Below are 57,671 nucleotides of genomic sequence, written 5' to 3' on the forward strand. Positions count from 1 at the left end.
ATTGAAAGCTCAACGAGAAAGCAAAAGCGAGGGAACGTATAGCAACAATCGGCATTCCGACAGACAACTCAATTCCTTTGTGCGAAGTCGTGGAGAGGAGGATATTCCCCTAACAGCTCTTGCGACAGACTTCTTTGATGATTATCGTTTCCATTTGAAGAAAGAGGGCTATGCCCCTGCAACTATAAACAGGCATTTGTGTTGGTTGAGTCGGCTGATGTATCGAGCCGTCAGTCAGGGAACAATACGCTTCAATCCGTTTGAGGAGGTGAAGTATGAAGCCGTAGAGCGCAAACCTCGTTTCCTGAGCAAGGGCGATGTGGCAAGGCTCTTGGCATTCCCGTTGCAGGAGGAAGGGGCGGAACTAAGCCGAAGGATGTTTCTCTTCTCCGTCTTTACGGGTTTGGCATTTGCCGACTTGCAGAGCCTGCGAGCTTCGCAAATCGAAACGAACAGCGAGGGGAAGCGGTATATCCGTAAGGCAAGACAGAAAACGGAAGTGGAGAGTTTGATACCCTTGCATCCGATAGCGGAGCAGATACTTTCGCTTTACACCAAGGAGGAGAGCAAGGAAGATTACAAGATATTTCCCGATATGATGAGCAAAGGCAAACTACTTACCCATCTCAAAGCCGTGGGCTTGGCGTGTGGCATTCGAACTCCGCTGGGCTACCACGTCGGTCGCCACAGTTTCGGTACGCTGACTTTGGAGGCAGGTATTCCGATAGAAAGCATCGCCAAGATGATGGGACACGCCTCCATCTCCAGCACGCAAATTTATGCCCAAATCACTGACCAAAAGATTGCAATGGATATGGATAGGTTGATAAAACGACGAGATGTGTCGAATTGATATAGAAAAGAGCTTGCTTCTGTTAATAGAGCAAGCTCTTTTCTATTTGTTCTTGCATTAAATACCTGTCAGTAGATTCTTACTTATATACCCAAATTATGTACAGGCCACAACTTCTCGATTATCTTGTAATTATCCATAAGTAAAAATTTATCCCGGCCTATACTATCTTTTAATTCTTTAGGAAACTTAGCCATGTCTTCATATTTATCTAGGATGATAAACTCAATTTGATTATACTCAAATGAGAAATCATGTGGAACACGCCATTCTCTTTCATGTGTATAGTCACAAGTCTTAAAGCTCTTTTTCTCATCTATCGATTTAGGTCTATAGCTAGGCCAAAAAGGAGTTACAAAACATTTAAGATGTTCATGCCACTCTTGTTTTTCATATTGGTCAGCCCTGACATAATAAACAGGGCTGCCATTTCTCGAAAAAATAAACTGTTTCGAAAATCCGATACCATATGGCGAATACGACCTAGTATGATCTATTAAGCTTGCCCAAGGACATTCTGTAAAGCATACACAGTGGCAATTTGTCCAAGGCATAGTTGAAGCTATTATTTTTTTCTCGCTAAGTATACTAATCAGCCGATCTAAGGCACTCTTTTTAGCTCTATCTCCAATAGGATCCTTAGGATCCTGTTTCCCTACTGGCTCCTCATTTTTTGTAAAATGTACAAGAAAAGGAGAGAAGTCTGGCCTGACTTTCACTTTCTTACTCATAATGTCTATATTGCTAGCAAAAATACTCTACCTCGATGTGTCTATGTGAAGGTCTATTGGGAGAATAATTAAAATCCTTCATTGCCACTTGAACCACCTTCTTCATTTGGTTTCGGCGTAGGCTTCGAGCCTTTCTTGACTTTGGGCTCTGTCTGCTCGTAGCTCACGTCGGTAAGCATAAAATACCTACGCGAGGGAGAGAGCCGCACGATGGGCTTTTCTATATGCTTCTGCACGTTGAAAACCTCTCCCACAGGCACGACTTTACTCTTGAACGATGGACTTAATGTACCCAAATCGCCAAACTCCACGATGTCGCCGTTCGCCACAATGTCGCGGGCAATCTCGGTGGCGTAGTTCAACACGGCTTCCACTTCCTGACGATTGAATGTGGTGGACTTTGCCACGCGTTCGCAAAAACTGCGGAAATCGATACGGTGCCTGCCCGTAGGTTTGGCAACTTGTACCGTTTTTCCTGCATTTGCACCAAAATTCATTTTACGTTTTACGTTCCACAAGAACGAATTGCAAGGGTTTGTTTGCCATAATTCGATAGTGTTTCCCCCTTTGTTCCCTCTTCCGAAGTCGGAGGATTTCGCTCACGGGAGAGATTTCTTGTATTGATAATGCAAATATACTTGATTACTCGGCATCTTTTGGATGCTCTCTCGCCAATGATAATTCTCACTTGCATATCCCTAGAAGAAAAAGTGTGCAGATGTTGGCAATCCGATGAAGTCGTTTGCAGAGCCGTTCTTCTCTCTGTTCTCTTCTTTTGAGCGTTCTTTTCATCGTGAAGCACACACGGAGCGGAAAAGAAATGAAGAGCGACAAAATGATGTAAGGAACCAGTACTAGTTTTTTGGAGATCTTGTGGTGGTGCTGATTTATTCGACTGTTGATCCGGATATGGCGGAGTAGTGGAGGATTTGAAAAAGGGCTGTACCTCGGGATTAAAACTCCCAACGGCACAGCCCTACGGCCTGAGTTATAGAACATCGGTAGGTGGGGTGGCGGACTGCTCTCAGAGGCGTCCCATGGCTTTGAGAAGAGCCGTGTGCGCAAGAGCCAATTTGGCTTTGGCGGCGATGTGTTCGCCTTTGGCCTTGACGGCTATCGTCTCTGCTTCCAAGAGGGATGCGGTGGTGTCCAGTCCGGCTTGATAGCGGTTGTGACTCTGCCGAAGGAGTTGCTCTGTTTCTTCCACTGTTATACGCGTAAGCTCCACTTCGGCAGCCATTTCGTAGTAGCGATTTTCTGCTTGCTGCTGTTCCAGAACTATCTTTTCTGCTATTTCGGCTTGCTTAAGAGTGGCTATGCGCTGATCGGCTTGCGCAGCTCGTATCTTGGCACGTCCTTCTCCCCATCGAAATATGGGAAGCGATACGGATACCATGACCGAAGGGCCTCCATTGTCGAGGAGAAGTTGTTCGTTGAGTCGTATGCCGTGTGTGTAGGTGTATGCTGCTCGCAGCCCTATATGGGGGAGAAAATCGCTTCGGATGAGTTTCACTTCGGCTTGTTTCATCTCTATTTGTCGGCTTAGCAATCCGTACTCGGGACGCTCCGTGGGATCTCCTGCCGTGGCAGTTATGGTCGGTTCGATCGGGAAACTTTCTGTTGGGGTTAGGGGCTCGGTGAGTGGAGCGCCGATGACTTGGCAGAGATTCATCCTCGCCAATTTGACTCCGTTTGCCGCGCGCTGCAGTTGTAGTCTTGCCTGGCTTTGTTCTACTTTTACACGCATTAGGTCTACTTCCGTGCGCATGCCGGCATTCATGGCATTGTTCACGACTCGGTAAACTTCGTCGATCGTTCTCGAATAGGCTTCGGCCGTCGTTTGCATCTCCAGCGTCTGAACCAGTGTCCAGTAAGCCTCATCGACGGCGAGTATCACCTCATCTTCTCCGAGTAAACGGTTGAGCCGTGCCATTTCCACGCCGATTCGTGCCATGCGTTCTCCCGCTATTATCTTTCCCCCCATGTAGATCGGCTGCTCTATCGCTATGCCGGCTACATAAGAATTGTTCAGATCCAGCTCCAGCGGGATGGATGGGAGTGGTACTTGTGCGGGAATGATGGCAAGTAACGGAGCCAAAAGCTGCTGTTGCCCGGACGGTATTTGCAAGCCGGCCAACAAGGGGCCTGTTTCTATTGAGCCGAGGGAGAGCTCCTTTTTTCGTTTCGTCGTATAATAAGCGTAAGCCGAACCTGAGAGCTTGGGCAGATAGTTGGTCTTCATTGCTCGCAGTGTATGCTGTGCTTTGAACGAGGTTTCGTCAGCTATCGCTATTTGCTTATTGTGCCTGCAGGCTCGTTCACGAGCTTCGTTTAGCGACAATGCTTGTGCTTCGGCTTTCTCTCCTATGCCGGCGAGGCATAGGAGTAGGAGCATGGTACCGTTGAGTATGCGGATCATATCTATTCGTTTGAAATCGTTTTGGGTTTGTGTATGCCGTAGAATATGGCGTAAAGAAGCGGGACAAAGAGCAGGGTCACTAACGTGCCCACAAGCAATCCTCCCATGATGACGACAGCTGCCGGCCCGAATAGCTCGTCTCCCAACAAAGGAAGCATGCCGAGAATAGTCGTGAGCGAAGCCAGCATCACGGGGCGCAGACGACTCTTGGAACTTTCTATCAGGGCGATATGTGGTCGCACTCCCTGAGAAATGAGTAGTGTGATCTCATCCAAGAGTACGATGATATTCTTGATCAGCATGCCGATGAGTCCCAGTGTTGCCACGATGGCCGTGAAGCCGAAGGTCTTGCCTGAGATGAGCATGCCCCATGCCACTCCTATCGCCAGAGGAGGCAGGCACAGGATAACGATCAGCGGCTTGCGATAATCTCCGAAGAGCATGATCAGAATAGCCAGCATGAGGATGACAGCAACGGGGTAATAACGGAAGAGATATTTGGTCGATTCATGGCTGGCACTGTATTCTCCGCCCCATTCCATGCTGTAGCCTTCCGGCAATTTTATCTGCTCTACTTCCTTGGCAATGGCTGTGCGTAGAGCTTCGGCACTTTCTCCGTTGTTGGGAGAGCATTGCGCTTTCATAGAGCGTTCGCCGTTGATTCGTCTGATAATAGGCTCTTCCCAGACGAGGTCTATTCCTTCGCTTACTCCGCTCAAGGGTACGGTGCGCAGCAACATGGAGATGACATCTTGCTTGGAGATAGTACCCGTCATCAATCCTTGTATGGTCTCTTTATTGATGGCCGAGAGCGAAGGAGTGGTTCCGAATATGGCCGCTTGTTCGAGGCTTTCGATAGGCATGCCGTCTTTGTCTACAGAGCGAATGTTAATGCTTTTTCGTTCGGCGCCTTCGTAGAAAGTCCCCACCGGAATCCCGTAAGTCGTGCCCATGAGCGAAAGCCCTATGTCGCGTCGGGTCAGCCCGGCTCTCAAGGCATTGGCCTGATCGTATTGTATATGCAGAGCAGGTACTTTGGGAAACCAGTTAGAGCGGGCCATCTGTGTCTCGGGCTGCTGTTGCATGATGTTCACAACGCTGTCTGTAAGTTTGTGCAAGATGGCAGGGTCTGGTCCTTTGAAGATGACCTCGATTGGATACTCTTTGAACATCAGATTGTACCGTTTTACTCGCACTTGAGCGTCGGGATACTGTGCCGAGAGGTAGCTTTGCAGCTCATCGATGTGCTTGAGAGCCGATTTGCTGCTCTTGAAGTCCACGATCAACTCTCCGTACGAGAGAGAAGAGCCCGTAATGCTGCGCACGAGATTGTAGCGCGACGGCGTAGCCCCTATGGCTGTAGTCACGTGCGTTACTTCGGGGCGTCCCTGTAGGTAGTGTTCTATTTCGGTCAAGTCTTCGTTCACTCTCGTAGTCGTATAACCCTCGGGTAGCCGATACTCGATGTATAGTTGGTCGTAATCCATGTCCGGAAAGAAGCCTTGCGGTAGCAGTCGATAGGCAAGACCACTGGCTACAATGGTTGTTATTCCGACGGATAGGGTAGTCTTCTTGTGTCTCAATACCCATCGGATCGAAGCAGCCAACCATCGGTAGATGCGCCCGGAGTACAGATCGCTTTCCTTCACCTTTTTTTGGGGGTGCAGGGAGGCATCTGCCACGACCGGAATCATCACCAGAGCCAATACCCAGCTCAGCAGCAGAGATACGGCCAGCACGATGAACAGGTCACGCACATAGATTCCCGTTGTATCGGGTGACAGGAAGATGGGCAGGAAAGATAGTATGGCGATGAGCGTGGCTCCGAGCAGAGGCATAGCCGTCTTGCGTCCGGCTTCGGTAAGTGCTTGTCGGCGCGAGACTCCGCGTTCAAGATCTATCTGGATGCCGTCGAGGATAACGATGGCATTATCCACAAGCATACCCATAGCCAAGATGAACGATGCCAGAGATACGCGTTGGAGCGTACCATCGAATACCTGTAGTAATGCAACGGAGCCAAGCACGGTTACCAAAAGGCTCAGCCCCAGTATCAATCCTGATCGGACACCCATAAAGAATACAAGGATCAATACCACGATCACGACTGACTCGATCAGGTTTAGGATGAAGTTGTTAAGGGCATCGGATACACGTTGCGGCTGGAAGAAGACTTTGTTCAGTTCCATACCGGCAGGCAGTCGTTGTTGTTGGAGCTGCTTGAGTCGTTTCTCTACTTCTTTCCCTATCTGAGTAATGTCCGTCCCCGAGTCAGCCGAAATGGAGATGCCGATGGCTTCTTTCCCGTCGTAGCGCATGCCCGTACGAGTTGGATGTTCGTATGATTCGCTCACATGTGCGATGTCGCCGAGTCGGAGTTGGTCGCCTTCCGATCCTTGCAGTACCATATTCTCTATATCGGCGACTGTCTGATTCCGGTCGCTGATCGTCAGACGCAGACGCTGCCCTCCCGTCTCATAGTAGCCGGAATAGATCGTCTCGTTTTGTCCTTGCAGCATATTCAGCACCAAAGCCGGATGAACGCCGAGACTGGCCATTTTGTCTTCGTATAGATCTATATTGATGCACGGATGCTGCTTGCCGAATATGTTCACTTGCGAGATACCTTCTATCTTCTGTAACTCTCGGCTCAATAGTTCGGCATAACGAATGGCTTCCTCATTCGAATAATCATCGAATGTAAGTGCGTAAAACATTCCGAATACATCGCCATACCCATCCAACACAACCGATTGCATGGCGCCCTTGGGGAGCGAACTCTGTGTATCGCTGACTTTGCGTCTGAGAAGATCCCATCCTTGTTCGACCTCTTTGTTGGAAAGAAGTGTAGAGAGTGTAACCGTCAGGACAGAGACATCGTTCATAGATTCACTCGTTACTTCATTTACGACCGAAAGAGAGCGGATGCTCTTTTCCAACGGGTCAGTTACTTCCAGCTCCACCTCGTGCGATGAAGCCCCCGGATACATGGTCACAACTGTTGCCTGCTTCACCTTGATTTCCGGATCCTCCAGCTTGCTCATGTTCCAATAGGACATGATGCCGCCTACGCAAAGCACAATGATAAGGAAGTAGACCAGTTTTTTATTGTCAACGGCCCAATTGCTCAGATTGATCATAGCAATCCTCCTACATTAGTAGCTGTCTTTTCCTCAAGCAATCGCACTTTATCGCCCTCTTTGAGTGCATGCACACCGGCCACTACTATCTGCTTATCGCGACCGATGCCATGGCACACACTGTGTCCCTCCCGTAGCATTTCCACTACGATCACTTCTTGGGCATGGACGCTGCAGTTGTCCTTGCCTTCCACTATCCATACATAAGTTTTACCGTCTTTCTCCCACAGAGCCGTCGCCGGGATGATTTCACCACGATTGTCCTCATGGCAGTAACCTATGTTCACCATTGCACTCATTCCTACGGTCGGTAGTTCGCCATTTGAGTCGCGTTTGAATCTCAGACGCATGCGGTAGAGCTGATTCAGATTGGCCATCGGGTCGATGGAAATCAATTCGAGCGGGAATACCCGATCGGGAAATACGTTGACTGTACAGGTAAACGAACCGAAATGTTCGCGTTCGAGATATTCGCTTGCCGGTATGTTGATCTCTACTTCCGGAGTCCCTGCTCCGGTGATGACAAGAACGGGCATTCCTGCCCCCACCGTCTCTCCGGCTTTGAATAGCGGTTCCTGGATGTAGCCGTCGAAGGGGGCGACGAGTCTCGTGTCTGCCAAAGCATTGCGGTGTGCATTGAGTTTGGCTGTGATTTGTTGCAGACCATAGATAGCTTTGTCATAGTCGTTGTCCGAGACGCTTTTCTGCTTATGCAGTTCGATTATTCGATCTGCCTCGGCTTTGATCCTTTTATATTCTGCCTCGGTGGCTGCCAACTGGATTTCATAGTCTCTTGCTTCGAGAGAAGCGAGGAGCTCTCCTTTGCGTACGGCTTTGCCCGGATGGGCATGGATCTTTGCGATTGGTCCCGCGATACGAAAAGCCAGCTTAGCCTCTTCAGCTGCTACGACTTTGCCGGGGAAAGGCGTTGTCCGCTCCGTGGTATAGTCCTTTGTTATTATGGTCTTGACGGTGCGCGCCTCTTCATGTCGTTTGTTTTCTCCCCCACAACTGACCAAAATAAAGGCCAGACATAGGGCTGATACTATCCTTTTGTTCATTTCTTTGATTTATTAGCATGACAAAAGTAGTTGCACCAACGCACAGGAATGTAACGCTTTTGAATCAGAAAATGTACAAAATCGGAAACAACTTTATTCTCAGATTCCCTCTTCTCATTGTTCCTATTTTCTGGTTTTACAGCTTTGTGTCAGTGGTTGTCTGATATATCGATACAAAGAGCTTTGCCCGAGATGATTTCGAAGCTAAAATGTTAGAATGAACGTGAAATTGATCTACGCTCAGGAAAATTCATCTCTCTAACGGCTAATCGGCCTGTCTGCATTCGTCGAATACTTATAATTATCTTGTTTTCAGTCTATTACAGCTTGTAGCAAGTACAAAAGCAAATGATATAGTAGTCATTACAGACTGTAATAGTATCAAAAACAAATGCTTTTGACGTCATTATAGTCTATAACGTACTTAAAAGCAAACAACATAATAGACATTACAGCATACAATGCAGTTAAAAACAAATGATATAGTAGCGTTATAGCATGTAACGCACGCAAAAGCAAATGATTTAGTGGCCATTATAGTATATAATGCACACAAAAGCAAATGATATACTATGCATTATAGCATATCATGCATTCAAAAGCAGTGTGATTAGGGTCGTCGTACGTGAACGACACCTTAAAAAACTGTTTTTGGGACTATCCGGACGTTGATGATGATCCCAAAAACAGAAATTCTATAGAAGTGTATGGCAATACAAGCTTGATTTGCAGCTTTTCTCACCAATGTTTGATCTACTTCCTTAGATCGAACATATGCTGAGTGAGAACCTCAAAAGGAGGTGTTTTTCATTTGGTTGTATATTTGCCAACATGGAAATGATCCCTTGCGACAAGCTACATAATGTCGTATGTGCTAAATGGAGCCTTATAAATTGGCGCCGAGCCAGTAGCCGATGAGGCGGGGTGCTTCAGGAGGCAAAAGCTGATCGGGTGGTAGCTCCCTGAAATATCGATCAGTGACGGAAGGCTGAGACGACTCCATTTCGCCGCGCTTCTGCGCATTGGAGAGGAGGATCTTTTTATTCTGTCGGAGCCACTGCAGTTGTTCGGAAGTAAAACCGAACAACCATTCCTCCGTAGCATCGGGGAAAACGGCACGCATCAGGCGGAAGATATCGCCCCAGTATTCGAGTTGAAAACGGAGTGTGAGCACTGTCTCTCGGGGCAAAGGACGCTCGGAGCAGATCCAGCCGAGCAATGCATCGCGAACAACGTACTCGGGCGACATCGTCTGTCGCTCATAATCACTGAAGAACTGTACGTATATGGGATAGTCGGGACGGATGTATTTGTCGATAGCCACCGATACCAGATCGGGTAGAGCGACTACACTTTGTTGCAGGCCGCTCACATGAAATCCCACGTACTGCGGTACAGCCATTGTGGGTTCCAACTGTTGCAGACGGTCGAAAGCTGCGATGATGCTCCTTGCTATCGAATCGGCCACGCCTCGTGAGTAAGCAGTCTCTGTATCGGCATAGAGCCGTAGCAGTTGCGGATGGCGATACATACGCAAGAGTACCTCGGCAGCATGCTCTTCCTGTGCATTGGGATCGAGGACGCGATAGGCCAACCAATCGGCATTGGCCGGGTCTTCACGTACAAGGCGGGCTATTTCTGCCTGAGGATTGGATGCAGTAGCAGCAGCATAGTAGAGGCTGTCCAGGCGAAGCACCTTTTTTGCCTGCTGTATCTTCTGAGCGTTGAGCCATGTCGCCATCGTGAAGAGTAGGGCGAAAGATAGGAGACAGCGCCTCCCCATGTTATTGATTGCTTTCATAATCATCTGTCTGAGGTTACTAAAGTAGCGCGCTTTTTTCAGATTCCAATAAATATTGTTTACATTTGACCTTGTAACGTCATATAATCGTTAGTAGTCGATAGCGTTACCCATCATGGGACTACTGACATAACAAATAAAAGTATTTATGAAGAAATTTATTCAGGACTTCAAAGCGTTTGCACTCAAGGGCAACGTAGTGGACATGGCAGTCGGTGTGATCATCGGTGGTGCCTTTGGCAAGATTGTTTCCTCTTTGGTAAACGACATTATCATGCCTCCTATCAGTATGCTGACAGGTGGTGTGAACTTCGCCGACCTCAAGGTGGTGCTCAGCGATGCAGTGATGGAAGGCGGCGAGATCGTAAAGCCGGAAGTGGCTTGGAACTATGGTAATTTCATCCAAACAACTATTGACTTCCTCATTCTCGCGTTCGTGATCTTCCTCATGATCAAAGCCATCATGGCTGCAAAGAAGAAAGAAGAGGAAGTTCCTGCCGAGCCTGCTCCGACGCCGGAGGATATCCAGTTGCTCACAGAAATCCGCGATCTGCTCAAGAAGCAATAAGCACGCACTTCTCCATCACCTGCACGGAGCAGCTATGTTCCTGCAGAGACGGTGGAGCAGAGAATCTCACAGCCGCCGTCCTGTGCTTCGCGCCGAGGGATAATACTATCCGCCTTGCCGAAGAATGGGGCGGCAGTCTCTATTACAACCACCAAGCTAAACGACCATCAGTCTTTAATCTGAGGAGATATGGTAGGACGCAGCAGTAGAAAACAGCATTATGACCAAACCGGCCCGAGCAAACGACGCATGATCACAGGTGCGATCGTCCTCGTTGTCATCTGCATTCAGCTTATCAGACTATGCACTAACGAGAGGTCGCAGGATATGGCCAAGAAGCAACATGATAATTCCTATTGGCTCAATTACGACCCCTCTCGTCCTGCAACGGACATTGCCAACTACGACTATGACAATCGCCTTATCATCTATCGTGACACGCTGCGACATGCCGGAGACCTCGATTCTCTTCATTGGTTGCCTGCCGCTAACGATGAAAAAGCTGAAGACGACGATCGCGAACCGCTGAACGATTACGAAGACTATTTCGGCGAACTATACGACTATTATCACGATTGAGGACGATTCTTCTTTGGTGAGGACAACATTAAACCTGTCAGACTCGTTACACCCTATATATAATAGAGCAAACTATCAAGCAAACATGAAACCCTATACTGTCCTTTGGGCGGATGATGAGATCGATCTGCTCAAGCCCCACATCCTTTTTCTCGAACAAAAAGGTTATCAAGTAACCCCTGTGCTGAGTGGTAACGATGCTATCGATGCGATACAGAGTGCCGACTATGATATCGTCTTTCTCGATGAGAATATGCCTGGTATCAGCGGGCTGGATGCGCTGCAAAGGATCAAAGAACTCAAACCCTTCGTTCCCGTGGTTATGGTGACCAAGAGTGAGGAGGAACACATCATGACTCAGGCGATCGGTGGGAAGATTGCTGACTATCTGATCAAACCGGTGAATCCGCATCAGCTCCTTCTCTCACTCAAAAAGAATCTGCAACAAAGCAGTATTATCAGCGAAACGACCAATACGAACTACCGGCAGGAATTCTCGCAATTGGGTGCCCAAATGAGCGGCCGACTCTCTTTCGATGAATGGAAAGAACTATACCGTCGTATCGTATTCTGGGAGATCGAGTTGGAGCAGGCCGACAAGCAGATGAGCGATCTGCTGGAGATGCAGAAACAAGAAGCCAATCGACTCTTTGCCCGCTTCGTCATGCAGAACTACAAGGACTGGATAGCCAAACCGGAAACGCGTCCGACGATGAGCCCCGATCTCTTCAAAGAGAAAGTCTTTCCCTTATTGGACAAGGATGAGAAGGTTTTCTTCATCTTGATCGATAATTTCCGTTTGGATCAGTGGGAAAGCGTGAAGTCGATGCTCAGCGATTTTTACACCTTCGATGAGGATCTTTATCTTTCCATCCTGCCTACCGCCACACAGTATGCGCGCAATTCGATCTTCTCAGGGCTAATGCCGCTACAGATCGAGAAGATGTTTCCCGACCTGTGGGTGGACGAGGAGAGCGAGGAGGGGAAGAACCTGAACGAAGAGCCGATGATCCGCACGCTGATAGAGCGCTACCGCAAGTCCTATAGCTTCTCTTACAACAAAGTGTACGAAACCAAGTATGGCGAACGCATGCTTGCTCAGATCAAGTCGCTCTCACAGAACCAGCTGAACGTAATCGTACTCAACTTTGTGGATATGCTTTCGCATGCTCGTACGGATAGTAAGATGATACGTGAATTGGCTTCAAACGAAGCTGCTTACCGCTCGCTGACGAAGAGTTGGTTCAAGCACTCAATCACTTACAACCTTTTCCAAAGCATCGCAAAGATGGGATACAAGGTGGTGCTGACGACAGACCACGGTACCATCCAGGTGAAGAACCCCGTCAAAGTGGTAGGAGACAGAAATACAAATACCAACCTCCGCTACAAGGTGGGCAAGAATTTGGACTACAATGCCAAGGAGGTATTCGAGATCAACAACCCCAAGAGCGTAGGGCTTCCGCACAACAACTTGTCGGATAAATTTATCTTCACCAAGGAGGATGATTTCTTCGCTTATCCCAATAACTACAATCACTACGTGCAGTACTATCGCAATACTTTCCAGCACGGAGGCATATCGCTCGAAGAAATGCTCGTGCCGGTGATAACCATGCAACCTAAATAGACAACCCTCCATATTATGAATACAATCATCATCGATGGCACTTCCGACCTCGAACGTGCAGCGCATGACTTCATCGCCCAGATGGAAGATCATACGGTCTTTGCCTTTCATGCCCCCATGGGAACGGGCAAGACGACATTCATCAAGGCCGTATGCGAGGAGTTGGGCGTAGCGGATGTAATCAATAGTCCCACCTTCTCCATTATCAACGAGTACCGATCGGACCAAACGGGCGAACTCATCTATCACTTCGATTGCTATCGCCTTAATAAGATAGAGGATGCGCTCAATCTTGGTGTAGAGGACTACTTCGAGAGCGGAAGTCTGTGCTTCATCGAGTGGCCGGAGCTGTTGGCTCCCATTCTGCCAAGCGATACGGTCATGGTTCATATCGAAGAAATGGAGGACGGCAAGCGCCGCCTTACTTTCTGATCCATTGGTTAAACATCTGCCTCATGCCGTCCATCCTGCAAAACTTCTACCTCATCTTGTTCATCCTGATCGGATTGGTAGCGCTGCTCACGGCCCTGCTTTGCCCCGATTGGTTGCTCAGCAGCCGCGGTGCACAGATGTGGGTGCGCGCTTTCGGTCGGCAAGGAGCGCGTTGGTTTTACATGGTCGTGGGGGTAGCTTTGCTCGTAGTGGCTACGATCGGCCTGTGTAGGCTGTAGTGTGATGTAAGGCCTTTTCGGCGCGAAAGCCCTACATTTGTATGCGTAATTCCGTCTGTCACGACGGGCTCATCATATTCAACACAATAAATACCCCGCAATGGATAATAAAAGACTAAGCAAAATAGAACGACTGATTCAGAAGGAACTCGGAGAGATATTCCTCCGCGATGCCAAGTCCTTACCCGGATTGCTGATTTCGGTCACAAATGTGCGCGTCAGCCCCGACTTGGGCATCGCTCGCGTGCATCTGAGTATATTCCCCTCCGACAAGGGAACCGAGATACTCGAAAGCATCAAGCATAACACCAAGACCATCCGCTACGACCTGGGGCAGCAAGTGCGCACCCAACTGCGCAAGATTCCCGAGCTGTCGTTCTTTCTGGATGATTCGCTCGACTATTTGGAGAATATCGACCGTCTGCTCAAGCAATAAACAGGCTCCCCTCAGCGCGTCTCTGTGAACTTCCCATTCTTCATAGCTCGTCGCTATCTGTTCTCGCGCAAGCGATTCAGCGCTGTCAATGTCGTTTCGCTTGTTTCGGCAGTGGCTATCTGTGTCGTCTCTTCCGCCTTGGTGTGCATCCTCTCTATCTTCAACGGATATGAGAGCCTGATCATGAAGCACTCGGCCGTGACGGATCCCCCGCTATTGATTCGTACAGCGGATCACTCGATGTTGCATGCTGATGACGCTACACTGCTTTCCGCTCTGCAGACGGCAGGCATCAGCTCCTATAGCTTCACCCTCAAGGGAGAAGGTCTCGTTCGTACCTCTCTCCGACAGCAGGCCGTCGCACTCCTTGGTGTGGATGATCGCTATGTCGGCACGGTCAACATCGATTCTATCGCCTTTGCCGGCACCTTTTCCATCGAAGGCTTGTCAGGTATGGCTGCACTCAACGTAGGGGCGGCCACTGCTGCAGAGATGCAGCTCGGAGTCGGTTTTGTGGATCCTGTGGAGATTATTGTACCTCGGCGTGTCGGTCTTATCAATCCGCTTGTTCCTGCCGGAGCTTTCAAGTCGATGGAGGGAAAAGTTGCCTCGGTCATAGCCTCCGGCATGGAACCGACGGATCATACCATCATCCTATCTCTCGACAGCCTGCGTCGTCTCCTTGATTATACAGAGCAGGAAGCAGAGGCAGTAGCCATCCGACTACAAGCCGATGGTGAACCGGAGCAAGTTGCAGCTACACTTAGGTCTGTTTTGGGCGAGGGCTATCAAGTACTTGATTTGGCAGGACAGCACCCCGAAGTCTCCCAACTCGTCTCGATGGAGAAATGGATGAGTTACTTCATCCTGCTGTTCATTCTCGTCCTCGCCGCTTTCAATATCGTCAGCAGTCTCTCCATGCTCTTGATAGAGAAGAAGGAGGACATCGCCACGCTTCACTCCCTTGGTGCATCGCGCCAGGTCATTGCCCGTATCTTTAGGATGGAAGGTATGCTTGTCTCTCTTATTGGAGCCGTTGTCGGCATCGTCATCGGCATCGCACTTTGTCTTGCGCAGCAAACTTACGGCCTCGTTACATTACAGATAGGACTCTCTTCTGTACCTTATCCCATTCGGATCGATGCCTTAGACCTCGCACTCATCTTCCTCACGATATTTGCGCTCAGCTATGCCGCAGCCTACTATCCCGTCCACTATTTCATCAATCGCAGGCTGAAGCAGAACTAAGTTGGTATATCTTACCGTGTAAAAAGAAATCAAGCTATGTTAGGTGCGATTATTGGAGACATTGTCGGCTCTCGGTTCGAGTTCGACAATACAACGAGAACAGATTTTGAGTTTTTCGCCCCCGAATGCTCGTACACCGACGACACTATTTGTACAGTGGCTATTGCCGATGCCATCCTTAGGGGAACGGACTTCGGCTCCACGCTGCACCGTTGGTGTCGCAAGTATCCATATCCTATGGGTGGTTATGGAGGCTCCTTTGCTCGCTGGGTACATAGCAACGAACCACAGCCCTACAGTAGTTTTGGCAATGGTTCTGCCATGCGTGTATCGCCTTGTGGATGGCTACCTACAAGGGAGGAGGCTCTTGCAGCCGCGCGTGCTGCTTCCGAATGTACCCACAATCATCCGGAAGGGATCAAAGGTGCTGTCTGTATCGCTGACTGTATATATGCAGCTGCACATGGAGCAGACAAAGCCGCGATCCGACATCTTGCCATTAGCGAATACGACTATGAAAAATCAGTAGAAAGCTGTGACTACATCCGCAAGACCAATAGTTTCAACGAAACCTGCCAAGTCACCGTGCCGCAAGCTATCGCTTGTTTCCTCGAAAGTGCCGATTTTGAAAGTGCCATTCGCCTATCGGTATCAATCGGTGGAGACAGCGACACCATAGCCGCTATAGCCGGTAGTCTTGCCGAAGCCTATTATGGTATTCCCGCAAATATCGAAGAGATAGCAATGACCTTCCTTCCGCAGGAAATCATTGACGTTCTCAACACTTTCCGACAGCAGTTTTCGGTGCAGCTTCTGCATTAGCCAAGAGAAGCTTCCGGCAATAACGGAAAAGCGAAGCCGGATCGGCTTTTTCCGCCTTTCCGCCTGCGGAACTGTAGCGGTGTCATGCCTTCGTGTTGCTTGAAAAAGCGAATAAAATAGGAGGGTGTGCTGAAGTTATATTCCTCCGATAGCTCCAATATACTATGGTCTGTTGTGATCAGTGAAAGCGCAATGTGCATGGCCACGTAGTCGCTTATACATTCACTTGCCGAGTGCTCCGTCAGTTCGCGGCAGATGAGATTGAGGTAGCGTGCCGAGATGCAGAGTTTATCGGCATAGAACTCCACGCTTCTCTCCGTTTTGTAATGTTGACGCAGTGAAGCCATGAATGCTTCGAAATGCTCGTGCCGACGCCCGCCCGACTGCTGCATGTTCTTGCCCGCCTCCTCGTACATACCCAGCAGCTCGAAGAGAAAAGCAGCGAGCAGATGCTTGCGTATATCCGTACCATAGACCTGCGCTTCCCGATCTTGAAGACGCAGACAGAGATGGTAGAAGCTATCCATATAGGCCAATTCGTCGTCCTTGAGGCTGATGATGGGATGATGCTCGAAGAAGATCTTCGGCTGAACATTATACCGCACGGCGTGGTAGATGAATCCTGCATGCGTGGCAATGGCAAAGCCGGCAAAGTCCGAGCTGCGTCCCAGTATATAGAGCATGCTGTCGGGCAGCAGGACGCACATCGTACCTGTGGTGAGCTGGTGCACGGTGGAGCCGATCATCACAGTAGCCGATCCTGCTGTACACACGCCTACTCCCGCATGATGTATATAAAGCGGATTTTGTGTGCATCCGTCAACGAACCACGGACTATTATTGAGCGGGGTGACAAAAAAGAAAAACTCTTCGCCCAAATCATCAAAAGGCAGCTGCGTACGATCGTTTCCTGTCATTTCATCTTCGTTATTCTACACACAAATATACGATTCGTTGGGAGATAGAGACGGAATGAGACTACGCTCTCCTTCCATGTGGGGCGACCGTGACGTGCCTATTCTGGAAACTGTTCGATGGGAGAGAAGCACATTTGATGCCTTCGCTAAGATGAAAAAATGATTTTTTTGCCGAAATAATGTGTTGTTTGACATAAAGTACTATATTTGTACTGTGTTTTTCATGGTATTAGATTTTAAGGTTAATTGAAGAGCGAGCCGTCGGGAGATGTCTCGCTCTGTTTTTTTGCCAGATGAACAATAGCCATTGAATGAGTGAATACGAGTGGATCTCAATAGGTGCAGCATGTTATACGAATGAGCATCGCTCATCTCCACTGACACATATACATCCTCAATGAAGTTAAAGCAAAAATAAAGGGGAGCAACAGCCCCCCTTTCATTTGTGTGTTTATGCCTTTGTTTGATTACAGCCCTATTATAGGTTTAGCGATGTCGATTCGTAAACTAAGCGATGGCATAAAAAGCTCTTGCATTTTCTTTATGTTTCTCTCTTTCGGGAGTCCCTTCCTTGCTCATCCAGTACCAAGTCGTAGTCCGCTGTTTGATGATTATTTGTCTGCATATTAAGAGCTTGGTTCCCCAATCTTGAGCTTGGTCGTTTAGTGGGCTGAGATGGCAGTCAGGAGGCGGGCGAAGATGGCGCCCATCTTTTCTGAAGCCGCATTGGCTGCTATGATGACGTCTTGTTCGTTATTGACGAAATCATCGGCAAAGTGATAGCCTTCGTTGGTTATGACCGACATCCCGAATACTCGGATGCCCGTGTGGCGGGCTACGATTACTTCGGGCACCGTGCTCATGCCGATGGCATCGCCGCCCACCTGTCTCCAGAAACGGTATTCTGCGGGAGTCTCATAGGAAGGACCGGTAAGACCTACGTACACACCTTCTTTGACGGGGATGTCCAGCTCTCTCGCGATGGCTTTGGCCTCGGCGATGAAGTCGCGGTCATAGGCGCGCGTCATATCGGGGAAGCGCAGCCCGAACATATCCATATTGGGACCGATTAGCGGATTGGGCAGGTTGTTGATGTGGTCGCATATGATCATCAGATCACCCACTTTGAACGAAGTATTGATCCCGCCTGCTGCATTGGATACGAAGAGATTTTCGATACCCAATAGCTTCATGACGCGAATAGGGAATGTCACCTGATCCATCGGATAACCCTCGTAGTAATGGAAACGCCCTTGCATAGCCACGACAGGCACACCGTTGAGCTTCCCGCCGATGATGTTGCCTTTGTGTCCTACAGCTGTGGCGTGGGCAAAGTGAGGAATCTCGCTATATGGGATGACCGTCTTGTCTTCGAGTTTGTCCGCTAAGTCTCCCAGACCGCTTCCGAGTATGATGGCCGTTTTGGCATCGCCGGGCAGACGAGAGGCCAGGAAAGAAGCTGCCTCGTGATAATGTCGTTCTTGGAGTTTCAAATATCGCATACTTGTTGTCTTTAGTGAATCGCTTTTTTGTCCATCAGTTTGTATGCCACTTCAGCGGCGCGCGCCAGGATCGCTTCCTCGCCGGGCACTTTGCGTCCGCGCATGAGGATTTTGCCATCTATGATAGTTGTATCTACGGCGCTGCCGTTGGCAGAGTAAACCAGATTGGAGATAAAATTGTGGCAGGGAGTCATCTCGGGCAGATCCAAGCGCACGAGGCAAAGATCGGCCTTGCATCCGGGGGCAATGGCTCCTGCATCGGTACGCATGATGCGTGCGCCCTCTTCCGTGGCGCTGTGGAAGATGTCGGCAGCCCTGACCGCCGTAGCGTCCGAGCGCCATGCTTTGCCGAGAAAGGTAGCGAGTTTCATGGCCGTGACCATATCGAGGTTGTTCGACGAAGAGCAACCGTCCGTACCCAACCCCACCGAGATACCACGCTTGCGCATCTCGTCGTACCCGAAGCGGTAGCCGGATGCCAACTTCATATTGGACGCGGGGTTGTGAGCCACTTGGCAGTCGTGGGCGGCCAGCAGATCCATTTCTTCCTCGTCCAACCAGATGCTGTGTGCCAAGACCAGTCGTGGCGAGAGTACGCCCAGCCGATGCAGATATCGGACGGGTGTAGTCCCGTGTTGGCGGATGCACTCCTGTACCTCTCCTTCCGTTTCGGACAGATGCAGGTGTATGAGTATGTCTCTCTCTTCGGCAAAGCGGTGACAAAACTGTAATTGCTCTCCGCTTACCGTGTAGATGGCGTGTGGCCCTAATGAGAATTGAATCCTGTCGCTATAGGAACGGAAGATCTCGTACAGGCTGTAGGCTCGTTCTCGATCAAGCCGTGCCCGCTCCGCATCTCCTCTGTCGAAAAGTGTATGGGCAAGTACGGCACGCACCCCCATCTCTTCCACGGCACGAGCCGTAGCTGTCGGGAAGGAATACATGTCGAGGAAGGCAGTCGTACCGCTCTTGATCATCTCCAGACAGGCCAGTTTGGAACCCCAGTACACATCCTCCTCAGTCATCTGTGCCTCCACCGGCCAGATCCAGTTCTCCAGCCAATCCATCAGCCGCAAGTCGTCACCATAGCCACGGAAAATGGTCATGGCCGAATGCGTGTGACAGTTGTGGAAGCCCGGAATGGCTGCCATCGAAGAAGCGTCTATCTCCTCGGCATCGGGTGAAGGCAGAATTGTAGGGGCAACCTGCGTGATGCGGTTGCCCTCTATCTTAATATCTTGACGGACACCGTCGAGCAGTGCCTGTTTGATCAGTATCTCCAAGTGCTACTATATTATATAGTGTCGTTCGTTTACTTATAGATGCGGTAGAACTCTGCCACTGATTCGATCCCCTTGCGGAAGATATCGAGCGGCAGATTCTCGTTTGGCGAATGGATGGCGTTGCTTTCCAGACCGAAGCCCATCAGCACCGTCTTCAGCCCCAATACCTTCTCGAAGGTTGCGATGATGGGGATGCTGCCGCCACGACGTACTGCCAGTGGACGTTTGCCGAAAGCAATGGCGCAAGCCTCTTCGGCCGCTTTGTAAGCGGGTAGGTCGATGGGGCAGAGATAAGCCTCGCCGCCGTGCAGGGGTGTTACTTTCACCTTGATATGTTTGGGTGCAACGGATGCGATATAATCGACGAACATTTGTGAGATTTTGGCATGGTCTTGACTGGCCACAAGGCGTGTCGATACCTTGGCGTAGGCCTTCGAAGGCAATACCGTCTTGGCTCCTTCGCCTGTGTAGCCACCCCAGATACCGCATACGTCGAAAGACGGACGGCAGCTATTGCGCTCCAGTGTGCTGTAGCCAGCTTCGCCGAATACGGCGTCGATGTCGAGCGCTTGGCGATACTTCTCTTCCGAGAATGGCACCTGTGCGATCATGGCTCTCTCCTCGTCGCTCAGCGGCACTACATCATCGTAGAAATGGGGTATGGTGATGCGTCCGTTCTCGTCCACGACACCGGCGATGAGTTTGCAAAGCTCGTTGATCGGATTGGCCACGGCACCGCCGAAGTGACCCGAGTGCAGATCGCGGTTGGGACCGGTCACCTCCACTTCCCAATAAGCCAGACCGCGAAGACCGGTCGTCAGCGAAGGCGTCTCAGCGCTTACCATGCTGGTGTCCGAAACGAGGATAACGTCTGCTGCCAGCATCTCTTTATGCGCTTCGCAGAATGCTTCCAAGTTGGTCGAGCCTATCTCTTCTTCTCCTTCAAAGAGGAATTTCACATTGCATTGTACAAGACCCAGTGCCATGGCCGTTTCGAAGCCCTTCACCTGGATCATACCCTGACCCTTGTCGTCGTCGGCTCCGCGTGCCCAGATATGGCCGTCGCGTATTACCGGTTCGAAGGGATCGCTCTTCCACAGCTCCAATGGCTCGGGCGGCATCACATCGTAGTGTGCATAGACGAGGATGGTTTTGGTTTTGGGGTCTATGATGCGCTCGGCGTATACGACAGGATTGCCCGGCGTCTGGAACACTTCGGCTTTCTGTGCACCCACCTGTAGCAGATGGTCGCGCCAGTGCTCGGCGCATCGCTGCATATCGGGTTTGTGTTCGCTTTTGGCACTCACTGACGGGATGCGGATGAGAGCAAAAAGATCTTCCAAGAAGCGCTCTTCATTCCGGCTGATATATTCTCTGATATTCATGATTATTATGGGAATTTCGTTCTCGCCCAAAGATAGGAACTTTTCATTTACTTTTGCATAAACTATTTAATAGTTGGCATTTGTCGCTATGCGTATCAATATTTTTAATAGGCTCTCATAGCCGCCACTTCATCCGCGCGTTATCATTATGGATGCAATCGCACATTGGCTTCACGAAGTCTTTCTGGAGCCTTCCGTCACCCAAACCATCATCATCCTCAGCTTCGTCTCTGCCGTCGGTTTGCTCCTTGGCAAGGTTCGCATCGGCAGCATCTCGCTGGGCATTACTTTCGTCTTCTTCGTCGGCATTTTGGCATCTCACTTCGGCATCGAGACCGATCCTGTCATGCTCTCTTTCGCGCAGAATTTCGGCCTCGTCGTCTTTGTCTATGCCTTGGGTTTGCAGGTGGGGCCGGCTTTCTTCCCCTCACTCAAAAAGGGAGGCATCGCTCAGAACCTGATCTCGCTGGGCATGGTGGCCATCACCTTTCTTCTGTGCATCATACTGTACTTTGTCCTCGGCATCTCTATGCCCAATCTGATGGGTATTGTTGCCGGTGCCACCACCAATACGCCTGCTCTCGGTGCAGCTCAGACTACCCTCCAGCAGATTGATCCCTCCGCTGCCAACGAAATGACCCAAATGGCACTCGCCTGTGCTGTCACTTATCCGATGGGGGTCGTGGGCGTCATTATCGCTTTGGCCATGCTCAAGGTGTTCATGCACAAGAAAGAAGAGCAGGAGGAGAAGGAAGCACCCAAGACATTCTTCTCCGAGTACGAAGTGTGCAATCCGGCATTGGACGGTAAGACAGTGCGCGATGTGGCACATCTGATCCAACGCCCCTTCATCATCACCCGCGTGTGGCATCGGGGCACGGTGGAGATACCCACTTCGGATATGATCCTCCACTTGGGTGACCACGTATTGGCGGTCTCCGGCGAGGAGGACACCACCCAGCTGGAGATTCTCTTCGGCAAGAGAGAGGAGAAGGATTGGAACCGTCCCGATATCGATTGGAACAGCGTGGACAAACAGCTCGTCTCTCGCCGCCTCGTAATCACCCGATCCAAACTGAACGGTGTACGTCTGGGTAACCTCAAGATTCGCAACCTCTATGGTGTCAATATCAGCCGAGTAGATCGTGCCGGTGTGGAGCTACTGCCCGATAGAGATCTGCACTTGCAGCTGGGAGACCGACTGACGGTCGTAGGCGAAGGCAATGCTGTGGAACGCGTGGCTGAGATATTGGGCGACGAAGTGAAGCAGCTCGACAATCCGCATCTGACGACGCTCTTCGGAGGCCTCTTCCTCGGTTGCATCTTCGGACTTATTCCTTTCTATCTCCCGGGGGTGAGTATGCCCATCAAGCTCGGTCTGGCCGGTGGCCCTATTATCGTCGGCATTCTGATGGGTGCCTTCGGCCCCCGTTTCCATCTCACCACATACGTAACCAATAGTGCCAACCTCTTCTTGCGTCAGCTCGGCATCATTCTCTATCTTGGCGGACTGGGCTTGGCGAGCGGAGCCAATTTTTTCGATACCATTATCCACGGAGACGGATTCCTGTGGGTCGGGGTAGGCTTCTTGATTACCATGCTGCCTACGTTGCTCATCGGTTGGATTTCGATCAAGGTGCTGCGCAATCGGTACGATGGTACAGCGGGTATGATATGCGGCAGCACTGCCAATCCTATGGCGCTCGACTACGTCAATGGTCAGGTCAAAGGTGACGGCGCTTCGGTCGTCTATGCCACCGTCTATCCGTTGGCCATGTTTGTGCGCATCATCATGGCACAGATCATGATTCTTGTTTTTAGGTAGCCGTCGTAGAAGGAGAGGGGCATTACCTGTTGGAATGATCAGAGTTATTCGAGTCATTGGACCTCTCTTCTTCAATTCGATAATTCAGATAACTCCGATTCCTCCGAAGATTTCGATCATCTCAACACTATAAAGAGGAGGGTGTGTCAATATGAAAATCTTGATGCAGTCTCAGGGGGTGTGTTAGAAAGGGTGAAATGCAAGGCACTGAGAGTGAGGGTGATGGGAGTATACTCGAGTATATGACCGAACCCGAATCTCGAAAGCAACGCTGCAGTTCGCTTTATGACACAACCTCTCGTTATTGGATTGAGAATAATTGTTTTGCCCATTATGTAGTACTGGCTTATATTTGTGCGGTATTAGAAAGAATCACATTACGATCAATCATATCAGATACTTATGAAGTACGGATTTATGAAGGTCGCTGCTGCTGTTCCTTTTGTGAAAGTGGCCGACTGCGACTATAATATCGAGCGAATAGACCGCATGGTGCACGAAGCGGATGCCAAGGGAGTGGAGATTATGACCTTCCCCGAGCTTAGCATTACGGGGTATTCGTGCGGGGACTTGTTCTATCAACCATTCTTGCAAGAGAAAGCCAAGGATGCACTTTGCAAACTTGTAGAGCTGACAGCCAACACGAGCGTGATGGTCATTGTGGGGATGCCCTTGCGTGTGGAGGACAAGCTCTTCAACTCGGCAGTGGTCTTCCAGCAGGGTAACATCCTCGGAGCCATCCCCAAGACCTATCTGCCCAACTATCGGGAGTTTCAGGAAGCGCGTTGGTTCTCGCCGGCGCATACGCTCCAATACTCTACCATCAGCATTGGTGCGCATAGCGTACCCATCGGTCGCAACCTCATCTTCAAGTGCGGCACGGTGGGTGTGGGTATCGAGATATGCGAGGATATGTGGACGCCTTTCACGCCGGGTACACGTCTCTGTCTCTATGGTGCCGAGGTGATATTCAACCTCTCTTCCAGCAATGAAAATGCGGGCAAGCACTCCTATTTGCGTTCGCTCATCAGCGGACTCTCGTCTCAAGGAATCTGTGCCTACGTCTATGCAAGCAGTGGCTATGGCGAAAGCTCTACCGATATTGTCTTCACAGGTAAGGCTTTCATCGCCGAAGCCGGTGAGATCGTGGAGGAAATGAACCGTTTCGAGCATCGCGAGCGCATGATCATCAGTGATATCGATGTGTCGCGCTTGCAGACCGAGCGCCTTATCAATAGTAGTTTCAAAGCAGCGGTGACCTTCCACACCCACGACGAGAAGTTCAATCAGTTGCCTTTCAAACTTCGCAGTCGTCAGGAGTCCTTGCCGATGACGCGCCGCGTGGATCGCAATCCTTTCATGCCGGAGAATACCGACCATAAGGAGCGTTCGCGCGAGATGATCAATATACAGGTTTGCGGCCTGATGCAGCGCCTCATCCACATGAAGGCCGAGAAGGCCGTTATCGGTATTTCGGGCGGATTGGATTCTGCTCTTGCCTTCATCGTCTGTGCCGAGGCCTTCGACCGTCTGGGTCTTCCCCGCGAGAATATCATTGCCGTGACGATGCCCGGTTTTGGTACTTCGGATCGTACTTACCGCAATGCCCACAGCCTCATCAAGTCCGTCGGTGCCACCCTCAAGGAGATCGACATCACAGATGCCTGTCTGCATCACTTCGAAGCCATCGGGCACGACCCCTCGGTTCATGATATTACCTACGAAAATACGCAGGCCCGTGAACGCACGCAGTTGCTGATGGATCTGGCCAATATGCACAATGCGCCCGTGATCGGTACGGGTGATCTCTCTGAATTGGCTCTCGGATGGGTCACTTTCAATGGTGATCATATGTCCATGTATGCCGTTAATGCCGGCATCGCCAAGACGACGGTGAAGATACTGGTGGAATATGTGGCGCATAGCGGTTGGTTGGACAGCGAGGCTTCTTCTACATTGCTGGACATTGTGCGCACACCCATCAGTCCGGAGCTTAAACCCGTGGACAACGAAGGTGCCATCAGCCAAAAGACGGAGGACGTAGTGGGACCGTACGAGCTGCACGACTTCTTCATTTATCATTTCCTCTACAACGAGTACAAGCCGTCCAAAATCTACTACTTGGCTGGGGTCGCTTTCGAGGGAGTCTATACCAAAGCGGAGATCAAGAAATGGATGTTAGTCTTCTTCCGCCGCTTCTTCTCTCAGCAGTATAAGCGCAACTGTATGCCCGACGGACCTAAGGTGAGCTGCGTGACGCTCTCGCCCCGCGGTGCATGGCGTATGGCCAGCGATGCCAATAGTGCTTTGTGGCTGGATGAGATAGAGAAGTTCGAGACAGAGTGATACACTCCTAAGCGGAGAAAAACTGTTCACATAGGTGCGCCAAGAGGGGATGAATGAGCCTATCTTGGCGCACTTTTCCGTTCGAGAAATACGTTATATATAGAGAAACGGCTATCTTTGCGTGCCGGAGTCCATATTAAGACAGATACTGATGACAATCAAGAAGTTCATTCTTTTCGCTACACTGGCGTTTCTCTTCGCTTCCTGTGGTGAGTTCGTGCGTGTACAACAGAGTACCGATGTAGCGCTCAAGTATTCCTATGCCAAGAAGTTCTACAACGAACACAAGTACAGTAAGGCCGCATCCTTGTTGGAGGATGTGCGAGGCGTTTACGATGGTACGAGTGAGGGAGAACAGCTGATTTTTCTTTTGGCAGAATGCTACTTCGAGATGAAACGCGATGCCGATGCCGGGTCGTGCTATCAAGAGTACTACAACAAATATCCCAAGGGGGCGCGGGTCGATGAGGCTCGTTACAAATCAGGCTATTGCTTCTATCAGGCATCGCCCGATGCACGACTGGACCAATCCGACACCTATGTAGCCATCCAAGAATTGCAGTCCTATCTGGATTTCTTCCCCGAAGGCAAATATGCTCGCGAAGCAGAGAAGATGCTGTTCGACCTGCAGGACAAATTGGCCTATAAGGAGTATCTCTCCGCCAAACTCTACTACGATCTGGGTCTCTATCTGGGCAATAACTACCGCTCTTGTATCGTTACGGTGGATGCTGCACTCAAGGCATTCCCTTACACGAAGCATCGCGAGGAGTTTGTCTTCCTTATGCTGCAAGCCATGTATGAGGAGGCTTCTTTCAGTGTGAACGAAAAGCTCCAGACTCGTTACCGCGACGTAGCCGATCAGTACTTTGCCTACATCAATGAGTTCCCCAACGGGAAGTACCTCAAGCAAGCCAAAAAGATTTACGACAATGTCGCCAAGCACATCTCCCAAGATGCCTGACGCAGCTCTCGCCTCCCTGCCGCTGCGTGCGTGCTGTGGACGATGGGTAGCGATAGGGAAGTATGGCCTCCGGACAAACTACGACTAAAAACAAAAATCATATAATAGGAAATGGATCTTAAGAAAATGAATGTCCCCATGGACACCGTTACACGTGATATGGTGCGTCTGAGTGAGGACACTGAAAATGTGTACGAGACTGTAATGGTCATTGCTAAGCGAGCCAATCAGATCGGTCAGGAACTCAAGCACGACTTGGAAAAGAAGCTCCAAGAGTTTACTTCAGCCGGAGACAATCTCGAAGAAGTGTTCGAGAACCGTGAGCAGATAGAGATCTCACGCTACTATGAGCATCTGCCGAAGCCCGCACTTATCGCCACTGCCGAGTATGAGCAGGACAAGCTCTACCACCGTATGCCCGGCGCAGCTCCCACCAACGACTAATTCGCCTCTTACTCCTCTCTAATTATGTGGCAGAGAATACAGACCATTTGGCTCCTTCTCGCAGGTGTAGCCATGACACTCATGCTCTTCAAGCCTTACGGACTCCTCATTGGAGCCGGTGGCGAAGGTTATCTGATGGACGTAATGGGTGTGCACGCATCCTCGACGGGCGAGCTCCTCAAGTCCACTTGGGGACTTTTCATCCTTGATGCCATTATCGTTTTTGTGTCGTTCGGGATCATATTCCTCTATAAACGTCGTATCTTGCAGATGCGTCTCTGTGTCTTCAATATCTTGGTGCTGATCGGTTTCCTCATCTATCTGGCTGTTCAGGTGTGGCAGATTTCTTCTGCCGAGGGCATGACCTTTGGCCTTCGCGTTTGGCTTTGTATGCCGGTGGTAGCCATCATCCTGCACTATTTGGCCATCCGTGCTATCGGAGCGGATGAGGCGATGGTACGTGCAGCGGAGCGTCTGCGCTGAGATTGAGTCGGAAGATGTACTGAGACAGCGTCTTTTATCTTAATATAGCAAGCCCCGAAGGTTGGTGATCCGACCTTCGGGGCTTTGCTTTTGTAGATGCTTGTGCTGCATTTACACGCCTGTAGCCGTAGGAGATTGGGGCGAATGCTATAACTTTGCTCTAAGACAAATATCATAAGAAGTAAAATGGAAAACGAAAAGAAAATCAACATCGAACTCCCCGAGGAAGTGGCTCAGGGAGATTATTGCAATCTCTGCATCGTGATGCACTCACCGAGCGAATTTGTAATGGACTTTGTGCGTATGGTGCCCAATCGCGATGTAGCACGTGTGCAAGACCGCGTGATCCTCACACCCGACAATGCCAAGCGCTTCCTCATCACCCTCTCAGATAATATTCGTCGTTACGAAGCCGAGCATGGCGAGATCCGCCTTGAGCAACGCCCGGCCGACATCACTACTTTTGCTTTCCCGTCCAATCTGAAGGGCGAAGCCTAAGTATGTCCACACTTTCTCGTCCTCTCCGGATAGTGGCGGAAGCCTCCGTACCCTATCTGAGAGGAATCATTGACCAAGTGGCGGATGTGACCTACCTCCCTTCGGATCAATTCACAGCCGAGAACATCCGCCATGCCGATGCGCTCATCATCCGCAGTATTACCCGCTGCACACCGGAACTGTTACAGGGCACTCAAGTCAAACTTATCACCACAGCTACGGCAGGCTTCGATCACATCGATACTGCTTATTGTGACGCACAAGGTATCCTCTGGCGCAATTCGCCAGGCTGCAATGCGACAGCTGTAGCGCAGTATGTGATGTGCTGCTTGAGCCGCTTGGCACTGCGCGATGACTATGCCCTCACGGACAAAGTGATGGGCATAGTAGGCGTGGGGCATGTGGGGCGCGAGGTACAACGCTTGGCTTCGGCTATGGGGATGCGCCTCCTGCTATGCGACCCGCCACGTGCCGAGCGTGAGGGAGATGCTTCCTTCCTGTCGCTCAGCCAATTGGTCGAGACCTGTGATATCCTCACCTTCCATGTACCGCTCACACGCGAAGGAGCTCATCCCTCCTACCATCTGATCGACGACAGTCTGCTTGCGGCTTGTGCCGCTAAGCGTCCCGTTCTCGTCAATGCTTGTCGCGGAACCGTGGCTGATACGGCTGCGCTCTGCTGTGCTGTGGATGATGGGCGTCTTTCGTCTCTTGTTGTGGATTGCTGGGAAGGCGAACCACATATCAGTTTGCCCTTACTGACTCGTGCCGATATAGCGACACCGCATATCGCAGGTTTTAGTGCCGATGGCAAAGCCAATGGTGCGCGTATGTGTCTGGAAGCCATTTCCGAAGTCTATGGAGTGGAGTTTCCGGGCTTGTCTTCCATGTCTCCGCCCCCGCCGCAGCAATCTCTTATCTCTATATCACCGCAGACCTATCATCGCATAGAGCGTGCGCTGCTGGCCACCTTCGATCCCATGCTCCCCGATGGAATGCTTCGTCGACAGCCCGAGGCTTTCGAAGAGCTTCGCAAGAGCTACCACTATCCGCGTGAGATGCGAGCTTATACGGTGCAGGGGGTTACTGATAGCGAAGCTGCTATACTCCGTGGCATGGATTTTCAAGTATAACAACAGCGAATGGAAGGAAAACGAATCGTCATCCTCGGGGCGACTTCGGGCATAGGACTGGCTGTAGCTCGTCTCTTCGTCTCAATGGGTTGGCAGGTAGGAGTAGCCGGTCGGAATGGACAAATGTTGGAGGAGGTGCGTGCCGAGTGTCCTTCTCAGATCACTACGGCCGAGATAGATGTTACGCGTGCTGATGCATCGGAACGACTCTTGCAGCTGATCGATGCTATGGGAGGTATGGATGTGTACTTCCACTCTTCGGGAATAGGTTACCAAAATCTATCGCTGGAGGCGGAAAAGGAAGAGGATACGCTCCGCACAAACGGTGAAGGCTTCGTACGAATGATAGGCGCGGCCTATCTTTATTTTAGGGCTGTGGGCCGTGGGCAGATCGTAGCCATCACTTCCGTTGCAGCTACGCGCGGGCTGGGGCCTGCTCCTGCCTATTCGGCTTCGAAACGTTTCCAGATGCACTATCTGCAGTCCATACGTCAATTGGCTGCCATAGATCGGTTGCCGTTAGTCGTTACAGAGATACGTCCGGGCTTTACGGATACGCCTCTTCTGCGTTCGGGACACTTTCCTCTGTTGCTGAGTTGCCCGTCGGTAGCTCGTGCCACGGTCAGAGCCGTCATCCGACGCAAGCGTCTCCTCACAATCGACTGGCGTTATCGCATCTTGGTCTCTCTCTGGCGTATGATTCCTCTCAGAATATGGGAAAGGATAAGATTATTAGGCCAATGATGTGAAAAACGTGGTCTAAAATTGTCATTTTCCCCATGTAGCACTTGCAAATGTCGAAAGAGTCGCTATATTTGTAGTGTGTTTTTCATGGTATTAGATTTTAAGGTTAATAAGTCGGTAAGGGTTGTCGGGAGACAATCCTTATCTTTTTTATAGCCTCTGCCATCTTTGTTGAGCTACAGCTTTTTCTTTGTATTTCCTGATAGCTTCTCCCTACAATGTAGGATCTACCATATATTTATTCACTCCGAAGAGCGGAATATTCTCCATCCACCTTTGGTCTTGATAGCCTAACATGGATACGCGGAGACCTTTTAGCTTGTATTCGGGATGCGTCTTGAAGTATTCCAATAATAAACAGAGGTGTTGTGAGCTACTACCTGCTGCAAAACAAATTGTTCGGTAAAGGCCCCTTAGAATTCTGAGGATAATGTGACCTGCATAATCGAACTGATGAAATACAAAAGCCGGGGGAATGTCAAAATCCGTCCAGTTGTATCGAAACGGTGGGTAACAGCAGAAGGAATCCCAATATCATCAGCATAACCAGTATCTTCCAAAACCACTTGAACCACACCTCGTAAGGGACTTTGGCAATGCCTATTGCGCCGATAAGCACGGCGGAGGTAGGCGTTATCATGTTGGTAATTCCGTCTCCGAATTGATAAGCCATTACGGTAACCTGGCGCGAAAGCCCGATAACGTCCGAAAAAGGTGCCATGATGGGCATCGTAAGCGCTGCTTTGGCAGAGCCCGAAGGAATGAAAATATTGATGATGGCTTGCATCAAAAACATTAAGCCGACGGTAGTGGTTTTCCCCGCACTTTCCATTACCTGAGCCAGCGAATAGAGAATGGTATCCATTATCTTGCCATCAGATAGGATCTGAATGATTCCTCCCGCAAGTGCGATAACCAACGCTGCCGTAAGCATATCTTTCACGCCCGTAATAAATTCGGCAGTAATGCCGTTGGCGCTCATACTATTGGCTATTCCGGCGAAAACTCCCATACAGAGGAATAATGCCGAAATTTCGGGCAGATACCATTGGTACCCCATGACGCCTACAACCAAAAACAGGATGGTAAAGCCCAACAAATTGAGGATAAACAACTGAGCTGATTTTCGGATGGAAAAGTATCCCGAAACGACATAAAGCGATGCGATAATAGGAATGCAGACCAAAGTATAGGCATGCAGACCTACCGAGAAAGTCGTTAGGGGATAGAGAAACGACAGTACCACCAAAATTAACGAAGTACAGGCAAATACCATCCATGTGCTTGGTGTTGCCTTTTTCGCAAGCGATTGGGGTTCCGTATCGGCTTCTCTCTGGCGCCAATAACTATCGGCTTGATACATAGGCGACAGCTTGGGATTTTTCTTGACCCTTTTGGCGTAGATCAGCGTAACTGCGATGATAAAGACCGTGAACACAATCCAGCAGAATACCCGATAGCCTATTCCCGAAAACAGTGGCAATCCCGAAAGTCCTTGTGCAATTCCGATGGTAAAAGGATTGAGCGTGGCTCCCGTAAATCCTACGTGCGCCGAAACGTAAACCATCATCAATCCTGTCAGCGAATCGTATCCCATTGAGATGGCGAGAGGTACGATGATGATAACAAAAGCCAGCGTTTCTTCGCTCATCCCGAAAATGGAGCCAAACAAACTGAAAAGGGTCATCACAAGGATAATGATCAGATTGTTTACTCCGATTCGGTTCATAAAAGCATGTTTTTCGAGCCGTCGGGTAAAACTAAGGAAAGAGTAGATGCCGGAATCTACCGCCCTGCTGCTGTTGAGTATCTGAAAAGCACCTCCGATGATGAGTACAAACGCAATGATTGCTGCCTGACGCTCAAATCCTTCGAGAAACGAAGAGAATATCTGCCACGTTTGCGGTGATTTTTCCACACTGTGGTATGAATTATCGACCACCACGCTGCGCGATACACCGTTTACTTCCACGGTCTGATAGTTGAACTCTCCCGCCGGAACAAGCCATGTGAGTACGGCACAAAAAACAATCAACGAGAAAATAATAACGAGGGTGTGGGGGATCTTCTTCAGCATGATTTGTATTATTTCATTTATTGAACTTCGGGGGAGTCACAAGAGGGGCCGGCCAACTTTGTTGTCTCCTTACGACTGAAATTGTCCTTAGCCGGGTCGCTAAGAGAGATGAGGTCCGTGGCGCTTAGGGCTGGGGAGCGGAGGTGTGGATGGCATACAAGTCAAGCTGGAACTTGAGGTAGCTGAGGAGGCCGATGGAGAGGATGAAAGAGCCGTTGGTGAATTCTTTCATCACGGGTTGATCTGCCATGAGTCCCACAAAGCCGGTGAAGAAGAACAGCATCATCGTGACGGTGGTGGCGAAAAGGATAACCTTGGCCTTGCGAGGTGTCTTCCAAATCTTTCGTTCGTAGCGCAGAGAGGTTTTGGTCGGGTCTTGCAAGGAAGAGAAACTGAGTGCCAGACCATAATAAATGAGCATCTGATTGTAGTTGCTGAAGAGGTATTCCGAATGCGTCGAGAGGAACTCAAAGCCTCGGAAGAGGGGGAAGATCAGGCGCGCCAGCGCTATTGCTACAAGGGGATACTGGAGGTAGCTCAGTAGGTGGAATATCTTTCTTACGTTCTTCATTGTTTCTCTTGCTGTCGGATGGTGTGGCTGCTCTTCTACCTGAGCCCGCCAGGCCAGCTTGCAAATATACGCGATTTCGAGTAGAGCCTATTGCTCTTCTTTTTAGGTGTATATTTGAGACAAAGATGGAAACAGAGGTGGCTGCGATGCTATGAAGAGAAAGGAAAGAATGTCGGTGATGTGGAATCTGTGGCACGGATGCGCGAAGGTGAGTGAAGGCTGTGCCAACTGCTATATGTATCGGGCTGATGCTAAGTTTGGCCGCGACAGCCGCGACGTGCACAAAACCCAAAGCTATCATCTGCCCGTACGCCGTCGTCGCAACGGCAGTTATGTGATTTCGTCAGGGACAACGGTCTATACCTGTTTTACTTCAGACTTTTTTAAAGAAACAGATTATGGACTTCAAGGCCGTCAAATCAGTCGATGCCAATGTCAGCAACGAGCCCCAGCGCAACTGGGATGAAGACGACCGCCGCTTCGCCTACCGCTGCATGATGCAGGCTCACCGAATGCTCCGCCCGACAGCACCCAAGCGCGGCATGAGCGGCAGACGGTAAATTGTCAAATCACCCTTATGTCACTGCAGAAGCATGTTATAAAAACACCTGTTAAAGCATTATTCCGCTGTTAGGACATCCACGATGTATTCCTTTGTAAGTTCGGGGGCAGTGCGCCCGAACCACATCCCCGTCAGATTTTCCATTCCCATGACGGCGGCTCGACGTTGCATCTCCAAGACAAATTCATCAGTGAATACCTCAGTTAAAGGGGTCGATTTAGGTTCGTCTACAGTAGGACAAAGGAACAGATATCCGTCAAAGTTATCGCTGTAGCTTCCGGTAGAGATATTATATTTAATCTCATAGATGCCGTCGAATGGTTCTTTCCCGAAAGGCGAATTTGCGAGGCTGAATCCGACCGGACGATTTCCATTAAGCTCAAATGCACGGTCAAACACGCCTCCTCGGATGGGGCGCTTGTTGCCGCCATGATTGTCGACCGAAACGGTATGTTGAAAAACGGTAAACACATTTTCGCCACCGAGCTTGGCTGCAAGTTGAGCAGCTGCGGTCATCTGCGTGTCTTTACCGTGAGCAGCTGACGCAATTCCCGCCTGCCGTGACTTGTAGGCGTGGGCACATCCTACGAGAAATAGGCTATTGCGCCTATCGTTTGACGCCAAAATGTTTTGTGCGATTGTTTCGGCCATGTGGGTATTCCTGTCCTCTTTTTCACCCTGCTTGTTTATCATCAACGAATAAGGCACCTGATAATCAGCCAAAATAACTTTTATTTTCCGGTCATTCTGAAGTTCATGGTTGAGATGCCACAAATCGCACAGAAATTCAAATTCGCCTCTGTCCCACCAACCGTTTGGCTGCTCTTCGCGGAATATTTTCAGGATTATTTCGGTGTCAAGCGTGTCAGTCGTCATGAACCGGTCCATCTCGGGCTGGCACCACGACGGCAACTCCATAAATATCCGACCTACTGTTTCAGAAAATTCCGGGAGTGCAATGAGGCGTTTCAGCATATCCCATGATGCTTTGCGCCGGTGATATTCGCCATTGATGACTAATTCGTGCGAAGCCAACATATCCAACAAATACTGTTCTGGAGAAGTAGTAATACCGGAGATGAAATCGCGAAATGGAGCGACATCGCTGGGAATGTCGTTAATCATCGAAATGCGCGGAAGATTGCCATAATTTATCGGCAACTGCTTCAATAGTTCCTCCTCTGCCTGCTGAAAATCGTCGGCTAAGCCTTGACCACCGTTAACCCATCGGCCGTCCTCTATCCAACAGTAATTTAGAAAGACCAGATCTTCGTCATCTGAATGTGTGACAACCGAGGCGACTGAATCGCGATAGGTAACGATATAGTCGATATTCTCGTTTAAGATATACGAACGTGTGTCATCGTCAACAGATTCGTCAGGTGCGTTTGGATCGAATAAAAACTTTGACGAAGAAATTTCATTCCAGTATTTCTGTTTGCCCGTGGTGCGGACCCATGCCCTTGACAAATAATAATCCAAGGGTGTCTCCAGATTGATGGAGTCAAGCTTATGCTTCTTTACCGGCGATGACACTTTCTGTATCGAGAACCCTTCGGGCACCCCGGCAGTCGCCCCGTACGATATCAATAACGCGAAAAGAACAGTAAATACGATTTTCATATATTTCTATGTTTACTGACAAAATTAGTAAATTTCTCTGAATTAGCGCTCATATATATTGACAGACTACAATACGCTCCGTATATTATGGATATTATGGCAAGAAAATAACAGGTACTCAATTCATCGGCTTTAGACTGTCTAAATATGGTCAGATGTAGAAAATCTTCTGGTAATTATTCTTCCTCCTAATGACATCAAGAGGATTTCTTCATGTTTCTCCAAATCGGCACTTTTGGGCGAAAAGCCCCATCGTTTTTCATAGCAAAATACACTTGTCTATTTCTTGTAAACAATAGATAACAATCTAATAATCAATCATTAAAACCTCTTCAATGAGGCTGATCCATGGCGTGAAGAGGCTTGGGCGATGATGCGCACAAGATCCGATCTGAACTTTTTTATGATTACGAAGCGCGTGGAACGAATCGCAGCATGTCTGCCCGCTGACTGGGGCAGTGCCTATGATCATGTGACGATAGGCTGCACCGTCGAGAGTCAGGCGCAGGCGGAGAAGCGTCTGCCGCTGTATAATCTGCTGCCGCTACGGTGCAAAACGCTAATCTGCGAGCCGCTTCTCTCTCCGATAGACCTCGCGCCCTATCTGACGGGGGAGGTCGAGATGGTGGTCGTCGGTGGCGAGTCGGGCGAAGAAGCTCGCTCTTGTCATTTCGATTGGGTGATGGAGATCCGCGCCGCCTGCATAGCGTGCGGCGTATCGTTTGTCTTCAAACAAACGGGTGCCAACTTCGTGAAGGGTGGCAAACACTACCGAATCCCTCGTAAGCTGCAACAATCCCAAGCCCGTAAGGCCGCAATTGACTACCGCGTCGACTCAGAACTTTGATCTCTGGGCGGTCGATGCGGCATATAGACGTTGTTTCATAAGCTGTGAAACAACGGTTTCTGTGCTATGAAACAAGTGTTTCTTTAAGATGAAACTTTTGTTTCTTATAGAAGAAACAAACCCAAACTTATAATAATTGGCGTGTCAAAGTGCTTCGGTGGTTACTTCCGAATCATTGGGCTCATGCTCTGAAATACGGGGATCATGGCATCGTAGCAGATGAGTTGGGGGTCGAGTCCTGCAGCGATGAAGCAGTGGCGTATATAGTTCTGTTCTTGCACGGTGATGTACCGCTCTTTGCGATGTATGCGATAATAGCTGTTCTTCCCGAAATATGAGAGGAGCTCTCGTTTGATGCCGCGCGCGACGTCGTAAGGCAACCGGCTATAGAGATGTGTGATGCCGTGGGCATAGAACACGGGCTTTTGGTCGAGAAAGTTCGGACATGAGGGGATGATCTCTGTGGCGGGGTTGGTGATAATCACTCTGGCGCATTTGCGCGCAACAATGCTTTCATAGGCCGAAGCGCGGAGGCAGCGGGCGCGCTGTGGGCAGTCGGTGCGCGGATAACAAACCATGAAGTCGCTATCGAGGCTCTCGAATCCGGTAATGGTGGTAGCGGGCTGGGGCATAATGGTGGTGATGGATGGGTGCAAGATAATTACGGACACTCCTCGGCCAAAATGCGGAGGAGGCCGCCGGTAAGCCGGCTGAGATCGGCCGATTCTATGATGAAGGGCGGTTGCAGATAGCAAAGGCGGCCGAAGGGACGTATCCAGATGCCTGCCTCTACGAATCGGCGCTGGAGTGTAGCCATCGGGACGGGACGCTTCATTTCGATCACACCGATGGCTCCCAATACTCGCACGTTGGCTACACCCGAGAGCGTGACGGCGGGAGCCAACTCTTCACGCAATTGGGATTCGATACGGTTCACTCTTTCCTGCCACGGACTCTCCAGAAGTAGGCGGATGCTCTCAGCTGCGACGGCGCAAGCGAGTGGATTGCCCATGAAGGTGGGGCCGTGCATGAAGCATCCGGCCTCGCCCGAACAGATGGTGTCGGCTATGGCGCGATGCGTAATGGTGGCAGAGAGGGTCATGTATCCGCCCGTCAAAGCTTTGCCTATGCACATGATGTCGGGTACGACGTCGGCATGAGCTTGCGCAAAGAGTTTGCCCGTGCGTCCGAATCCGGTGGCTATCTCGTCGAAGATGAGCAGCACGCCCGCCTGAGAACAGAGGCGGCGCGCTTCGACCAGATACTGCGGATGGTAAAAGTACATGCCGCCTGCTCCTTGTACGATGGGTTCCAAAATGAGAGCGGCAAGTTCGTCGCCTCTGGTGTCAAGGAGGTGGCGCAGTGGTTCCATGTCGTCGGCCATCCATTCGCCGTGGAAGCGCGAGGTCGGTTGCGGGAGAAAGTGTTGTATGGGCAGGGCGCCGGAGAAGATGCCGTGCATACCTGTCGTGGGGTCACATACGCTCATGGCATGCCATGTGTCGCCGTGATAACCTGAGCGTATCGTGGCGAATCGGGTGCGACCTTGGCAGCCGTGAGCCTGATGATACTGGAGGGCCATCTTCATCGCCACTTCTACAGCGACCGAACCGCTGTCGGCATAGAAGATGGTGTCCAGTCCCGCGGGCAATATGCCGAGGAGAAGCTCGGCCAGTTCGACGGCGGGGCTATGCGTAAGCCCTCCGAACATGACGTGACTCATCCGACTGAGCTGCAGCTCGGCTGCGGCATTGAGCCGTGGGTGATTGTAGCCATGGATGGCAGCCCACCAAGAGCTCATGCCATCAACAAGTTCGCGCCCGTCTTCCAGATAGATGCGCACTCCTTCGGCGCGGCGGACGGGGTAAACGGGTAGGGGGTCGATCGTCGATGTATAAGGATGCCAGAGGTGCTGACGATCTATGTGGAGCATTTCTTCAGTGGTCATAGCTTACTTCCCAGTCAGTTTGGTTCGTTACTCTCATGCCGCAGGTGCGTGCAAGTTCCATGTCTTCGGCAGCTTTGCTGCCTGTGGTGGTGAGGAGGTCGCCCGTAATGGCGGCGTTGATGCCGATGTGGATGGCTTTGCGCTGTACCTCGGGGCTGAGTTGTGCCCTACCGCCGGAGAAGCGGAGGAAAGCGCGAGGATTGATCAGGCGGAAGAGGGCTACCGTGGTGAGGTATTCCTCCTCTGTCAAGGGGGGAGTATGCTCCAACGGAGTGCCTGCAATGGGCTGGAGTATGTTGATGGGGATGGAGTAAACATCTATGCTGCGGAGGAAGAAGGCAAACTCTATCCGCTGCTCCATGCTCTCGCCCATGCCGATAATGCCGCCGCTGCAGACGCGCATTCCTACCCGACGCGCTGCGCGAATGGTGTCGAGTTTCTCGTCCTGGGTATGGGTGCTGCAAAGGGTGGGGAAGAAGCTCGGAGCTGTCTCCATATTGCAATGGTAGGTAGTGACACCATGATCGAAGAGGATCTGCAGCTTCTCCTCGGAGAGCAATCCCAAGGAAGCGCAGCACTTGATGTCGGTCTTTTCCTTGATGGCGCGGTAGCTTGCCGCCATCCGGTGTATTTCGGCCATGGAGGCTGTGCGTCCGCTGGCGACGAGGGAGAAGCGACCGATGCCTTGTCGGCGATTGTATTCGGCCTGCTCGGCGCAGATCTCGGGGGAGAGGAGTCCGTACTTTTCTATCGTGGTGGCATAATGGCGGCTTTGGGCGCACCACTTGCAGTCCTCCGGACAGTTGCCACTCTTGGCGTTGATGATGGAACAGGTGTCGAAGGCATCGCCCATGAAATGTCGGGTGATCCTATGAGCTGCTTCGTATAGTTCTTCTTTGTGGGGTGTGGCGGCGAGTAGGAGTGCTTCCTCGAGAGTCAGCGCACTGCCGTCTATCAGTCTTTTTTCGATCGTCTGAATCATATGTGGAGGTGTGGTGCAGGGGCTGTGTCGCTGCACGCGCTACAAAAATAGGAAGAAGACGGGTCAAAAAGAAAGAAAAAGCTGCCCCATTCCAATGAGGCAGCCTTTCAAAAGGTGAGGAGATAGGTGCGTGTATTACTTCGCTACGCGCTCCAACCACTTGACCATGGCGAGCATCGTGAACATCGAAATGAAGCAAGCTGTAACAAATACCGCCCATGTAGCCCAGATGGGAATGTTCTCGTACATGATGGTACCGATGATAAGCAGCTGATTGCCGAGGGCTGTAGCACCGAGCCAGCAACCCTGCATTACGGCCTGTAGGTGGGGAGGAGCTACCTTGGACACGAACGAAAGACCGAGCGGGCTGATAAACAGCTCAGCAATGGTGAGGATCAGATACGTACCGATGAGAAGGAAAGGAGTCACACGCTGTGCAGTAGTAAGACCTCCCATGGCTTCACGTTCAGCAGAAGTAGGCAGACCCATTGAACCTAATGTCATGACGATAAAGGCAACAGCGGCGATACCCATACCAATGGCAATCTTCTTGGGGGTAGAAGGCTCGATACCCTTAGCACGCAGCCAACCGAAAAGACCGATGACGATAGGAGTAAGGAATACAACAAAGAACGGATTGAACGACTGGAAAATCTCGGCTCCCTTAATGCTGGTGAAGCCAAGGTCAATGTTGATCATACTCAAGTCCGTGTAGTCATTGGCGAAGAATGTCAGTGTAACACCATTCTGGTGGAAAGAGAACCAGAAGAAGATAACTACTGCAAATACGGCAAAGAGGGCATAGATGCGCTGACGGATCTCAGATGAGCTCATCTGTACCTCAGCTTTTTGTGCATCAGTAGCTACAGCCTTCATGCTGGGATCGGGCAATTTCTTCTTATTGGCAATATAGATGGCAATAGAAATCAACATGGCTACGATGGCTGCTGCAAAAGCATAGTGGAAGCCCGTGTTGAAGATATTGAGGTATTCATGGGCGAAAGCTGTGAAGTCTGTTACTGTCCCGCCGCTTACTTCGCCGGCAATACGCTTGAAAGTCTCAGAGGCTTCGGGCGTGATAGTGCCGTTAATGTACTTGTGACACAGAGCAGGTAGGTCTGGATCGTACTCAAAACCGTGACGCTGTACCCATCCATTACGGATACCGGTAGCAATCATTGGTGCAAAAAGAGCACCGACATTGATGAACATATAGAAAATCTGGAAGCCGGTGTCGCGCTTATCTGAGTATTGGGGATCATCATACATCTGACCTACAACAGCCTGCAAGTTACCCTTGAAGAGGCCATTACCAAAAGCAATGACAAAGAGTCCTACGCAGGTAAGCGTGAGGTAGAGCGCGAAGTTGGGTACCGGCGTCGGCGTCGGGATCGCGATCATGGCATAACCAAACGTCATGAGGATGAGACCGGCGAAGATTGTGCCCTTGTATTTCTTAGTCTTATCTGCGATGAAACCTCCTGCCAAAGCGAGGAGATAGATCAGCGCATAGAACGTAGAATAAATGATGGTGGATTGCGTCTTTTCAAGACCGAACTTGGTAACCAAGAACAGCGACAGAATAGCCATCATAATGTAGAAACCGAAGCGTTCGCCCATGTTTGACAAGGCGGCTCCAATTAGTCCTTTAGGATGCTTGTTTAGCATAAGAGTTTGTTTTTGGGTTGATTATTGATTGTTTTCATTTATCTGACGAATAGCTCCTGTGTGCTCATCGAAGACGACACGAATGGCGTGGCCTTTGTCGCGGAACATTTTGGGAGCTAAGGCCTGTCTGCGGCCATATTGTGTAACGGGAAGCACTTCATTGAAGAGCATTCCTCTATTATATGTGAGAGTGATACGAGCCGATCCGGGTAGGTTATAGACAATGCCTTTGAGGTTCTTCTCGTGTTTGGCAGCTTCTTTCTCGTCCATCTCCGGGGCTTTGTCGATAGCGCGGAGGCTGAAGGTGACTGGCTCTCCTGAGAGATCGTCTGAATCTACCACGCCTCTGAGGGGAGAGAAGCGGAAGAGTATTTGCTCGTTTACATTGTCTTTGGGCTCAATAGTCCATGAACGTTCTTCCCAAGTGATTTCCTCTTTTCCATAGAACAAGGCAAGCAGAGCGGCCTCTTGTGCTTTGAGCTCTTGAGTCATGAGCTGCAAGGCTGCTCCGTCTTTAGGCATATTCTCAGTCTGACCGGTGAGTATGTCCATCAAACTCTCTCGGATACGAAAGACTTGTGCAGCGGCTATCTCGGCTTGTTTCGCTTTCGTGCCGGCTACCATGTACTCTTGTGGAAGTGCTGCTGTTCTGTCCGAGGCGAGCTGTGCAGTAGGAAGATGGAAGATGGTGTCGGGACAAGGGGTGGGAAGGTCTTGACGATCAGCGTTGATGCCAACAAGAATACCTCTGCGATTGAGGGTGATGAAGTCGGCGACAGTGCCTGAGCGGAAATCTACGATGTACTCGTTGTCGAAGTCGGGGATGCCGATGGATTGAGCGATCGCTCTGCCCAAACGATACCGGCTGCTTACTTCTCCGTTAGCTTCTTGGCCAAAGTATCTCTTGGCGTAGGAGTATAATTCTCCAGGTTGGTGATTGATGCGTTCTATTTGTGCCCGCACGACGATGCGTGTCTGTGGAAGGGCATAGACGATCCCTTCTCCATTGTAGCGTACAGGCTCATAGGAAGCAACATTGGTTTGTGCCTTGACAGCTCCTATATTTAGGAATATGGTAGGCAACAGTAGCTTGATTAAAACAGTCTGCGCGGACATTGTCAAATAACTTTGATTGCAAAGCTACATTATTTTTACTGAATCTAAAACAGAATTTAGCTCTAAAACCTCTATATTATTAGGCATAAGTGATATAAATCAATCCAAACACGAATCTTAATGCCTATTCTTTCTCCCATAAATCAGTACTCGAAAAAGGACAAAAAGAAAGGCGACTCTGTGCCATTACGCACAGAGCCGCCTCCTTATTAGTATGTCAAGGGTGTTTTAACCCTACATGATTAGTCTATCTTTTTGATGATCTCCATGCCACGTTGGATGGCCTGTTCGTTCATCGGGATGAGTTTGTGGTGACGTTCGGGCAGCGTTTTCTTCAGACCCTTGATCACGCTCTCGATCTTAACCATGGGAGCAACCTTCAGAACACCACCGAGAACGATCATGTTGAAAGCCTTCTGATTGCCCATACGCAGAGATTCCTGCGTAGCATCCACTTCATAGATCTGGATATCGTCGCGCTTGTGCTTGAGAACGATGCTGTCAGGATCGTATACCAAGATACCTCCCTTCTTTACACGCGGCTCAAACTTGTCCAATGAAGGTTGGTTGAGAACGATTACGATGTCATACTCGTTGACAACTGGAGAGCTTACTTGCTCGTCGCTCACAATAACCGTTACGTTGGAGGTACCACCACGCTGTTCGGGTCCGTAAGAAGGCATCCAAGATACCTCTTTGTCTTCCATCAAACCTGAGTAAGCCAGAATCTTACCCATTGAGAGAACTCCCTGTCCTCCGAATCCTGCAATTACAATTTCGTAAGTCATGATGCTTTTCTGTTTTTGTTTGAATGGATTAGTCGATATTCTTGAGGTCTCCCAAAGTATACTTCTGGGTCATGTTCTCCATCATCCAATCGTTGGATGCAGCCGGGCTCATCTTCCATCCTGTGTTACAAGTGGATACGATCTCTACAACAGAAGTACCCTTTCTGTTCATGGAGTTCTCGAAAGCCTTCTGGATCATCTTCTTGGTCTTACGAACGGCTGCTGCGTTGTGTACAGTCTGACGTGTCACGAGACAAGTTCCATCGAGTAGAGCCAACAAATCGGCGATTTTCAAGGGATAACCGTTCAATTCCACATTTCTTCCTTGAGGACAAGTAGCCGTAGCCATACCTTCAAGCGTAGTAGGAGCCATCTGACCTCCTGTCATACCGTAGATGCCATTGTTGATGAAGATGATAGCGATGTTCTCGCCGCGGTTAGCCGCGTGAATCGTCTCAGCAGTACCGATGGCAGCCAAGTCACCATCACCTTGGTAGGTAAATACGAGCTTAGAGGGGTTCAGACGTTTTACTGCAGTGGCCAGAGCAGGTGCACGACCGTGTGCAGCTTCTTGCCAGTCAATGTCGAGATAGCGGTATGCGAATACTGAGCATCCTACGGGAGCAATACCGATGGCTTCTTCAGTCAAGCCCATTTCTTCAATTACTTCGGCAATGAGTTTGTGTACAACACCGTGGCTACAACCCGGACAGTAGTGCATGTCCGTATCGTTCATCAGGTTCGGCTTAGCGTAAACCAGATTCTCCGGTTTGATAATATCGTTGATTTCCATTGTGATAACTGTATTATTAGCGTTTGAAAGATCTCATGAAATAACTGGCTAACCTGACACCTATTGCCAAAAATCCGGGTACTAAGTACAGCCACCTCTGTTCTGTCTGCTTAAACAGCAGGAAGAAAACCAAAGTGAGTACCAGTAGGATATAAAAGGCTACGGTCAGTATGCCGTTGACTTTCTTGATATTCATCCTCTGACTATATTCTCTACTTATTGATTACTTTCTCTTTGAGTGCTTGTAGAACCTCATCCGGAGAGAAGAGCATACCACCCATACGGCCATAATGCTCTACAGGAACTTTGCCATTAACAGCGAGACGTACGTCTTCTACCATCTGACCGGCATTCAATTCAGCAACGAGGAATCCCTTAGCACGTTCGGCCAACTTGGCGATCTCTTTCGTCGGGAAAGGCCACAGAGTGATCGGGCGGAGAATACCTACTTTGATTCCTTCGGCACGAGCAAGCTGTACAGTCTTGTTACAGATACGTGCCGATGAACCGAATGCTACGAGGATGTAGTCAGCATCATCTGTCATGTATTCAGAGAAACGTACTTCGTTCGCTTCGATTTCGGCATACTTCTTCTGGAAACGGAGGTTGTTCTGTTCCATAACAGCCGAGTCGAGCTCAAGAGATGTGATAATATTCGGTTTGCGACCACCCTTACGGCCGAGTGTAGCCCAAGGACATTGTTCGCGGATTTCGTCTTCTGTACGACGCTTTTTGAAAGGAGGTAATACCACTTTTTCCATCATCTGACCGATGATACCGTCAGAGAGGATGAGTGCTGGGTTGCGATACTTGAAAGCAAGCTCCAAGCCCAAACCTACGTGGTCCACCATTTCTTGTACAGAGTTGGGTGCCAATGTGATTAGACGATAGTCACCGTGACCACCACCTTTTACTGACTGGAAGTAGTCGGCTTGTCCTGGTTGGATTGTACCCAGACCAGGGCCACCACGCATTACGTTTACGATCAAACAAGGAAGTTCTGCACCGGCGCAATAGCTCACACCTTCTTGCTTGAGACTCATACCAGGGCTGGAAGAAGAGGTCATAACCATCTTACCACAGCTGGCACCGCCGTATACCATGTTGATGGCAGCGACTTCGCTCTCTGCTTGCAAAACAACCATACCGGTCGTGTCCCATGGATGCTCTTCCATGAGCGTTTCCATTACTTCAGACTGAGGAGTGATAGGATAACCAAAGTATCCGTCCACGCCATTACGTATTGCCGAGTGTGCAAGGGCTTCATTGCCCTTCATCAGCCTTATTTCTTCTGACATATTTTCTTCTCTGTTTTTTATTACAACTTCACTTTGTAAACGGTGATACATCCATCGGGACATACCATAGCACAACTTGTGCATCCGATGCAGTTCTCAGGCTCTTTCATATAAGAGTAATGATAGCCTTTGTCATTGACTTCATTTGGGTGTAGCTCCAGTGTCTTTGTCGGACATGCCACTACACATAGATTGCAACCTTTGCAACGCTGGGTATTAACGACCACAGCTCCTCTGATTTTTGCCATTATAGTTATCTTTTAAATAAGGACTTGGGATACCTAAAAGTGAGTAATCTTAGCGCCCCAAAGATAGGCATTCTTTCCCTTTTATACCTATAAAATCCTGTTTTTGAGACTCAATATATTCTTTTCGGGATGAAAAATGCTTTATAGCATGTTTTGATGTCGGCGACGGGTATGAGGTTTCTGAATGAGGTCACTCGTCCCATGACGTGTCATATAGTTCTTACTGAATCAGGGCAGCACAGTGCGGTCGCCGAGGCGACGTGCCAACTCACTTTTCAGTTCGTTCATGTCACGCAATTCGTTCATGATCTCCAATTGCAATTCGATCTCTCCGGATCGCTCTGCTTGTACAAGTTCCTGCTTTAGCTTATGTAGCTGCGTTTGTACAAAGGCATTCTTCACCGTGAGGAGTTCACGTTCGACACGCATTTGTAGCTCCTCGTCTGAGTATTTGTCTTTGCCTCTTTTGTCCGTGTTTTGCCCTTCTTTGGGGTCATTGCTCTCGCTTCTGCGGTATATGTTGCTGAGTGTGTAATGATCCGTAAGCAACTCGTGAGCGATATGGCTTACGTGCATATCGGGATGGTTGCTGAAATACTTCGTTGCCGTGAAATCACCGGAAGCCGATTGTTCTGCAGCTTCATTAAGCATCTGCTTGAATATATCCGAGCCGATATCCACACCATCCGCACTCAGATCAGCCTTTACATAGTAAGCCAGTGCAACGGTAGAATGTGGCGTTTCTGTTTCGCTTCCTGCAGGATGATGCGTGGCGAGTTTTCTTTCTCCATACGTGACGATGAGGCGGAGTAGTTCTTCTTCATATATGGTTGGGTAGCTCAGTTGTCGAGGTTGAGACGTCGGAGTCTCTACTTCAACCATCCTGTCTCCCGTTTCCCCTGTGGCAGACTGCGGCAGATTAACAGGTGTCGTGTCAGGGGTAGGAGTAGTCACCGATGGCGGTGCAGTCGGAACTGACGAATAGCTCGTCCCTCTGAGCCGCATCTTCTGCACTTCGCGAGCCAGCAACTGCTCATCCATGCTCAGCGTTTGGCATGTCTCTTGGACGTAAACGCGACGTGTGATGTCGTCGGGAATGAGTGCGATGCTGCCGATAATGTCCGTGATGAGCTGTGCTCTTCGGATGGGGTCGCGCATCATGTCTTCGAGGAAGAGTTGGGTTTTGAAACGGATAAAATCCGTTTCATGCTTCTCAATATACTCCTCGAACTCCGCTGCCGTATGATTACGGGCAAAGCTGTCGGGATCCTCTCCGTCGGGCAGGAGAACCACTTTGACGTGCAAGCCTTGCTCCAGTAGCAGATTGATACCGCGCAAAGCGGCTTTTATCCCCGCAGCATCACCGTCATAGAGGACCGTGATATTGGAGGTAAAGCGATGGATCTGATTGATTTGCTGGAGGGTGAGCGCAGTCCCCGATGATGAAACCACGTTCTCGATGCCGGACTGATGCATCGAGATCACATCCGTATAGCCCTCGACCAGAAAACATTTGTCCTTGCGGGCAATCTCCTTTTTGGCCAGGAAGAGGCCGTACAGCTCGCGACTTTTCGAGTAGATGATGCTTTCGGGAGAATTCACGTACTTGGCCACCTTGTCCTTCTTGGCCATGATTCTCCCGCCGAAACCTACCACCTTGCCGCTGACTGTCTGTATTGGAAAGATAACTCTGCCGCGGAAGCGATCGTGTAGTCCCTTGCTGTCTTCGTATTGGAGGGACAGCCCTGTGCCAACGAGGTACTCAGTCTTGAATCCCTTGCGCAGAGCTTCATCGCTGAGAGCCGACCGTTCTTCGGGAGCGTATCCCAATTGGAACTTCTGCATCGTCTCAGGGCGAATGCCTCGGTGGCGGAAGTAGCTCAACGCGACAGTCTGTCCCTCAATAGTATTGTGAAGACTGTTCTTGAAAAACTCGTTGGCAAATTCGTTGAGAATGAACATACTCTCACGATCGCTCTTCAGCTTTTTCTCTTCGTCGGACAGCTCCCGTTCTTGTATTTCGATCCCGTACTTCCGAGCCAGATGCCGTAGTGCATCGCCATAGCTCAGCTGCTCGATCTTCATAATGAAGTGCACGGGCGAACCACCCTCACCACAAGAGAAGCATTTGCAGAGGTTTTTGGACGGAGATACAGAGAAAGACGGATTGCGGTCGCTGTGGAAAGGGCATAGACCGAGGTAGTTCACGCCGCGCTTGCGGAGCGAAACATAGTCGCTTACGACCTCTTCTATTTTGGCAGCGTCGAGTATTCGCTCCCGAGTCAGATCGTCGATCATCCCTTTCTTTTCCGAGTGTCCTATATTATATATGGTGTACGGTTCATGCCATCCTCGTCGAGCGTAGGAAGGCGATGGCCTTGTCCATATCCTCCGGCGTGTCGATGCCGATGGTGCTCTGCTTCGTGTGCAGAACGCGGATGCGATAGCCGTGCTCCAGCCAACGGAGTTGCTCAAGGCTTTCGGCTCGCTCTGCAGCACTTTGCGGCAGATCCGTTATCTCTCTGAGCACCGACGGACGGAAAGCATATATGCCGATATGCTTATAATAGGTGTGCAGCCTGCACCAAGTGTCCGGCTCTTCTCCTCTGAAATATGGGATAACCGAACGGCTGAAGTAGAGCGCATAGCCCTGATGGTCCGTAACGATTTTCGGGCTGTTGGGGTTGTTCAGTTTCTGGTAGTCGGTATCCGGTGCGAAAACTTCGGCCAGCGTGGCTATATCCGTCTCAGGTTTGTCGAATGCCGAGATAAGCAAGCCGATCTGCTCTGCTTGGATGAATGGTTCGTCGCCTTGGAGATTCAAGATGATTGTCTCACCTCTGCCGATTTTGTCGAATGCCTCACGACAGCGCTCGGTTCCGCTGCTGCAGAGAGGGGAGGTCATCACCACTTCGCCGCCGAAGGCCTCCACTGCTTTGCGGATACGGTCGTCGTCGGTAGCAACTACTGCTCTTCCCACTACACCCGCCACGCGCTCATACACGCGCTGTATCATAGGCTTGCCGAGCATGTCGGCCAACGGTTTGCCAGGGAAGCGAGTCGATGCGTATCGTGCCGGAATGATGGCTATGGTTTGGTCGTTCATCCTTCTTTTACAAAGCGGAGGTATGCTTCACAATTGGCAGGCAGCAGCTCTACCAACTTGGGGCTGTACGAATCGTAGCAGGCGTGGTAACCCGTGAAGTGTGAGCGCAGGAATGCCGCCACACCGTCGAATACATTGAGGTAGTTGCGCAGGGAGTGGCACTGTTGTCCTCCTTCGACGAAGGCCGTCTCAGGCGAACCACAGGACACGGCGGCACATAGTTCTTTGCCTTCCATCTTGTCGCCGCCGGCTCCGTATGCCCATCCCTCGGTGAAGACCTCGTCCATCCACTTCTTCAGCAGATAGGGGGCAGCATACCAGTAGAGTGGGAATTGGAAGATGATGCGGTCGTGCGCTTCCAGCAGAGCCTGCTCATGTGCCACGTCGATGCGTCCGTCGGGATATTGTCCATAGAGATTGTGGATGGTGGCGGCACCTTCGACGGCTTTCGTCCAAGCCTTGTTGATGACGGAGTGGTCCAGATCGGGGTGGACTACTATTACCAGAGTCTTTTTCATTACAGAATGCGTATTTGCTTGTAGCGGAACCTGCTAATAAGAGGATCCGCAGATATGTATTTGGAACGGTTTCATGCAGTTTGCAACAAGGTTGGCGAAGTGATTGATCGCTGCACGAGTCGAACCACATTTTTGGAACTTCAAAGAAACGATTTATACGCCAAAAAAGCAAGGTTTATCCCTGTCCGATGCAGCTTGTTTGTGCGGTAGGTGTCGGGCATTGAGGCGGTTTTTTGTAGTTTTGCGCGCCGATATATAGGAAAAAGGAATGTTTCAGGTCAAAGATACAATCGTGAGCCCCGATCTTTTCGATCGGATGTTCGTCTGTGATTATGCCGCTTGTCAGGGTATATGCTGCGTAGAGGGCGAGAGCGGTGCCCCGTTGGAGAAAGGCGAGTCGGATCGGTTGCGCAAGCATCTGGACGCAGTGCGCCCCATGCTTTCTCCCGAAGCTCTGGCCGTGATAGAGCGGCAGGGCGTGAGCTATGTGGACGAGGATGGCGATGAGGTGACGAGTATCGTCGATGGACGGGACTGTGTCTTCACCACTTATGACGAGGAGGGCAATTGCCTCTGCGCTTTCGAGCGCGCCTATCGTGCCGGAGAGATCGATTTCCTCAAACCGATCAGCTGCCATCTCTATCCTGTCAGACTCACCCGCTATAGCGGCTTTACTGCTGTCAACTACCATCGGTGGGAAGTGTGTCGGTGTGCCGAGGCTCTTGGTAAGCAGACGCGTACTCCGCTCTATCGCTTCCTGCGCGAGCCGCTGATACGTGCTTTCGGAGAAGAATGGTATCAAGAAGTGAAAGAGATAGCTGCTCTTCTGGAGAAAGAGTCGCCCCGAGAATAAGGCTATTCAAGACCGAAACGATCAAGGCCGTATGCAACATGTTGCATACGGCCTTGATCGTTTATCTCCCACTGAGGGAGGATCGCTGTAGCTTATTACTCTGCCGATGCAGACTGTTCGCTCATCAGCTTGTTAAATTCGTCGGGAGTCATCGTCTTGGCTTCGATGTCGAGCTGTTCCTTGAGGGCAGCAGCGAGCTTGTTCTCCGTCACGCGGTCGAAGAAGTTGCGACGAGAGTCTTCCTTCTCCATTAGCGTATTGGCATAGCGCTCCAGTGCATCCTGAGGCACGGCAGTCATACCGTACTGAGCAAACTGGTTCTTGGCTACGACGATGGCGAAGTTCTTCACGTCATCGGCCGTCACTTCGATGTTGTTCTTCTTCACGAGGTCTTCTTTGATCACGTGGAAGGTCAGATCCTTGATCATCGGAGCGTACTGCTCTTCCAGTTGCTCGTCAGTCCACTCGGTGTGCGTGCTTTTGAGCCAACGCTTCAGCAGTGCGTCGGGGAACTGGAGGGCTCCCACTCGAGCTTCGAGCTCCTTGCGCAGATCCAAGAGGAACTTGTAGTCGCTCTCGGCCGTGAACTGCTCGCGAATGCCCTCGGTCACTTTGCCGCGGAGGTCTTCCTCGTTCTTGATGTCCGTGTCGGGACCGAAAGCAGTGGTGAAGAACTCTTCGTTCAGCTCAGCTTTCTCATGACGTGAGATGCTGGTGATTTCGAAAGAGAAGTCGCCCGTATAGCTGCCGATGGCAGACTTGTCCACCTTGAGCAGGGAGGAGAGTTCGTACTCATTATTATTGTATGCCTTCGAGGGGTTGAAGACGATGACGCTATTCTTGGCGGCACCTACGAATTTCTTCTTCTCATCCTCGTCCTTCATATAAGCGGGGAGTATCATGGCATCCTCTACGCAGACGCCGCCTTCCTTGGCTTCGCCCTTCTCCAGCTCGCAGAGGCGTCCCTTCACTACGTCGTTGCTTTCCACTGCATCGGCTTCTACCGAGTGGCCGTAGCTTGAGCGCATGGACTCGATCTGCTGATCGATCATTTCCTTCGTGGGCTCTATCGTATAATAAGGTATGCGGATGCTCTTGTCGGCTACTACGTCCACTGCAGGTGTGAGTGCCAGATCGAATACAAATTCGAAGTCGTCCGTCGTGTCGAAGTCATAGTCCTTCTGCAATTCCTCATTAGGCATTGGCTCGCCCAGTACGTTGAGCTTGTTGTCTGCTATATAGCGATACAGCTCACGTCCTACGGCGCGGTTGATTTCCTCTGCTTTGACACCCTTGCCATACATCTTCCGGATCATGCCCATCGGCACCATTCCCTTACGGAAGCCCGGCACGTTGGCGTTCTGACGATAGTTGCGGAGTGCTTTTTCCACTTCGTTTGCGTAGTCAGCTTTCTCTATTGCCACAGTGGCAATGGCACTGACGGGATCCGTATTCTTGATTGATACGTTCATTGTCTTCTTTGATTATCGATTGGAGTTATTTTGTCTTTTCGGCTTGAAAATATACCGCAAAATGTGCGCCAAAAGTAGTCCAATTCTTCGAAAACAGCAAACCTTTTGCGCGGCCGAATCGCTCTCGGAAGATTTCTGTTCCATACCGTCGGGAAAGCGGAGGGTGGGACTGCTTCGATTCGGATGCCGCATGCGAGGGGGCTTGGCTAAGTGTCGGAGGGAGGGCGATTTCTGATGCATTTCTCCCAATACGTGCCGAAAAACGGCCGAAATACGCCCCATAATCACGCGAAAACTTGCGCCGTTTTCTTTTTGATTTGGCGCCATTTTCTGAGAGAATATGCGCCATTTTGAGAAAAAAATGGCGCGACTTTGCGATGCGATTCGGCGCCATAATCGTTTGCTTTCATGCGCCAAAAAATGAGAGAGTGTCCCAAGAGGGGGCTACAGATGCTCCTTTCTCCCTACATTTGTATGGTAAGTAGAACGCTCATCAATAGATATTCTAACCATGTACTTCCGTGATGTCGCCGGCTTGGACGAGCTGAAGACCTTCCTCAGACGCACCGCACAGACCGGTGAGGTAGCCCATGCGCAACTATTCTCCGGAGCGGAGGGAGGCGGGGCTTTCCCGCTGGCACTTGCCTATGCACGCTATCTCAACTGTCAGTCCCCATCCCAAGAGGATGCTTGCGGCCGTTGCCCTTCCTGTCTCAAGTACGATGCGCTGGCACATCCCGACCTCTTTTTTATCTTTCCCGTAGTCAAGGCGTCGGCTTCTCCCACACCGAGCGACGACTTCGTGGGGCAGTGGCGGGAGATGCTGGCCGAGGAGCCTTACTTCGTGCCGGCCGATTGGCTCGAATACTTGCAGGCGGGCAACAGCCAACCTGTCATCTATACCAAGGAAGCCGATGCCATCGAGCAGAAGTTGAGCTTCAGGAATTACGAAGCAGCCTACCGTGTCGTCCTCATCTGGCAGCCCGAACTGATGCACGAGAGTGCAGCCAATAAGCTGCTCAAGCTCATAGAGGAACCGCCCCGTCGCACGCTTTTCTTCCTCGTGAGCAGTATGCCGGACAAGGTGTTGGGTACGATACAGAGTCGCGTGCAGCAGATCCGCGTGCCGCCGCTCCGCGAGGCGGAGGTGGCGGCAGCCTTAAGCCGCAACGGCATCACGACGGATGTCGAGCGGATAGCACACTTGGCCGAGGGCAACTATCGCAGAGCCGTGGATATGTGTCGCGGAGAGTGGGCCGACAGGGAGTACCTCGTCCTCCTCGGACGCATGATGGACGCCATCCTCAAGGGCGATCCCGCTGTGATGCGTCCCGTGTCGGACGAACTGGCACAGCTCGGGCGCGTCTCTCAGATCGGATTCCTGACGTACTGCCTGCGCATTTTCCGCGAGCTATATATAAGTAGAGTGGGGATAGCCGAGCTGAACTATCTCTCCCCCGAGGAGGAAGGGCTCGTGCGTATGCTCGGTGGCGGTATCACGGGACAGAACGTGCGTCCGCTGATGGAGGAGGTGGAGCTGGCCATCCGCCACATCCGTCAGAACGGGAATGGCCGTATGATTTTCTTCGACTTGCTCCTCCGCCTCACTGCGGGTATGGCACCGGCTCTGCGTGCCAAGGGGCTGAAGTGACAAAAAGCGAGGACGGAGTCCTGCTTTTTTGACACTTTTGTCACTCAGCTGTTGATTTATTCGGATATTCTTTCTACATTGCGGGCAAGGATATCTCGCACCGCTTCTCGGGGTCGGTACAGCCCCGAGAAGCGGCGATTTTAGTCCGAAATGTTTCAAACACTAATAACAACAGTTTTCACCATGAAAGTGTACAAGACAAATGAGGTGAAGAACATCTCTATTTTGGGTAGCTCCGGCTCCGGAAAAACCACCCTTGCAGAAGCGATGCTCTACGAGGGTGGAGTGATAAAACGCAGAGGCAGTGTCGAAGCCGGCAATACGGTCAGCGACTACTTCCCCGTAGAAAAGGAGTATGGCTACTCCGTGTTCTCGACGGTTTTCTCTGTCGAATGGCAGGATAGAAAACTGAATTTTATAGATTGCCCGGGATCGGATGACTTCATTGGAGGTACGGTCTCGGCTCTTAACGTTACAGACTGTGCCCTCGTCGTAGTGAATGCGCAGTACGGCGTGGAGGTAGGGCTTATCAATCAGTTCCGCTATGTGGAGAAATTGCAGAAGCCCGCTATTTTCATCATCAATCAGCTGGATCATGACAAGGCAGACTTCGAGTCGGCCGTAGCTCAACTCAAGGAGCGCTACGGCGCCAAGGTGGTGCCCGTACAGTACCCCGTCAATGTGGGTGCGGGCTTCAATGCCGTGGTCGATGTACTGAAGATGAAGATGTATCGCTGGAAGCCTGAGGGCGGAGTGCCCGACGTGCTGGATATTCCGGCCGAAGAAGAGGCGAAAGCGAAAGAGATGCACCAAGCTCTGGTGGAGGCTGCGGCCGAAAATGATGAGAGCTTGATGGAGAAGTTCTTCGATCAGGGAAGTCTCTCTGAAGAAGAGATGCGCGAGGGTATTCGTGCCGGACTTATCGCTCAGGGTATGTACCCTGTGTTCTGCGTGAGTGCAGGCAAGGACATGTGCGTGCGTCGTACGCTTGAGTTCCTCGGCAACGTGGTGCCATGCGTGGACAAGATGCCTGCTCCGGTGGATATAAGTGGTACGGAAGTGAAGCCCGATGCATCGGCTCCCGTGAGCATCCATTTCTTTAAGACAACAATAGAACCACATATCGGCGAAGTATCCTACTTCAAGGTGATGAGCGGTACGCTCGTGGAAGGCGTAGATCTTCTCAATGCAGACAGAGGGTCGAAGGAGCGCATCAGCCAGCTCTTCGTGCCTGCAGGTCAGCAGCGCATCAAGGTGGAGCAGTTACTCGCCGGCGACATAGGTGCCACGGTGAAGCTGAAGGAAGTGCGCCGCGGCAATACGCTCAACGATAAGGGCGTGGAGCATCGCTTCGATCTGGTCAAATTCCCCGAGCCCAAGTATCGTCGTGCCATCCGTGCGACTAACGAAGCCGATACGGAGAAGATGAATGTGGCACTGAACGAGATGCGCGAGGAGGATCCCACCTGGATCATCGAGCAGAGCAAGGAGTTGCGTCAGACGATCGTGAGCGGACAGGGCGAATTCCACCTGCGTACGCTCAAATGGCGTTTGGAACACAACGAAAAGATCGAAATCGAATACATCGAGCCGCGCATTCCTTATCGCGAGACGATCACCAAGGCTGCACGAGCCGACTATCGCCACAAGAAACAGTCGGGTGGTGCCGGACAGTTCGGTGAAGTGCATTTGATCATCGAGCCTTATAGTGACGACAAGCCGCTGCCTGAGTTCTTCAAGTTCGGCAGTCAGGAATACCGCATTACGCCGCGTGATACGCAGGTCGTTGAGCTGGATTGGGGCGGTAAGCTCGTATTTGTCAATAGTGTAGTCGGCGGAGCCATCGACACGCGCTTCATGCCTGCTATCCTCAAGGGGATTATGTCGCGTATGGAGCAGGGACCGCTCACCGGTTCGTATGCTCGCGATGTGCGCGTTATCGTCTATGACGGCAAGATGCACCCCGTGGACAGTAACGAAGTGTCGTTCATGCTGGCGGGTAGAAATGCCTTCAGCACGGCCTTCAAGGAGGCCGGCCCGAAAATTCTGGAGCCGGTGTACGATGTGGAAGTATCTGTCCCCGCCGATTACTTGGGCGATGTGATGAGCGATATGCAGGGACGTCGTGCCATTATCATGGGTATGAATAGTCTCAAAGGTTACGAGCAGCTCTTGGCGAAAGTGCCGCTGAAGGAGCTTTCTAACTATTCGACTTCGCTCAGTTCCATCACGGGCGGTCGTGCTTCTTTCACAATGAAGTTTGCTTCTTACGAGTTGGTTCCTGCCGACGTACAGGATCGCTTGCTGAAGGAATACGAAGAACAATCCAAGGACGAGGCTTAATTTGCCCCTTCCTCTTTAACCCAAAGCACGAGGCTGCGCCATTACTGGCGCGGCCTCATTCGTTTATATTTAACAGCATATTGTAAGGGATAGATTCTGCCCATGCAGTATTATTTCGGGATGGCGTTGTAACAATCGGGTCTTTTTTGCATCTTCATAATAGAGGCAGGCAGCAATGAGGGTTCTGCTTCTGTTTGGTTCAATAGAGTAATCGGAACGTGGATACTAAGGCTTTCAAGGCAGTTTTTCTGCCGCTCTCTCCTACTGTTCGTGCCGTTTGCCGGGTCTTCCTGAAGAATGGGGCGGAGGTGGACGATGCGGTGCAGGAGGTTTACCTGCGACTGTGGGAGGCTCGGATGCGGCTGGATGAGCTGGCCGATCCACGGGCGTATGCCATCGGGACTGCGCGCAACTACTGCCTGGGGCTGCTGCGTGCTGCCAAGTGCAGGCCTCAGCCGGTGCCATTGGAGGCGGAGGACATCGGGCTGTTGTCGGATGTGCAGGGGGCTGACGGGGAGATGCGTCTCTCGGAGCAAATCGGGAGACTGCGTAGGTGGTTGGACGGAGTGGCCGAGCTGCATCGGGCGGTGTTCACGATGAGCCATTTCGGTCGGTATTCTAATGGTGAGATAGCGGAACGATTGGGTTTGACAGAGGGCAATGTGCGGGTGATACTGAGTCGTCTGCGAAAAGAAGCAAAGGAGGTAATCGGTCATGAAGCATGAAGATAGAGAGAGAATCGGTCTACTGCTGGAGCGATTCTATGCGGGCAGTACTTCTCGGGAAGAGGAGTTGGAGCTGTATTGCAGGTTAGAGGAGCAGGACGATCCGTCGCCTTTCCGTGACGATCTGCTGCTTCTGAAGGCTCTGCTTGGTGTTGCAGAGTCGGAAGAGGAGGCCAGTGAGCGTATGGATGCGCGGCTTTCTGCCCTAATAGACGGACGTGAGGAGGCAGCGAGGCAGCACCGTAGTCGCTCGCTCTTCCTCCACAGGGGACACTATGGAGCTGTGGCTTGTGTGGCGGTGGCTCTGACTATGGGGGCCATGCTGTGGCTGCGCCCCGCGGGCGGAATGGTCTCGAATCGGAACGGCGTCCCCATGAGTGAGACGGAGGCAGCCGAAGAGACGGAGGAAGCGATGGAGTTGCTGGAGTCCTGTCTCAACTATGCAGCCGAAGAGACGGAGGGGGCGATGGAGATGCTCTATAGAAGTGTGGACGAAGCGTGGACGGAGCCTGCAATGAGGGAGGAATAAACTTTGAACTAACTAACATAAAGAAGAAACTATGAAGACAAGAATGATCGTGGCCCTGATCGTGGCGATATGTACGCTCTCGTCAGTGGCTGCCGAAGCACAGCGGATTAATATGGATGCGCTCAGACGGGAGAACGGGATAGAGTCCGTCTATCTGTCCAAATCGATGTTGAAGAATTCGTCGAAGTATCTCAAGAGGAAAACGGACTTGAGCATCAATAATTCAATGCTCAACGGGATGCATATCTTCTCCGCCGATCGACAGCAGACTGCGGCGGCGAATCTCTTGCGCAGGACCTTCTCTCCTATGTTGCAAGGGGCGTGGGGCAATTACGACGAGCTTATGTTCGTACGGAAGACGGAGGAGCAGATGGCTCTCTTCGCCGAACGATCCAAGAAGGATTTGTACAAGTCGCTCGTCCTCTACACCGAGGATGTTCGCGAGGTGCGAGCCGTTATTTTTGAGGGAGAGTTTACCCGTGACCAGCTGGATCAGATGATCAATTCCGGTGGTCGTTTGTACAGTTTGCCTCACAATGGGCGTTCCCTAAAGCTTTATAATTGGCAAGGCCCCAATGGGTCTCAACTGCATAAGGGGCAGCTCAACACCGAATGGGATCGGGCACGACAACAATTTGATCGAAACTTTGGTGCGTATAGGAAGGAATTGGAGTTGGCTCGCAAGGAAATGGATAAACTACGAGGAGCCGGACGTAATCAGTTGGCAAAGGACTATCAGAAATGGATCAAAGAGTATCAGCAGCATATCGCTCAGTTCCGGAAGGAATGGGATCGGGTACGACAACAATTTGAGAAGGATAGCAAGAAATATGAAAAGGAATTGGAGCGGGCTCGCAAGGAGATGAATGATGCTTCGGGCATTGATCGTAAACTAATGACCAGAGACGATCAGGCATTTCTTAAAGAATATCAGCAAAACTTGGCCGAACTCAATAAGGAGTGGAATCAAGTGCGACGCAAATTCGAGCAGGCCAATAAGGAATATAGGAAGGAATTGAAGGAAGTGCATCGAAAGAATGCGTCGCTCTTCAAATAACCATTGTTCTTTGCTGTAAAAAAGAAACAGCCTCGTTCCGGTAGCGGAGCGAGGCTGTTTGGCTATTGGTATGGGCTGTTTGCCCGGAGCGAGGATTACTTCCTTCTTAGGCCTGCCATCTTGAGAGCTGTGATGGCAGCTTCGGTGCCCTTATTGCCATGACGGCCGCCGGCACGCTCTTCGGCCTGGAGCATCGTCTCGGTTGTGAGTACGCCGAAGATGACGGGCACGAACCCATCCACATTGAGTTGGGTGATTCCTTGGCTCACTCCCTGGCAGATGTAGTCGAAGTGTGGCGTGTCGCCCCTTACGACGCAGCCGATGGCTATGACGGCATCGACCTCATGTTGTTCGCAAAGGTATGCGCTGGCATAAGTGAGCTCGAATGTGCCCGGTACGTGCTGCACGATGATATTCTCTTGAGTGACGCCGTGTTCGATCAAGGCCTCGAGTGCTCCTGCGAGCAGGGGCTCGGTGATATTGCGATTCCATTCCGCTACGGCAATGCCGATGCGATAGTCTTTACCGGAGGGTACGCTGTCGTAGTCGTAGTCCGACAGGTTGTGAAAAGCTGTTGCCATAGTTTCTTCTTAGTTCTGTATATGTGTTGTTTCAGAAAAAAGGCATCCATCCCAGCATGAGACGGATGCCTTTCCTTGTATGTTATTAGTCAGAATGCTATTATTTCGCTCCCTTGGCTTTTACTCGGATGATGTCGGCTTCCACTGTGTTGGCTTCCATCGAAGTATAGTACTTGTCCTTCACTTGCTTGTATGCAGCCATTGCTTTGTCGTATTGCTTGAGCTCTTCGTACACGCGGCCGGCCTTGATGAGACAGCTCGGCGTGATGGCATCGTTGGATGCGGCGGCAGCAGCTTTCTCGAAGTAGCCCACAGCTTCTTCGTACTTCTTGAGCTGTACGTAGCTGTCGCCGATGAGACGAGTGATGGAGGGTGCTACCATGTTCTCTTTGGCAGAGAACGCTTTAAGGTGGTCGATGGCCTTCTGATACTCACCGATGTTGTAGTAGCAAATGCCCGCATAGGCTTGCGACAGATTGGAAGTCTCTGTGCCAGAATACTTGTCGATGACGGCGAGCAGACCCATTTCGGTCGCGCCATTGCCGTTGAGGGCAGCACTGTCCAGTTCTTGGATAAACTTGTCTTCGGCCAGATACACCTTCGTTGCGGCTTCACGAGCCTTGGGCTCGCTGACGAAACGCTTGTAGGCAAATACACCTGCTACAATAATAAAGATGCCCAGAATAGCCAAGCCAATCTTGGTCATGTTTTTTTCTACAAACTGTTCTGAGCGCGAAACGACCTCGCCCACTTGGTTCTCGGTTTGTTGATTCTCTTTCTTTGACATATTGCGAATAGTTATTTATTTCTTTACGAATGCACAAAGGTACTT

52 protein-coding genes and 4 pseudogenes are annotated in these 57,671 nt (G+C 50.7%); 26 read left to right on the forward strand and 30 right to left on the reverse strand.

What is annotated here, in order from left to right:
* Window positions 1-853: tyrosine-type recombinase/integrase (locus tag C7382_RS06625; RefSeq protein WP_165815134.1), on the forward strand; the 853-nt coding region annotated here is incomplete at its 5' end.
* A gap of 83 nt (window positions 854-936) precedes the next feature.
* Here C7382_RS06625 and C7382_RS06630 read toward each other — a convergent pair.
* From C7382_RS06630 to C7382_RS06660, 6 genes and pseudogenes are all read right to left on the reverse strand, one after another.
* Window positions 937-1,584 carry an abortive infection system antitoxin AbiGi family protein gene (locus C7382_RS06630; RefSeq protein WP_243405670.1) on the reverse strand — a complete coding sequence of 216 codons (648 nt, stop codon included), beginning with the start codon at window positions 1,582-1,584 and terminating at the stop codon, window positions 937-939.
* A 68-nt stretch (window positions 1,585-1,652) separates the two neighbouring features.
* Window positions 1,653-2,130: pseudogene (locus tag C7382_RS06635) on the reverse strand (HU family DNA-binding protein).
* Between the two features lie 478 nt (window positions 2,131-2,608).
* On the reverse strand, window positions 2,609-4,003 hold the full coding sequence (locus tag C7382_RS06645) for a TolC family protein (protein ID WP_116679511.1): 1,395 nt from the start codon (window positions 4,001-4,003) through the stop codon (window positions 2,609-2,611).
* A gap of 2 nt (window positions 4,004-4,005) precedes the next feature.
* Window positions 4,006-7,143, reverse strand: a complete 3,138-nt coding sequence (locus tag C7382_RS06650; protein ID WP_116679512.1) for an efflux RND transporter permease subunit — start codon at window positions 7,141-7,143, stop codon at window positions 4,006-4,008.
* Window positions 7,140-8,204 (reverse strand): efflux RND transporter periplasmic adaptor subunit, encoded by a 1,065-nt coding sequence (locus C7382_RS06655; protein WP_116679513.1) that lies wholly within the window; start codon window positions 8,202-8,204, stop codon window positions 7,140-7,142. The genes C7382_RS06650 and C7382_RS06655 overlap by 4 nt, the downstream gene beginning before the upstream one ends.
* An 886-nt stretch (window positions 8,205-9,090) precedes the next feature.
* Entirely contained in the window at window positions 9,091-10,005 is a 915-nt protein-coding gene (locus tag C7382_RS06660) for a gliding motility protein GldB-related protein (RefSeq protein ID WP_116679514.1), read from the reverse strand.
* A gap of 148 nt (window positions 10,006-10,153) precedes the next feature.
* Here C7382_RS06660 and mscL point away from each other — a divergent pair, with 148 nt between their 5' ends.
* The 8 genes from mscL (at window position 10,154) to C7382_RS06700 (ending at window position 15,959) form a co-directional block, all read left to right on the forward strand.
* Complete coding sequence (mscL, locus tag C7382_RS06665; RefSeq protein WP_116679515.1) at window positions 10,154-10,573, forward strand: large-conductance mechanosensitive channel protein MscL; 420 nt, start codon at window positions 10,154-10,156, stop codon at window positions 10,571-10,573.
* A 189-nt stretch (window positions 10,574-10,762) separates the two neighbouring features.
* Window positions 10,763-11,152, forward strand: a complete 390-nt coding sequence (locus tag C7382_RS06670) for a hypothetical protein (protein WP_116679516.1) — start codon at window positions 10,763-10,765, stop codon at window positions 11,150-11,152.
* A gap of 85 nt (window positions 11,153-11,237) precedes the next feature.
* The gene (porX, locus tag C7382_RS06675; protein ID WP_116679517.1) at window positions 11,238-12,782 is read left to right on the forward strand and encodes a type IX secretion system response regulator PorX; all 1,545 of its coding nucleotides are present in this window, start codon (window positions 11,238-11,240) and stop codon (window positions 12,780-12,782) included.
* 15 nt (window positions 12,783-12,797) lie between these two features.
* Complete coding sequence (gene tsaE / locus C7382_RS06680) at window positions 12,798-13,214, forward strand: tRNA (adenosine(37)-N6)-threonylcarbamoyltransferase complex ATPase subunit type 1 TsaE (protein WP_116679518.1); 417 nt, start codon at window positions 12,798-12,800, stop codon at window positions 13,212-13,214.
* A gap of 23 nt (window positions 13,215-13,237) precedes the next feature.
* Window positions 13,238-13,453: an immunity 17 family protein gene (locus C7382_RS06685; protein WP_116679519.1), complete on the forward strand. Its 216-nt coding sequence runs from the start codon at window positions 13,238-13,240 to the stop codon at window positions 13,451-13,453.
* Between the two features lie 100 nt (window positions 13,454-13,553).
* The gene (gene rbfA / locus C7382_RS06690) at window positions 13,554-13,889 is read left to right on the forward strand and encodes a 30S ribosome-binding factor RbfA (protein WP_116679520.1); all 336 of its coding nucleotides are present in this window, start codon (window positions 13,554-13,556) and stop codon (window positions 13,887-13,889) included.
* Window positions 13,890-13,913: 24 nt separating this feature from the next.
* Window positions 13,914-15,137: an ABC transporter permease gene (locus C7382_RS06695; RefSeq protein ID WP_116679521.1), complete on the forward strand. Its 1,224-nt coding sequence runs from the start codon at window positions 13,914-13,916 to the stop codon at window positions 15,135-15,137.
* Between the two features lie 36 nt (window positions 15,138-15,173).
* Complete coding sequence (locus tag C7382_RS06700) at window positions 15,174-15,959, forward strand: ADP-ribosylglycohydrolase family protein (RefSeq protein ID WP_116679522.1); 786 nt, start codon at window positions 15,174-15,176, stop codon at window positions 15,957-15,959.
* Here C7382_RS06700 and C7382_RS06705 read toward each other — a convergent pair.
* From C7382_RS06705 to C7382_RS06720, 4 genes are all read right to left on the reverse strand, one after another.
* A complete protein-coding gene (locus C7382_RS06705) occupies window positions 15,956-16,876 on the reverse strand; it encodes an AraC family transcriptional regulator (RefSeq protein WP_116679523.1) in 921 nt (306 codons plus the stop codon). The two genes, C7382_RS06700 and C7382_RS06705, sit on opposite strands and share 4 nt — an antisense overlap.
* A gap of 662 nt (window positions 16,877-17,538) precedes the next feature.
* Window positions 17,539-18,369 (reverse strand): purine nucleoside phosphorylase I, inosine and guanosine-specific, encoded by an 831-nt coding sequence (locus C7382_RS06710; RefSeq protein WP_116679581.1) that lies wholly within the window; start codon window positions 18,367-18,369, stop codon window positions 17,539-17,541.
* 20 nt (window positions 18,370-18,389) lie between these two features.
* A complete protein-coding gene (locus C7382_RS06715) occupies window positions 18,390-19,661 on the reverse strand; it encodes an amidohydrolase (RefSeq protein ID WP_116679524.1) in 1,272 nt (423 codons plus the stop codon).
* A gap of 29 nt (window positions 19,662-19,690) precedes the next feature.
* On the reverse strand, window positions 19,691-21,046 hold the full coding sequence (locus C7382_RS06720; RefSeq protein WP_116679525.1) for a dipeptidase: 1,356 nt from the start codon (window positions 21,044-21,046) through the stop codon (window positions 19,691-19,693).
* Window positions 21,047-21,194: 148 nt separating this feature from the next.
* Between C7382_RS06720 and C7382_RS06725 the strand changes: the two genes are divergently transcribed.
* The 8 genes from C7382_RS06725 (at window position 21,195) to C7382_RS06760 (ending at window position 29,483) form a co-directional block, all read left to right on the forward strand.
* Window positions 21,195-22,871, forward strand: a complete 1,677-nt coding sequence (locus tag C7382_RS06725; protein WP_116679526.1) for a putative transporter — start codon at window positions 21,195-21,197, stop codon at window positions 22,869-22,871.
* Between the two features lie 402 nt (window positions 22,872-23,273).
* Entirely contained in the window at window positions 23,274-25,217 is a 1,944-nt protein-coding gene (locus C7382_RS06730) for an NAD(+) synthase (RefSeq protein WP_116679527.1), read from the forward strand.
* A gap of 151 nt (window positions 25,218-25,368) precedes the next feature.
* Window positions 25,369-26,181, forward strand: a complete 813-nt coding sequence (locus tag C7382_RS06735; RefSeq protein WP_116679528.1) for an outer membrane protein assembly factor BamD — start codon at window positions 25,369-25,371, stop codon at window positions 26,179-26,181.
* Between the two features lie 111 nt (window positions 26,182-26,292).
* Window positions 26,293-26,625, forward strand: coding sequence for a DNA-directed RNA polymerase subunit omega (locus C7382_RS06740; RefSeq protein WP_116679529.1), 333 nt, complete (start codon window positions 26,293-26,295; stop codon window positions 26,623-26,625).
* Between the two features lie 24 nt (window positions 26,626-26,649).
* On the forward strand, window positions 26,650-27,108 hold the full coding sequence (locus C7382_RS06745) for a DUF4293 domain-containing protein (RefSeq protein ID WP_116679530.1): 459 nt from the start codon (window positions 26,650-26,652) through the stop codon (window positions 27,106-27,108).
* 186 nt (window positions 27,109-27,294) lie between these two features.
* Window positions 27,295-27,606, forward strand: coding sequence for a DUF3467 domain-containing protein (locus C7382_RS06750; protein ID WP_116679531.1), 312 nt, complete (start codon window positions 27,295-27,297; stop codon window positions 27,604-27,606).
* A gap of 2 nt (window positions 27,607-27,608) precedes the next feature.
* Window positions 27,609-28,739 (forward strand): 4-phosphoerythronate dehydrogenase PdxB, encoded by a 1,131-nt coding sequence (pdxB, locus tag C7382_RS06755; RefSeq protein ID WP_116679532.1) that lies wholly within the window; start codon window positions 27,609-27,611, stop codon window positions 28,737-28,739.
* A 9-nt stretch (window positions 28,740-28,748) separates the two neighbouring features.
* Window positions 28,749-29,483: an SDR family NAD(P)-dependent oxidoreductase gene (locus C7382_RS06760; protein WP_116679533.1), complete on the forward strand. Its 735-nt coding sequence runs from the start codon at window positions 28,749-28,751 to the stop codon at window positions 29,481-29,483.
* 213 nt (window positions 29,484-29,696) lie between these two features.
* Here C7382_RS06760 and C7382_RS10190 read toward each other — a convergent pair.
* The 3 genes and pseudogenes from C7382_RS10190 to C7382_RS06775 all read right to left on the reverse strand — a co-directional run.
* A pseudogene (locus C7382_RS10190) lies at window positions 29,697-29,896 on the reverse strand (ATPase); the annotation flags it as partial.
* Window positions 29,897-29,961: 65 nt separating this feature from the next.
* Window positions 29,962-31,560: a YfcC family protein gene (locus C7382_RS06770; RefSeq protein ID WP_116679534.1), complete on the reverse strand. Its 1,599-nt coding sequence runs from the start codon at window positions 31,558-31,560 to the stop codon at window positions 29,962-29,964.
* 124 nt (window positions 31,561-31,684) lie between these two features.
* Window positions 31,685-32,131 (reverse strand): hypothetical protein, encoded by a 447-nt coding sequence (locus C7382_RS06775; protein ID WP_116679535.1) that lies wholly within the window; start codon window positions 32,129-32,131, stop codon window positions 31,685-31,687.
* 169 nt (window positions 32,132-32,300) lie between these two features.
* Here C7382_RS06775 and C7382_RS06780 point away from each other — a divergent pair.
* Together C7382_RS06780 and C7382_RS10080 are read left to right on the forward strand one after the other, a co-directional pair.
* Window positions 32,301-32,522: pseudogene (locus C7382_RS06780) on the forward strand (DUF5131 family protein); the annotation flags it as partial.
* 7 nt (window positions 32,523-32,529) lie between these two features.
* Entirely contained in the window at window positions 32,530-32,691 is a 162-nt protein-coding gene (locus C7382_RS10080; RefSeq protein ID WP_165815133.1) for a hypothetical protein, read from the forward strand.
* A 59-nt stretch (window positions 32,692-32,750) separates the two neighbouring features.
* Here the strand turns inward: C7382_RS10080 and C7382_RS06785 are convergent, their stop codons facing one another.
* Window positions 32,751-34,316: a hypothetical protein gene (locus C7382_RS06785; RefSeq protein WP_116679537.1), complete on the reverse strand. Its 1,566-nt coding sequence runs from the start codon at window positions 34,314-34,316 to the stop codon at window positions 32,751-32,753.
* A 355-nt stretch (window positions 34,317-34,671) separates the two neighbouring features.
* Between C7382_RS06785 and C7382_RS06790 the strand changes: the two are divergent.
* A pseudogene (locus tag C7382_RS06790) lies at window positions 34,672-35,163 on the forward strand (DUF5131 family protein); the annotation flags it as partial.
* Window positions 35,164-35,324: 161 nt separating this feature from the next.
* On the opposite strand, the gene C7382_RS06795 reads toward C7382_RS06790, so the two are convergent.
* From C7382_RS06795 to C7382_RS06855, 12 genes are all read right to left on the reverse strand, one after another.
* Window positions 35,325-35,834: a DUF6078 family protein gene (locus C7382_RS06795; protein ID WP_243405671.1), complete on the reverse strand. Its 510-nt coding sequence runs from the start codon at window positions 35,832-35,834 to the stop codon at window positions 35,325-35,327.
* Entirely contained in the window at window positions 35,825-37,111 is a 1,287-nt protein-coding gene (gene bioA / locus C7382_RS06800) for an adenosylmethionine--8-amino-7-oxononanoate transaminase (protein ID WP_116679540.1), read from the reverse strand. The genes C7382_RS06795 and bioA overlap by 10 nt, the downstream gene beginning before the upstream one ends.
* Entirely contained in the window at window positions 37,101-38,093 is a 993-nt protein-coding gene (gene bioB, locus C7382_RS06805) for a biotin synthase BioB (protein ID WP_116679541.1), read from the reverse strand. The genes bioA and bioB overlap by 11 nt, the downstream gene beginning before the upstream one ends.
* Before the next feature lie 135 nt (window positions 38,094-38,228).
* Window positions 38,229-39,761 (reverse strand): peptide MFS transporter, encoded by a 1,533-nt coding sequence (locus tag C7382_RS06810; RefSeq protein ID WP_116679542.1) that lies wholly within the window; start codon window positions 39,759-39,761, stop codon window positions 38,229-38,231.
* A 21-nt stretch (window positions 39,762-39,782) separates the two neighbouring features.
* Window positions 39,783-40,877, reverse strand: a complete 1,095-nt coding sequence (locus C7382_RS06815) for a DUF4831 family protein (protein WP_116679543.1) — start codon at window positions 40,875-40,877, stop codon at window positions 39,783-39,785.
* 242 nt (window positions 40,878-41,119) lie between these two features.
* Window positions 41,120-41,665 (reverse strand): 2-oxoacid:acceptor oxidoreductase family protein, encoded by a 546-nt coding sequence (locus C7382_RS06820; protein ID WP_116679544.1) that lies wholly within the window; start codon window positions 41,663-41,665, stop codon window positions 41,120-41,122.
* A gap of 28 nt (window positions 41,666-41,693) precedes the next feature.
* The gene (locus C7382_RS06825) at window positions 41,694-42,458 is read right to left on the reverse strand and encodes a thiamine pyrophosphate-dependent enzyme (RefSeq protein WP_116679545.1); all 765 of its coding nucleotides are present in this window, start codon (window positions 42,456-42,458) and stop codon (window positions 41,694-41,696) included.
* A 212-nt stretch (window positions 42,459-42,670) separates the two neighbouring features.
* Window positions 42,671-43,756, reverse strand: a complete 1,086-nt coding sequence (locus tag C7382_RS06835) for a 3-methyl-2-oxobutanoate dehydrogenase subunit VorB (protein ID WP_116679547.1) — start codon at window positions 43,754-43,756, stop codon at window positions 42,671-42,673.
* A 20-nt stretch (window positions 43,757-43,776) separates the two neighbouring features.
* Window positions 43,777-44,004 carry a 4Fe-4S dicluster domain-containing protein gene (locus C7382_RS06840; protein WP_116679548.1) on the reverse strand — a complete coding sequence of 76 codons (228 nt, stop codon included), beginning with the start codon at window positions 44,002-44,004 and terminating at the stop codon, window positions 43,777-43,779.
* A gap of 228 nt (window positions 44,005-44,232) precedes the next feature.
* The gene (gene dnaG, locus C7382_RS06845) at window positions 44,233-46,302 is read right to left on the reverse strand and encodes a DNA primase (protein ID WP_116679549.1); all 2,070 of its coding nucleotides are present in this window, start codon (window positions 46,300-46,302) and stop codon (window positions 44,233-44,235) included.
* Between the two features lie 43 nt (window positions 46,303-46,345).
* Entirely contained in the window at window positions 46,346-47,110 is a 765-nt protein-coding gene (gene kdsB / locus C7382_RS06850) for a 3-deoxy-manno-octulosonate cytidylyltransferase (RefSeq protein ID WP_116679550.1), read from the reverse strand.
* Window positions 47,107-47,628 carry an NAD(P)H-dependent oxidoreductase gene (locus C7382_RS06855; protein ID WP_116679551.1) on the reverse strand — a complete coding sequence of 174 codons (522 nt, stop codon included), beginning with the start codon at window positions 47,626-47,628 and terminating at the stop codon, window positions 47,107-47,109. Before C7382_RS06855 ends, kdsB begins: the two co-directional genes overlap by 4 nt.
* Before the next feature lie 268 nt (window positions 47,629-47,896).
* Here C7382_RS06855 and C7382_RS06860 point away from each other — a divergent pair, with 268 nt between their 5' ends.
* On the forward strand, window positions 47,897-48,481 hold the full coding sequence (locus C7382_RS06860) for a DUF3109 family protein (protein ID WP_116679552.1): 585 nt from the start codon (window positions 47,897-47,899) through the stop codon (window positions 48,479-48,481).
* Between the two features lie 95 nt (window positions 48,482-48,576).
* On the opposite strand, the gene tig is transcribed toward C7382_RS06860, so the two are convergent.
* Both tig and C7382_RS06870 read right to left on the reverse strand, forming a co-directional pair.
* On the reverse strand, window positions 48,577-49,953 hold the full coding sequence (tig, locus tag C7382_RS06865) for a trigger factor (RefSeq protein WP_116679553.1): 1,377 nt from the start codon (window positions 49,951-49,953) through the stop codon (window positions 48,577-48,579).
* 25 nt (window positions 49,954-49,978) lie between these two features.
* Complete coding sequence (locus C7382_RS06870) at window positions 49,979-50,347, reverse strand: hypothetical protein (RefSeq protein WP_116679554.1); 369 nt, start codon at window positions 50,345-50,347, stop codon at window positions 49,979-49,981.
* A 117-nt stretch (window positions 50,348-50,464) separates the two neighbouring features.
* Here C7382_RS06870 and holB point away from each other — a divergent pair, with 117 nt between their 5' ends.
* From holB to C7382_RS06895, 5 genes are all read left to right on the forward strand, one after another.
* Complete coding sequence (holB, locus tag C7382_RS06875) at window positions 50,465-51,604, forward strand: DNA polymerase III subunit delta' (protein WP_116679555.1); 1,140 nt, start codon at window positions 50,465-50,467, stop codon at window positions 51,602-51,604.
* Window positions 51,605-51,787: 183 nt separating this feature from the next.
* Entirely contained in the window at window positions 51,788-53,947 is a 2,160-nt protein-coding gene (locus C7382_RS06880; RefSeq protein ID WP_116679556.1) for an elongation factor G, read from the forward strand.
* Between the two features lie 218 nt (window positions 53,948-54,165).
* Window positions 54,166-54,672 (forward strand): RNA polymerase sigma factor, encoded by a 507-nt coding sequence (locus tag C7382_RS06885; RefSeq protein ID WP_116679557.1) that lies wholly within the window; start codon window positions 54,166-54,168, stop codon window positions 54,670-54,672.
* Window positions 54,662-55,201, forward strand: a complete 540-nt coding sequence (locus C7382_RS06890; RefSeq protein ID WP_116679558.1) for a hypothetical protein — start codon at window positions 54,662-54,664, stop codon at window positions 55,199-55,201. Before C7382_RS06885 ends, C7382_RS06890 begins: the two co-directional genes overlap by 11 nt.
* Before the next feature lie 31 nt (window positions 55,202-55,232).
* Window positions 55,233-56,258 (forward strand): DUF4252 domain-containing protein, encoded by a 1,026-nt coding sequence (locus C7382_RS06895; protein ID WP_116679559.1) that lies wholly within the window; start codon window positions 55,233-55,235, stop codon window positions 56,256-56,258.
* A 95-nt stretch (window positions 56,259-56,353) separates the two neighbouring features.
* Here C7382_RS06895 and ribH read toward each other — a convergent pair whose 3' ends face one another.
* Together ribH and C7382_RS06905 are read right to left on the reverse strand one after the other, a co-directional pair.
* The gene (ribH, locus tag C7382_RS06900; RefSeq protein ID WP_116679560.1) at window positions 56,354-56,839 is read right to left on the reverse strand and encodes a 6,7-dimethyl-8-ribityllumazine synthase; all 486 of its coding nucleotides are present in this window, start codon (window positions 56,837-56,839) and stop codon (window positions 56,354-56,356) included.
* A gap of 100 nt (window positions 56,840-56,939) precedes the next feature.
* Complete coding sequence (locus C7382_RS06905) at window positions 56,940-57,626, reverse strand: tetratricopeptide repeat protein (protein ID WP_116679561.1); 687 nt, start codon at window positions 57,624-57,626, stop codon at window positions 56,940-56,942.
* Window positions 57,627-57,671: the final 45 nt, after the last annotated feature.

This window comes from Porphyromonas loveana (genome assembly GCF_003096695.1).
GTDB classification, from domain to species: domain Bacteria; phylum Bacteroidota; class Bacteroidia; order Bacteroidales; family Porphyromonadaceae; genus Porphyromonas; species Porphyromonas loveana.

Excerpts from the sequence above, each read along its gene's own strand:
- bioA (WP_116679540.1), bottom strand. The coding sequence starts at position 37,111 with ATGACCACTGAAGAAATGCTCCACATAGATCGTCAGCACCTCTGGCAT.
- C7382_RS06645 (WP_116679511.1), bottom strand. The coding sequence starts at position 4,003 with ATGATCCGCATACTCAACGGTACCATGCTCCTACTCCTATGCCTCGCC.
- kdsB (WP_116679550.1), bottom strand. The coding sequence starts at position 47,110 with ATGAACGACCAAACCATAGCCATCATTCCGGCACGATACGCATCGACT.
- C7382_RS06670 (WP_116679516.1), top strand. The coding sequence starts at position 10,763 with ATGGTAGGACGCAGCAGTAGAAAACAGCATTATGACCAAACCGGCCCG.
- mscL (WP_116679515.1), top strand. The coding sequence starts at position 10,154 with ATGAAGAAATTTATTCAGGACTTCAAAGCGTTTGCACTCAAGGGCAAC.
- C7382_RS06905 (WP_116679561.1), bottom strand. The coding sequence starts at position 57,626 with ATGTCAAAGAAAGAGAATCAACAAACCGAGAACCAAGTGGGCGAGGTC.
- C7382_RS06725 (WP_116679526.1), top strand. The coding sequence starts at position 21,195 with ATGGATGCAATCGCACATTGGCTTCACGAAGTCTTTCTGGAGCCTTCC.
- C7382_RS06705 (WP_116679523.1), bottom strand. The coding sequence starts at position 16,876 with ATGACAGGAAACGATCGTACGCAGCTGCCTTTTGATGATTTGGGCGAA.
- C7382_RS06860 (WP_116679552.1), top strand. The coding sequence starts at position 47,897 with ATGTTTCAGGTCAAAGATACAATCGTGAGCCCCGATCTTTTCGATCGG.
- pdxB (WP_116679532.1), top strand. The coding sequence starts at position 27,609 with ATGTCCACACTTTCTCGTCCTCTCCGGATAGTGGCGGAAGCCTCCGTA.
- C7382_RS06890 (WP_116679558.1), top strand. The coding sequence starts at position 54,662 with ATGAAGCATGAAGATAGAGAGAGAATCGGTCTACTGCTGGAGCGATTC.
- C7382_RS06685 (WP_116679519.1), top strand. The coding sequence starts at position 13,238 with ATGCCGTCCATCCTGCAAAACTTCTACCTCATCTTGTTCATCCTGATC.
- C7382_RS06700 (WP_116679522.1), top strand. The coding sequence starts at position 15,174 with ATGTTAGGTGCGATTATTGGAGACATTGTCGGCTCTCGGTTCGAGTTC.
- rbfA (WP_116679520.1), top strand. The coding sequence starts at position 13,554 with ATGGATAATAAAAGACTAAGCAAAATAGAACGACTGATTCAGAAGGAA.
- C7382_RS06630 (WP_243405670.1), bottom strand. The coding sequence starts at position 1,584 with ATGAGTAAGAAAGTGAAAGTCAGGCCAGACTTCTCTCCTTTTCTTGTA.
- C7382_RS06730 (WP_116679527.1), top strand. The coding sequence starts at position 23,274 with ATGAAGTACGGATTTATGAAGGTCGCTGCTGCTGTTCCTTTTGTGAAA.
- tig (WP_116679553.1), bottom strand. The coding sequence starts at position 49,953 with ATGAACGTATCAATCAAGAATACGGATCCCGTCAGTGCCATTGCCACT.
- C7382_RS06840 (WP_116679548.1), bottom strand. The coding sequence starts at position 44,004 with ATGGCAAAAATCAGAGGAGCTGTGGTCGTTAATACCCAGCGTTGCAAA.
- C7382_RS10080 (WP_165815133.1), top strand. The coding sequence starts at position 32,530 with ATGGACTTCAAGGCCGTCAAATCAGTCGATGCCAATGTCAGCAACGAG.
- holB (WP_116679555.1), top strand. The coding sequence starts at position 50,465 with ATGTACTTCCGTGATGTCGCCGGCTTGGACGAGCTGAAGACCTTCCTC.
- tsaE (WP_116679518.1), top strand. The coding sequence starts at position 12,798 with ATGAATACAATCATCATCGATGGCACTTCCGACCTCGAACGTGCAGCG.
- C7382_RS06820 (WP_116679544.1), bottom strand. The coding sequence starts at position 41,665 with ATGACTTACGAAATTGTAATTGCAGGATTCGGAGGACAGGGAGTTCTC.
- C7382_RS06650 (WP_116679512.1), bottom strand. The coding sequence starts at position 7,143 with ATGATCAATCTGAGCAATTGGGCCGTTGACAATAAAAAACTGGTCTAC.
- ribH (WP_116679560.1), bottom strand. The coding sequence starts at position 56,839 with ATGGCAACAGCTTTTCACAACCTGTCGGACTACGACTACGACAGCGTA.
- C7382_RS06810 (WP_116679542.1), bottom strand. The coding sequence starts at position 39,761 with ATGCTAAACAAGCATCCTAAAGGACTAATTGGAGCCGCCTTGTCAAAC.
- C7382_RS06825 (WP_116679545.1), bottom strand. The coding sequence starts at position 42,458 with ATGGAAATCAACGATATTATCAAACCGGAGAATCTGGTTTACGCTAAG.
- C7382_RS06760 (WP_116679533.1), top strand. The coding sequence starts at position 28,749 with ATGGAAGGAAAACGAATCGTCATCCTCGGGGCGACTTCGGGCATAGGA.
- porX (WP_116679517.1), top strand. The coding sequence starts at position 11,238 with ATGAAACCCTATACTGTCCTTTGGGCGGATGATGAGATCGATCTGCTC.
- C7382_RS06895 (WP_116679559.1), top strand. The coding sequence starts at position 55,233 with ATGAAGACAAGAATGATCGTGGCCCTGATCGTGGCGATATGTACGCTC.
- C7382_RS06770 (WP_116679534.1), bottom strand. The coding sequence starts at position 31,560 with ATGCTGAAGAAGATCCCCCACACCCTCGTTATTATTTTCTCGTTGATT.
- C7382_RS06815 (WP_116679543.1), bottom strand. The coding sequence starts at position 40,877 with ATGTCCGCGCAGACTGTTTTAATCAAGCTACTGTTGCCTACCATATTC.
- C7382_RS06745 (WP_116679530.1), top strand. The coding sequence starts at position 26,650 with ATGTGGCAGAGAATACAGACCATTTGGCTCCTTCTCGCAGGTGTAGCC.
- C7382_RS06720 (WP_116679525.1), bottom strand. The coding sequence starts at position 21,046 with ATGAATATCAGAGAATATATCAGCCGGAATGAAGAGCGCTTCTTGGAA.
- C7382_RS06660 (WP_116679514.1), bottom strand. The coding sequence starts at position 10,005 with ATGAAAGCAATCAATAACATGGGGAGGCGCTGTCTCCTATCTTTCGCC.
- C7382_RS06880 (WP_116679556.1), top strand. The coding sequence starts at position 51,788 with ATGAAAGTGTACAAGACAAATGAGGTGAAGAACATCTCTATTTTGGGT.
- C7382_RS06835 (WP_116679547.1), bottom strand. The coding sequence starts at position 43,756 with ATGTCAGAAGAAATAAGGCTGATGAAGGGCAATGAAGCCCTTGCACAC.
- C7382_RS06740 (WP_116679529.1), top strand. The coding sequence starts at position 26,293 with ATGGATCTTAAGAAAATGAATGTCCCCATGGACACCGTTACACGTGAT.
- C7382_RS06655 (WP_116679513.1), bottom strand. The coding sequence starts at position 8,204 with ATGAACAAAAGGATAGTATCAGCCCTATGTCTGGCCTTTATTTTGGTC.
- C7382_RS06870 (WP_116679554.1), bottom strand. The coding sequence starts at position 50,347 with ATGGCGCCGAATCGCATCGCAAAGTCGCGCCATTTTTTTCTCAAAATG.
- C7382_RS06775 (WP_116679535.1), bottom strand. The coding sequence starts at position 32,131 with ATGAAGAACGTAAGAAAGATATTCCACCTACTGAGCTACCTCCAGTAT.
- C7382_RS06785 (WP_116679537.1), bottom strand. The coding sequence starts at position 34,316 with ATGAAAATCGTATTTACTGTTCTTTTCGCGTTATTGATATCGTACGGG.
- C7382_RS06855 (WP_116679551.1), bottom strand. The coding sequence starts at position 47,628 with ATGAAAAAGACTCTGGTAATAGTAGTCCACCCCGATCTGGACCACTCC.
- bioB (WP_116679541.1), bottom strand. The coding sequence starts at position 38,093 with ATGATTCAGACGATCGAAAAAAGACTGATAGACGGCAGTGCGCTGACT.
- C7382_RS06750 (WP_116679531.1), top strand. The coding sequence starts at position 27,295 with ATGGAAAACGAAAAGAAAATCAACATCGAACTCCCCGAGGAAGTGGCT.
- dnaG (WP_116679549.1), bottom strand. The coding sequence starts at position 46,302 with ATGATCGACGATCTGACTCGGGAGCGAATACTCGACGCTGCCAAAATA.
- C7382_RS06735 (WP_116679528.1), top strand. The coding sequence starts at position 25,369 with ATGACAATCAAGAAGTTCATTCTTTTCGCTACACTGGCGTTTCTCTTC.